This is a genomic window from Bordetella sp., assembly GCF_057362025.1.
This window is the reverse complement of the sequence record NZ_JBMQQZ010000033.1, coordinates 1-56,745: the sequence shown is the minus strand read 5'-3', so window position 1 is coordinate 56,745 and position 56,745 is coordinate 1. Positions and strand designations below refer to the sequence as shown.

The following is a 56,745-nucleotide window of genomic DNA, read 5'->3' as shown; positions in this document are numbered from 1 at the left end:
TGGAGGCCAGCCGGTCGGCATGATCGTCCAGTTCCGCATAGGTCATGGACCGGCGTTGTTCGAACCAGACCGCGGCGGTGGCGCCGCCCATCAGCGCGGCGCGCTGCCGCACGAATTCGCCGAGCGATTCGGGCAGGGCGAGCGATTCTTCGCGCTGGCGACGGGCGAGCTCATCCCGCACGGTCGAAGACTGTGTATGCATTGAATCTTCCTCTAGTATCCGGTCGCGGCGCGCAGCGTGCTCCGTCATCAACGTAGGCGCTATTCCAGCACCAGGCAGTCCCGGTGCGACCACGTCAGCCGCACCGGCGCATCGCGCGGCAGCGGGACGCGGTCGCGCCGGTTCGGTTCCTGTACCACCATGCGGATCGCGCCGGCCACGCGGACGTGGTGGCGCACGATGCCGCCCAGGATGATCGTGTCTTCCAGTACGCCATCCACGCCTTGCGATTCCGCGGCGGCCTGTTCGCCGTCCGGCCGCATGGCGATGCTCTCGGGGCGTATCAGCAGGCAGGCGGCTTTACCCGCGGCCGGTGCGGCGCCCGGGCAGGCCGCCCGTGTTTCGCCGAATGCGGTCGATACCGTTATGCCGTCGTCCGCGATCGACCGTACGTCGCAGGACACCAGGTTGGCCGTGCCGATGAAGTCCGCGGCAAAGCGGGTGGCGGGACGGAAGTACAGGTTCTCGGGACGATCCTGCTGCTCGATGCGGCCGCCGTTCATCAGGACGATGCGGTCGGACATGGTCAGCGCCTCGTCCTGGTCATGCGTGACGTTCAGCATGGTGATGCCCAGCTCGGCATGGATGCGCCGCAGTTCCAGCTGCATCTGCTCGCGCAGCTTTTTGTCCAGGGCACCCAGCGGTTCGTCCAGCAGGATCAGCGCCGGGTTGTAGACGATGCAGCGTGCCAGGGACACCCGTTGCTGCTGGCCGCCGGACAGTTCGCGGGGCTTGCGCGCGGCCAGGCCGGGCAGGCGGACGAGTTCCAGCACGTCGCCGACCTTGCGTTCGATCTCCGCCCTGGGCAGCTTGCGTACCCGCAGCGGGAAGGCGATGTTTTCGAACACCGTCATATGCGGCATCAGGGCGTAGTTCTGGAACACCATGCCCAGTTGCCGCTGGCTGGGCGGGCTGGTCGTGACGTCGCGGCCGTCGATGAGTATGCGTCCGGTCGAGGGCGGCACCATGCCGGCGATCAGGTTCAGCAGGGTGGTCTTGCCCGAGCCGCTGGGGCCGAGCAGGGTGACGAACTCGCCTTTGCCGACGGATAGATCCACCGGATGCAGCGCATGGATACCGTCATAGCGCTTGGAGACTTGCCACAGTTCGATCATATTCATCGCGATCGGATCCCTGGATATCAGTGGCGGCCGCGCAGGACCACGCGCGCCGCGTTGTGGCCCGGTACGCCCGTCACGCCGCCGCCCGGATGAACGGATGCGCCGCACTGGTACAGGCCGGTAATGGGCGTGCGATAGTCCGCCGCGCCCTGGACCGGCCGGCGGAAGAAGATCTGGTCCGCGCTGAGCTCCCCATGATGGACATGGCCGCCCGGCAGCGCGAACCGTTCTTCGAGGTCCTGCGGCGCCAGCACCTGGACGTGGTCCACGCAGCCGCGAAAGCCCGGCGCGTACGCTTCCAGCGTGTCGAACACGGTATCGCGCAGGCGGTCGCGCGCCGCATCGCGGTCCAGGTCGCGCAGCCGGTAGGGCGCGTGCTGGCCGAAGATGCTGATCAGGTGCTTGCCGGGCGGCGCAACGGTGGGATCGAGCTGGCTGGGCGTCAGGATCACCAGGGGCAGCCGCGGCGCCAGGGTGCCATGGCGCGCGGCGTCGTAGGCCTGTTCCAGGTAATCCACAGACGGCGCGATGCGGACCTGGGTGGGATAGTCGAAACCGGCCGCCGCGGCATCGAAGTCCGTGAAGACCGGCAGCCGGTTCATCGCCAGGTTCACCTTGAAGGCGTGCGAGGTGTCCCGGATGCGATCGACACGCGCCAGGAACTCCGCCGGTACATGCGCCGGGTCGAGCAGGCGGCGGAACAGCACCTTGGTGGCGGCGTTGGACACGACGCACTTCGCATGCAGCGTTGCGCCGTTTTCCAGCGTAACGCCCGTCGCGCGGCCATGCTCGACATTGACGCGGGCCACCGGCGCGCCCAGGCGGACTTCCATGCCATGGGCCTGCCCGGCGGCGGCGATGGCCTCGGAAATCGATCCCATGCCGCCGCGCACGAAGCCGGCCGGGCCGGCGGGGGTGGTGTGATCGCGGACGTAGCCGCGCAGCAGGACGTAGGCCGATCCGGGCGCGGACAGCGTGGTGGTGGCGCCGCCGCACGACACGTAGAAACCCAGCGCGGCGATGATCTCGTCCGATTGGAACCAGCGTCCGAGGAAATCGCGCGCGCTCAGCGTGAGGACATCGTAAAGGTCGTGGAACTGGTCGCCGATATTGCGGTAGCGCCAGGCAAAGCGCAGCAGGCGCAGCCGGGAAGGCAGGTCGCGCGCGGCCGGGTCGGGAGGGATCTCCCACAGCATGCGCGATACCGTGGCACCCAGCCTGGCCATGTGGTCGCGATAACGGGGGTAGGCAGCCGCATCGGCGCGGCTATAGCGCGCCATGTCGGCGCGGAGCTCGGCGTCGTCGCCGAACACCAGGCTGCGGCCCTGGCCATACAGGTGCAGCATGGGCGTGGGGCGGATGACGGCGTAGCCGTGGCGCGCCAGTTCCAGTTCCTGGATGATGCGCGGCTGCAGCAAAGCCATGGTGTAGGAGGCCACGGATACCCGGTAGCCCGGCCAGACCGCCTCGCTGACGGCCGCGCCGCCGATGACCTCGCGCCGCTCGAGCACGCAGACCTTGCGGCCCGCGCGTGCCAGGTAGGCGCCGCAGACCAGGCCGTTGTGTCCACCGCCGATGATGATCGCGTCGTAGCTTGTCGCCATGGTTTCCCTGGTCGTCAATCGGGTTGCCGGCGCCGGGGCGGCTGCAAGGCCATGATGGCCAGGCAGACCACCAGCGACAGGATGGTAAGCAGGGTCGATACGGCGGCCAGCACCGGGGACACTTCCCAGCGGATCGCGCTGTACATCTTCACGGGCAGGGTGGTGGTTTCCGGGCCCGTGATGAAGTACGCGATGATGACCTCGTCGAAGGAAATCAAAAAGGCGAAGAGCGCGCCCACCAGGATGGACGGCCGGATCTGCGGCACCACGACTTCCGTGAAGATGCGCAGCCGGCCCGCGCCCATGATCATGGCGGCGGTTTCCAGCGCGGGATCGGCGTGCCGCAGGCCGGCGCCCAGGGCGACCAGCATGAAGGGTATGGTGGCCACGGTATGCGCCAGGACCACGCCCAGGGTCGTGTTCACCATGCGCAGGGCGGACAGGTGCATGTACATGCCCAGCCCCAGCACGACCACGGGCACCAGCATGGGCGCCAGGGAAACCAGTTCCAGCACGCGCTGTCCGCGGAAATGTCCGCGCGCCAGGGCATATGACGCCGGCAGGGCGATCAGCAGCGACAGGACCGTGACGCAGCATGCGACCAGCAGGCTTTGCAGGGCCGATCCCCACCATGCCGGATCGCCCAGGAACTGGCGGAACAGCGCCAGCGAGAACGCCTTGGGCGGGAAGCTCAGCTCCTGCGCGCCGCTGAAGGAGATCGGGATGACGACCAGGCTGGGCAGCAGCAGGAAGAGATAGCCCGCCCACGCGGCGGCGGCGCCCGCCAGGCGCCAGCCGTGGCGCGCGGTGAACAGCGGGGAAGGAGGCGTATCGGGGCGGTTCATGCGAACGTCGTCTCCCGGTCGCGCTGGACCCGGATCAGCATCGCGATGAGCAAGGCCGAGATGGCCAGCAGCACGAAGGCGATCGAGGACGCCAGGTTCCAGTCCAGTGTCTGGCGCGTATAGAAATCGATCAGGTTGGCCAGCATCATGTCCTGCCGCCCGCCCAGCAGCGCCGGCGTGATGTACATCCCCATGGACAGCGTCAGGCACATCAGCACGCCGGCGCATATCCCCGGCAGGCTGAGCGGCAGCGTGATGCGCGTAAAGATGCGCCATTGCCCCGCGCCCATGATTTCGGCGGCCAGGTGCAGGTTGCGGTTCTGGTTGACCAGGCTGGCCATGACGGGCAGCACCATGAAGGGCAGAAGGTAGTTGGTCATGCCCAGCACCACGCCGACGCGATTGAACAGCAGCTCGACATGCCAGGCGCCCCCCGACATCCATCCCAGCAGCTGGTTCACCAGTCCGCTGCTTCCCAGCACGATGGTAAAGGCGTAGCTCTTGACCAGGATGCTGGTCCAGAAGGGCAGCATCACCATGATCAGGTAGGGCGCGCGGCGGCGCGGCGACATGGCCGCCAGGTGCATGGCGATCAGGTAGCCCAGCACCAGGCTGGTCAGCGTGGCCAGCACGCTGATGTGCAGCGTGGTGCCCAGCACGCGATGGATCAGCGTGCCATTGATCACCTCGGCATAGCCGCGCAGCGTGTAGCCGTGGTCGTAGATGCTGGACCAGCCCACCCGGCCCAGCGGCAGCAGGAAAAACAGCAGCAGCAGCGCGCAGAGGGGGGCCAGCAGGACGACCACGGTCCTGGTGCTGAGAGTGTGGGGCATGGGGTGGCAGGCCCCTAGATCAGCAGCCACTCGGTGAAGCGGCGCTGCAGCTTGTCGTAGTTCTCGCCCCACCAGGCGTCGTTGATGATGACGGCGTCCGGGCTTTTCATATCGGGCATGCGCGCGCGCGCCGCGGCGCTGACCTGCTCGGCGGCCCCCGCGACGTTGGGCGAGAACTCCACCAGCTCGCAGAACGCCGCCTGGCGGTCCGGCCGCAGGCAGAAGGCGACATACCGCATGGCATCCTGGATGTTCTTGCCGCCCTTGGGCACGGCCAGGTATTCCAGGCTGTTCAGCGTCTGGCGCATGGACATGGCCACCGACGAACCGGCGCGCTGCGCGGGCAGCACGCGGCTCAGGTAGCTGTAGGAGAAGTCGATCTCGTTGCTGGTCAGCAGGGACACGGTCTCGGGCGTGGTTTCGATCCACTTGCGTACCGCCGGCTTGATGCGGTCCATCGCCTTGAAGGCCCGTTCGACGTCCAGGGGATACAGCTGGGCGGGTGGCACGCCGTCGGCCAGCAGGGCCATCTCCAGGTTTTCGCTGACCCGCGAGCGCAGTCCGCGGCGTCCCGGAAATCGCTTCAGGTCCCAGAATTCGGCGAAGGTCGTCGGATGCTTGCCGTCGGGGAATTTCTTGGGGTCGTAGGCGATGCCGCCGGCATAGGAATAGGTGCCCACATGGTCCTTGCCGGCCGGCTGCAACAGCTTGCCGGTGTCGACGATGCCGGTGTCGATGGGGGCCCACAGGCCCTGGCGGGCACCGGCCATGATCTGCGGCCCGATACTGTCGAACACATCCCAGGATACGTTGCCGCTGTCGACCTGCACCTTCATCCGGGTCAGGTCCGCGTTGTTGACCAGCGTGACCGGCACGCCGGTCTCTTTGGCGTAGGGTTCGGCGTAGGCTTTCCGCACCGCCGCTTCATACGCGCCGCCCCAGCAGGTTACGCTGATGCCCCGGCTCTGGGCGCGCAGCGGTAGCGCCGTGCCCAGTGTGGCCATGCCGGCCATGGCGGCGCCGGCCTTCAACAGGGCGCGGCGCGATAGGCCGCGGCCCTGGCTTTGCGGATCATGCTTTTTCATGTCGACCCCCTTGTTCCGTTCACTGCGGTTGCGGATGGCGCTGCATCGCCGGATCACGAGGCGATCCAGACCGCCTTCCAATCCATGTATTTGTCGAAGGCATGCAAAGACTTGTCTCGTCCGAAGCCGGACTGCTTGAAGCCGCCGAACGGCGAAGACATATTGCCACGGTCGAAGCAGTTGACCCAGACAACGCCCGCGCGCAGATTCTGCGCGGCCCGATGGGCGCGTCCCACATCGCTGGTCCATACCGCGGCCGCCAGCCCGTAGACGGTATCGTTGGCGACGCGGATGGCGTCGTCGAAACCGGCCACGGTAATGGCGGACAGCACGGGCCCGAAAATCTCTTCCCGGGCGATCCGCATGTCGTTGCCGACGTCGCCGAAGACGGTGGGTTCGATGAACCATCCGCCGCTGTCGACACGTGCGGGTTTGCCACCCAGGACCAGCCGCGCACCGTCCGCGCGGCCGGCGTCGATATAGGACATGACGCGTTCGTGCTGGGCCTGGCTGACGATGGCGCCCATGCGGGTCGCCGGGTCCAGCGGATCGCCGGGCACCAGTTCACGGGCCACGGCGGCGATTTTCTCCAGCAAGGCGTCGCGGATGGGCGCTTCCACGATCAGGCGCGAGCCGGCATTGCATACCTGGCCGCTGTTGCTGAAGATGCCCAGCGCCACGGCGCGCGCCGCGGCGTCCAGGTCCGGGCAATCGGCCAGGACGATATGCGGGCTTTTGCCGCCGCATTCCAGGCCGATGCGCTTGATGTTGGATTGGCCGGAGTACTGCATGAACAGCTTGCCGACCTCGGTGGAGCCGGTAAAGCCGACGGCGTCAACGTCCATGTGCAGGCCCAGCGCGCGGCCGGCGGTCTCGCCATAGCCCGGAACGACGTTCAGCACGCCCGCGGGCAAGCCGGCTTCCATGGCCAGTCCCGCGATGCGGATGGCGGTCAGCGGCGATTGTTCGGCGGGTTTCAGGATGACCGAATTGCCGGCCGCCAGCGCCGGCCCCAGTTTCCACGACGCCATGGACAAGGGATAGTTCCAGGGCACGACCGCGGCAACCACGCCCAGCGGTTCGCGCATGATCATGGTCGTCATATTGGCGGCGGTGGGCGCCATTTCGCCGTACAGCTTGTCGATGGCTTCGGCATACCACTGGATGCAGGTGGCGGCGCTGACGATGTCGCCGTTGTAGGCGTTGGCGATGGGCTTGCCGACATCCAGCGATTCCAGCAGCGCCAGTTCCTCGCGGTGCGTCATCATCAGCTCGGCGAGCTTGAGCAGGATCTGCTTGCGCTCGGCGGGCGCCCGGCGCGACCACACCCCGGATTCGAAGGCGCGGCGCGCGCTTGCCACGGCGAGATCGACGTCCTCTGCATCGCAGGCGGCAATCTGGGCGATGACCTTGCCCGTCGCCGGATTGACGGTGGGGAAGGTCTTGCCCGACAGCGCGGGGCGGTACTGCCCGTCCACGAAGGCTCGCCATTCAGGCTGGCAGCGCGCAGCGCGCGTTGTCCACGCCTCTTTTCCGGGGATATTCAAGGGCTGTTCCTCCCATTGTGGCGTCGCGTCTGGCGCGATCGGAATGCATTGCAGTGTAGGAAGGTCAGCTCATAATATCCAATACAGCTTTGGCAGCTTCTTCCTTCCAAAAAGTTATGGATATTGGATATGCTCAATGTGCGTCACCTCGAAATTTTCCGTACCGTGGTCCAGACCGGTTCGGTATCCGCCGCGGGGCGCATGCTGTATATCTCGCAGCCCGCGGTCACCAAGACGCTGCGGCTGCTGGAGGGCGAGCTGGGCCTGACGCTGTTCCAGCGCGTGAAGGGGCGGCTGGTGTGCACGCCAGAGGCCGACGCCCTGATGCCGGAAGTGGAACGCCTGTTCGGCAGCGTGGAATCGGTACGCCAGGCGGCGCTGGAGATCCGGCAAGGGGTGCGGGGCCGGATCAGCGTGGCGTCGGTGTCCACGCTATCGATGTCCGTGGTCGCCCAGGCGGTCCATGTCTTTCACGAGCGGCATCCGCAGGTCCAGTTCGACGTGCGCGCGCTGCCCACCCGCCACGTGATCGAGTACGTGGGGACCAGCCAGGTCGACATGGGCATCGTGGACGTGCCCACGCCCGCCGCTTCATTGGAAGCGGAAGAGATCTGCAAGAGCGAAGTCGTTTGCGTGCTGCACCGCGATCATCCGCTGGCGCGGCATGCCCGGCTGACGCCCGAGCTGCTTGCGGGGTGGCCGATCATTACCTTCGCCGACGACACGTTTACCGGCTTCCGGCTGCGGGAAGCGTACCGCGAGCGCGGCGTGGCCTACGAGACCGCGCTGGTGTCCAATAGCACCGCCACGCTGTGCGCGATGGTGGAAGCCTTGAACGCGGTCGCGCTGGTCGACCATTTCATCCTGATGACCGGAGCCTTTTCGCAGTTGGTCATGCGGCGTTTTTCTCCTCGTATCGACATGCGGCCGCGCTTTCTTTTTTCCCCGATGCGGCCGCGTTCGGCCATCGTGGCCCAGTTCGCCGATGAAATCCGCGACGCGGCGCGCGCGGCGGTCCGGCGGCTGTCGCGCAGCGGTTAGCGGGGCGTTCAAGCAAGGAGAAGGGAGGGGCACCGCCGCCGGTCGCCGGGCCCGGCTGAATCGCGCGGCGCGACTTGGAATACAATTTTGATTGCTCCTCAAGTAGCTTTACAAGTCCGTGCCGGCGCGCGCGGGCGCAAGAGAGCGGATAGTGTGCATGCCCCGCCCTTGGAGTGGGCCAAAGGCGGGACGACATCCAAACAGACGGGTGCGCCAGGCGGCGGGCGGCGATAATCCGCGCGTCATGCCGGGGGAGGCGCCCAGGCGGGACTGGAGGAATCAGGTTGGATATCAAGAAAACGGCGGCGAAACTTCGTGGCGGGATCAAGCCGGCGACGGCGGGCAAGACGGCCGGAACCAGGGCAAAGGGCAAGGAGCTCACCAAGCCTTCCGTGAAGGCGCGGGCGCGCGCGGAAGCGGCCGATGCGGCGCGGGATCCGCTGCGGATAGGCTCGAAGTTGAAGCACGCCCGGCTGCTGCAAGGCTATACGCTGAAAGAGCTGGCCGATATCGTCGAATGCTCCGAAAGCATGCTCTCCAAGCTGGAGAACGACAAACTGGCTTCGTCCATCGGCTTTTTGCACCGGCTGGCGAATGCGCTGGGCACCAGCATCGCGGAACTGTATTCCGCGGAGGACAGCTTGTCCGGGCCGGTGCACGTCTTCCACGCCGGCCGGCGGGCGCGCAGCGTTGCGGATCCGGACGCGCTGGACCAGGGGGTGCGGTTCGAGCGCATCGTGCCGATCGACCGCAATGGACTGCTGCAGGCGCTGGTCCACAGCATCCCGCCCGGCGCGCGCAGCGGCGACACGGTCAGCCATGCCGGGGAGGAGCTGGGCTACATCATCGAAGGCGAAGTCGAAGTGACGGTCGACGGCAAGAGCTATGTCGTGCGTCAGGGCGATTTGATTTTCTTCCCCTCTTCGTTGCCGCATGGCTATTGCAACAAGGGCGACAAGATGGCGCGCATGCTGAAGGTGAACACGCCGCCGTCCTTGTAGATGCCGCGGCGAGCGCATCTGGCGTCGCGATGCCGGATGCGCCGTTCGGCCGGAACTCAGTATAAACTTGACGGCCTATAAAGTCTCTTGAGTATCCCGTGCCCCGCGACTGTGGAAACGCCAGGTACGCAAGGGCATGCGCCCTTCTGTTCGGCCAGAGCATCAGGGTCCCGGAATTGACAGGAGCCTTGATTGTCGACGAAGCCTGATGCCGCCGTTGCGGGCAATGCAGATGAAGCCCCCGCGGGGACCGTCCCCTGGCGAGAAAACTATGTCCCTTACGCGATCTCCCGCGTGTTGTCGGCGGTGGGATTCCAGGGCATCGGGATCGCGCTGGGCTGGCTGGTGTACGACAGGACGCACAGCGCGTTCTACCTGGGCCTGATCGGGCTTTGCCAGTTCCTGCCGATGGTGGTCCTGACGCTGGTCGTGGGCCACGTGGCGGACCGCTTCGACCGCAGGCGCATCGCCTTGGCCGCGCAGAGCGTCAAGGCCATCGTGGCAATCGCCCTGAGCTGGGCAATCTGGTCGGGCGGCCTGAGCGTGCCCGTGATCTTCGTTTCCGTCGTCATCCTGGGGGCGGCGCAGGCGTTCGAGCAGCCGACCATGCAGTCGCTGGTGCCCAGCATCGTGCCGCCGTCGGCCTTGCAGCAGGCGCTGTCGGTCACGACGGCGCTGTCCCAGACCGCCACCATCATCGGGCCCGCCCTGGGCGGCCTGGCCTACGGGATCAATCCGCTGGCGCCCTTCCTGTTGTCCTCGGTGATGTTCGTCGTGGCCAGCATGTGCGTGATGTCCATCAAGACGGTGCGCGGCGGTTACAACCGCGGGCCCGTCACTTTGAGTTCCGCGTTCGCGGGCGTGTCGTTCATCTTTAACCGGCCGGTCATGCTGGGCGTGATCTCGCTGGATCTGTTCGCGGTGCTGCTGGGGGGAACGACCGCGCTGCTGCCGATATTCGCGCGCGACATTCTGCAGGCCGGCCCGTGGGCGCTGGGCCTGCTGCGCTCGTCCTCCGCGGTGGGGGCGGTGTTGATGTCGCTGTTCATCGCCCGCGTCCCGCTGAAGACGGGCATAGGCATGAAAATGCTGGCCTCGGTGGCCGTGTTCGGCGTGGCGACGATCGTGTTCGCGCTCTCCAGCAATATCGCGCTGTCCGTCGTGGCGCTGGCGGTGCTGGGCGCCGCCGACACCATCAGCATGGTGGTGCGCATCACCCTGGTGCAGCTCTTGACCCCGGATGAGATGCGCGGACGCGTGAACGCCGTCAATTCGCTCTTCGTCGGCACCTCCAACCAGCTCGGCGAGTTCTACTCCGGCACGCTGGCGGGCTTCGTCGGCCCGGTGGCGGCGGGCGTGATCGGCGGCGTCAGCACCATCGTCGTGGTGGCCCTGTGGCTGCGTCTCTTTCCCGACCTGCGCAAGGTCAAGACACTGGCGGGGTAGGCGCCGCAGCTCCAGCCCGTGGGTTTGCGATGCGCCCGGGGACTATGCCCCGGGGCGCGGCCGGTCTACGACGCCACCGTGATCTGCGTGAAGTCCTGGTACCAGCTTTCCGCTTGCACGAAGCCTTTGACCTTCTGGCTCATGGCGCGCGGGTTCAGGTCGTGCACCGCGAAGATATTGGGCGCGTCATCCACCACCTGCGCGTGGGCGGCGGCCAGCCTGGCGTCCTGGTCGGCCTGGGTGAAGGCGGACAGGGCCTCGGTCAGGAGCTGGTCGACCTTCGCGTTGCTGTAGCGTCCCCAGTTGCCCGTGCCCCCGCCGTCGCGGTTGAAGCAGTTGGTGTAGAACTGCGTGGGGTCGCCGAACGGCTGGCCATGGCAGATGACGTCGTAGTGGGGGGCCCCGTTCACGCCGGGGACCTGGCGCATGGCGGTCAGCACCGAACCCCAGTCGGCGACGACGAGGTCGACCTTGACGTTCAATTCTTCCAGGCTTTGCTGCATGAACTGGCCCATGGGCAGCGGCACCATGTTGCCCGAGCCGGCGGTCGGGATCAGGGTCCGTAGCGTGATGGGTTTCTTGCCCGGGCCGTAGCCGGCATCGGCCAGCAGGGCCCTGGCTTTGTCGGGATCGTAGCTGTAGATCTGCGTCGGCTTGCCGAACAGCTTGTAGTCCTGGTCGTACAGGCCGATGGCCGGCGTGGCCGTGCCGCTGAGCAGGCCGACCATGCTTTCGCGGTCCAGGCCGTAGTTCAATGCCCGCCGCACGCGCACATCGCGCAGCGGGCCGGGATCGGCGCAGTTCAACACGAAAGACCACAGGTGCAGATAGGGCTTGGTGACGACGTTGAAGCCCGCGCTCTTCAGCGCCGGAATGGAATCCGGATCGGGGAATTCGATCCAGTCGACCTGCCCCGAGCGCAGGGCGGCGACGCGCGTGTTGGAGTCCGCGATAGGCATCAGTACGAAGCGATCGAGCCTGGAAATGTGCTTGGGATCCCAATAGCCCTGGTTGGGCACCAGTTCGATGGCCACGTGGGGCGTGACTTTCACAACCTTGAACGGGCCGGTGCCCGAGGGGTTGGAGCGGAAGGCCAGCCAGTCCTTGCCCAGTTTTTCGTACTGGCGCGGGCTGACGATGAACAGCCGCGATAGGTGATAGGGAAGCAGGCTGAAAACGGTTTTGGTGCGGATGGCGAACTGCGTGTCCGAGACCTTTTCATAGCCGGCGATGATGGCCGCGTAGGCACCGGCATAGGTGGGCGCCAGCTTGTCGTAGTGCGGCGCATCGCGGTTCAGCTGGCGGTCGAAGTTCCAGACGATATCGTCCACGCTCAACGGCGACCCGTCGTGAAAGGACACGCCCTTGCGGATCGTGAATAGCCAGCGCTTGTTATCGGCGGGGTCGACGTGCCATTCCGTTGCCAGCCCCGGAATGAGATCCGGCGGGGTTTTGGTGTTCGCGAAATCCCATAGGACCAGCGCGTCGAAGATCGGATATCCGGCAAAGCGGCCGCCTTCGCTGCCGTTGTCGGGCATGCCGTTGGTCAGCGGCACGTCGGTGGTGGTCATTGCGACCCGCAGCGTGCCGCCGCCGGCCCCCTGCGCGAAGACGCTGCCGGGCCTTCCCGCCGCGAGCAGCGCGGCGCCGGCGAGCTGGAGCGCGTTCCGGCGTGTGATCGTTCCCATGTGATTCTCCCTTGGCCGGGACGCGCGTGCGTCCGGCTTAGTGCTTTTGTGAAGCCCCGGGGCCTGGCCCGGCGCGTGAAGACCGCCGCTTGCGGGCAAACGATCCGATGGATGCGCCGGGCCGTCAAGTTCCTTGATTAATAATTAAGTATGGTGCGATGCGCAAGAGGTATTCGCCCTAGTCGGTTTTTCTCCACATATGCGCACAAGCCCGGTGCGGTCCATGTGCGTGCATGGTGCGGCTGGCGCACCAATCTGTTCCAGAAGCGCAAGGCCGGCAAAAACGTCAGGAAAGTCACTTGACACATCGTCAAGTCATGCGACAGGATAGTTCCACCCGTCGGTCATCGCGCAACGCCGGGCGATCCCGGATCCCCAGGACGGGATATTGATTGGCTGACCAGCGGCCCGCGCGCCGCGGCGAGGAAACAGACGATGAACGATATGCATGTCAACGTGAATCCCGCGGCTGCCGCGGCGGAACAAACCGCAGGGACGCAGCCCTTCCAGCTGGAAGAGACGACGATAGAGACGCTGCAGGCCGCGATCCAGCGTGGCGGGATTACGGTGGTCCAGATCGTGCAGCGGTATATCGACCGTTGCCGCGCGTTCAATGGCGTGTCCAGCATGCTGGTGACGGAAGACGGCAAGCCCGTGCCGGCCGCGCCCGGCGCGGTGCGCGCCGGCGCGCCGCTCGCTTTCCCGAGGCATACCGTCCCGGTACGCGACTATGTGCCGGACTACGACCAGTACAAGGGCGTGCCGCTGGAGTTCGGCCGCATGGAGCCGACCGCGTCGGACCCCAGCGTCATGCAGCAGTACGGCATGATCGTCGACATCCCGAATGCGGGACAGGTGAATGCCTTGTCCACACTGAACATCCGAGGCGAACGATCGACGGTCTGCAAGGGCGAGTTCGACAAGCACCCGTCCCTGGGCCCGCTGCCGCCGGGCGCGCCGCCGATGTGCGAATTCTTCCGCCACTATCCCGATGCGCTGGAGCGCGCCGCCGAGCTGGACGCCGAGTACGGCACCCATCCCGACCTGGAGAAAATGCCGATGTACGGCGTGGTCTTCTCGTTCAAGGACCCGTTCGATACCAAGGATATGCATTCCATGGGCGGCGCCGACGCCGCCTACGATATCGATGTGCCCGCGCGCGACCATATCCTGGTGGAGCAGCTGCGCAAGAAGGGCGCCATCATCTTCGCCAAGTCCGTCAGCACGGAATACAACGGCCGCGCCGGCGACCCGGGTGGCCGCCACAAGCCGGAGAAAGTGCTGGTTTCCACGCTGGGATACCAGCGCACGACCTGGGGCGGAAATCCTTCCAATCCCTACGACACGACGCGCTCGGCCTCGTTGGGATCCAGTTCGGGTTCGGCGCTGTCGGTCAGCGCCAACCTGTGCATGATCGGCCTGGGCGAGGAAACGCGCGCGTCCACCCGCGGCCCCGCGAACCACAATTCCGTGGCGCTCATCCTGCCGCACAAAGCGCTGATCGGCTTCGACGGCGGCGCCATCGGGGCCGACATCCACAACGATCGCACCGGCATTCACGCACGCAAGATCGGCGATGCGGCCAAGGTGCTGGACGCCTTGAAGGACCCGGTCGAAGGGTACTACGACCCGCGCGACCCGTTCACGACCGTGCCGCGTTCATCGGCGCTGAGCACGCCCTATGCCAGCCACGTCTACAAGTCGAAGTCGCTGAAGGGCAAGCGCATCGGCATCGTGCGCGAGTCCATGTTCTGCCTGCCCGACGACGTCGCGGCGCGGCCCATCACCGCCGCCGCCGCGCGCGAAGTCAAGGAAGTACTGGGCAGGCAGCTGGGCGCCACGCTGGTCGAGTCCGCGCATGCGCATTGGACGCCGGATTCTGAAGTCGAGCAGATGACGGTGGACTTCAGCAAGGCGCTGGCACGCCTGGTGCCGGTCTTCATGCCCGACATCCTGTTCCGCGTAACGGAGCGCGGCGAACCGGTGTTCCCGGATTTTGCGGCGGCGATCCGGCGCACGGAGTTCCAGCCCGGCAAGTTCTTCGGCACGGGCACCATGAGCCCCATCGACTACATGGTCGAGATGGCCGAAGGCCGCATCGCCCCGCCCAGGAACCTAGACATCATCACCGTGCAGCACCAGGCCGACTCGATGGCGTTCCGCTTTCACATCCCGCAGTACCTGACGCGCCGCGCCGAGGATTGGAAAAAACTGGGCTTCACGGAAACCGTGGTGGACTTCCCGACGCTCAATGCGCGGTCGAAGTTCTGGGGCGATGACCAGCGCGCCGCGTTCAAGAACTGGGAGGAAGTCGTCGACATGCGCAATCCGCTGGACGAGCGCCAGGGCGTGAACGAGCGGCTGATGTTGCGCGAGCTGCTGCGGCGCGTGGACATGATGGTGATCCTGGAGAACCGCCTGGACGGACTGGTGCGGCTGCATACGCCGTATCCGCCCGGCAAGATCGGCGGCGCCCCGTATCCGGGCGTCTCCGGCACGCCGCGCAACGAATCCGCCTATGGCCCGAACGCCGGCTTGAGCGAGATCCTGATCCCGGCCGGCTATGTCGACGAGGTCTACGACTACACGTTCAAGCTCAGCGACGATGGCACCCGCTACGTGCCGCAGCCGTCCGCCACGCCGACGCCGGTGCCGGCGCCGGGCATGCCGTTCTCGCTGGTGTTCCGCGCCGAGCCGGGCAAGGAGGATCTCATCCTGGATATTGCCTCGGCATACGAAGCGGCGTCCAGGCGGCGCGTGATGCCGCCTTCCTTCGGCCCGTTGCCGTAAGGCGGTGGGTAGTGGATCGCTTGCACAGGGAGGTAAGGCATGGCCAGGCAGGATCGGGAACCTGAACGCGGCGGGCCGGCGCAGCCGCTCCTGCTCGTCAAGGGGCTGGTAAAGCATTTCCCGGTTGGCTCGGTCCTTGCCGGCGGCCGCAAGCTGGTGCGCGCCGTTGACGGCATGGACCTGAGCGTGCAGAAGCAGGAGACCCTGGGTATCGTCGGCGAATCCGGTTGCGGCAAGTCGACGTTCTCGCGTCTTCTCATGTCGCTGCTGGCGCCGACGGCGGGCGAGATCATCTTCGACGGCGACCCGGTGGGCGGCTATCGGGGGATCAGTCTGAAGGAGTACCGCCGCCAGGTACAGATGGTGTTCCAGGACAGTTATTCGTCCTTGAACCCGCGCCTGACCATCGAGGAGTCGATCGCCTACGGCCCCGTCGTCCACGGCGTGGGTCGCCGCGAGGCGCGGGACCGGGCGCGCGACCTGCTGTCCGCCGTGGGATTGGCGCCCCGGCAGTACGCGCGGCGCTTTCCCCATGAACTGTCGGGCGGCCAGCGCCAACGCGTGAACATCGCGCGGGCGCTGGCGTTGCGGCCGCGCCTGATCATCCTGGACGAACCGGTGTCCGCGCTGGACAAGTCCGTGGAGGCCCAGGTGCTGAATCTGCTCATGGACCTGAAAGAGCAGTTCAGCCTGACCTATCTGTTCATCAGCCACGACCTGAATGTGGTGCAGCACGTGGCCGATCGCGTACTGGTGATGTACCTGGGCAAGGTCGTGGAGCTGGGCCCGGCCGATTCCGTTTTTGCCGCGCCGGCCCATCCTTACACCCAGGCGCTGATGGATAGCCGCCCGTCCATGGATCCCGCGCGGCGGCGTACCGAGCCGCCGCTCAAGGGCGACCCGCCAAATCCGATCGAGCCGCCCTCCGGGTGCCGCTTTCATACGCGTTGCGCCATCGCTCGCGAGCTGTGCGCCGCCTCGGCGCCTGCCCTGACCGGCATCGGCCACTCGCGCGAGGCCGCCTGCCATGCCGCGATACCGGGCAGCGACTTTCCGCGGAGTGAACGCTGGGGGGCGGCAACGATCACGCCCGCCCACCATGCCGGAGGCCCGCCATGACCCGGCAAGCCCTGATCCGGGCCCGCGACCTGCACGTCAGCTTCGTGTCCCGCGACGCGACTGTCGCGGCGGTCAACGGCATCGACCTGGACCTGAACGAGGGCCAGGTGCTCTGTGTGCTGGGCGAAAGCGGGTCAGGCAAGTCGGTGACGATGCGTGCGTTGATGCGCCTGAACCCGAGGTCGAAGACCGTGATGCGCGGCGAGTTGACCGTGGCGGGCCACGACATGATGGCGCTGCCGGAGTCCAGTCTGCCGGATTTGCGCGGCAAGGTCGTATCGATGATTTTCCAGGAACCGATGACGGCCCTCGACCCGGTCTTTCCCATCGGTCGCCAGATCGTCGAAACCATCGTCCGGCACGAAGGCGTATCGAAGGCCGAGGCGCGGCGGCGCGCGCTCGATCTGCTGGATCTGGTGCAGATACCCTCGGCCAGGATGCGCCTGAACGCCTACCCGCACGAACTGTCGGGCGGGCTGCGCCAGCGCGCCATGATTGCCATGGCGATTTCCTGCCGGCCCAGGCTGCTGCTGGCCGACGAACCGACCACCGCGTTGGACGCGACCGTGCAAATCCAGGTGCTGCTGTTGTTGCGCAGCCTGCAGGAGGAGCTGGGCATGGGGGTGGTGTTCGTTACGCACGACCTGGGCGTGGCGGGCGAGATCGCCGACCGCGTGGCGGTGATGTATGCCGGCCGCATTGTCGAACAGGGCAGCGTGTCGTCCTTGCTGACCCAGCCGCTGCACCCGTATACGCAGGGGCTGCTGGGTGCCACCGTGCAGCCCGGCAAGCGCGGCGAGCGGCTGACCACCATCCCGGGTGCGCCGCCCGACTTGCGCAAGCCCATGCCGGGTTGTGCCTTCGCCCCGCGCTGTCCGCGCGCCGACGAGGCCTGCCGCGCCGCGGTGCCCGAATTCCATTATCCGGCGCCGGGGCGGGCGGTGCGCTGCATCAAGGTCATGGAAGCGGCGAGGGCGCCGTAGGGCGCCGCTCCGTCCCGCCAACCCGTCCGAGGAATACGAACGATGCTGTCCTATATCGCACGCCGCATTCTGTACATGGTGCCGATCGCGCTGGCGGTCAGCCTGGTGTGTTTCCTGCTCATACACCTGGCGCCTGGCGATCCCATCGCGGCCATGGTGCCGCCCGATACGCCGCCCGACGTGGTGGCGCAGGTGCGCAGCGACTATGGACTGGACCGGTCCCTGCCGGTGCAGTTCGGCCTGTGGCTCCAACACGTGGTCCATGGCGACCTGGGCATGTCGATCACGCGCGGCAGGCCCATCCTGCCGGATCTGATCGTGGCCAGCGGCAATACCCTGATCCTGGCGGTGACGGGCGGCATCCTCGGTTTCGTGCTGGGCTGTGTCCTGGGCGGCATCGCGGGGGTCTACCGCGGGACCTGGATAGACCGCGTCCTGCTGGGGGCGGCCGTCGCGGGCGTGTCGATCCCGCATTATTGGCTGGGCATGGTCCTGGTCATCATTTTTTCGGTGGCCCTGCACATGCTGCCGGCCATGGGCGCGGGACCGGGCACGTCCAGCGCATGGGCGTGGGACTGGGCCCACATCCAGTTCCTGATTCTGCCCGCGGTGACGCTTTGCGTCATTCCCGCGGGCCTGGTCACCCGCACGGTGCGCGGGCTGGTCAGCGACATCATGAGCCAGGATTACATCACCACCTTGCGCGGCAAGGGCCTGCGCGGGCACGGCATCGTCACACATGTATTCCTGAATGCCGCGCCCACCGTGATCGCGGTCATGGGCCTGCAGCTGGCGAACCTGATGGGCGGCTCCATCCTGGTCGAGACGGTGTTCGCCTGGCCCGGTACCGGATCGATGCTCAACGATGCGATTTTCCAGCGCGATTTCCCGACGCTGCAGGCCGCCACGCTGGTGCTGGCGCTGTTTTTCGTCGTGCTCAATCTTGCCGTGGATCTTATCCAGACCGCGATAGACCCGAGGATCAGCCGCACATGATCGTCATCCCGAAAGACGCCGGCCTGCCGGTGGCCGCGGACACGCAGGAATGGGAAGCGGAGAACAGCTACTGGCGCGGTGTCGCCCGGCGCCTGCTGCGCGATCGCACGACGCTGGTCTGCGGCGCCATCCTGATCGCCATCTTCATGATTCTCGTGCTGGCGCCATGGATCGCGCCTTATGAGCCTAACGTAGGGCGGGCCATCCTGCGCTTGAAGCCCATCGGTTTTGCCGGCCACCTGCTGGGCACGGACGAACTGGGGCGCGACATGCTGACCCGGTTGATGTATGGCGGCCGTTATTCGTGGCTGATCGGCATTTCACCGGTGCTGATGGCGTTCACGATCGGCGGCATCCTGGGCGTCGTCGCGGGCTTCGCGGGCGGCAAGGTCAACATGGCGATCATGCGCGTCACCGATGTGTTCTATGCCTTTCCCTCCGTGCTGCTGGCCGTATCGGTCAGCGGCATGATAGGCGCGGGCGTGCTGAACGTGATTCTGTCGCTGACCTTCGTTTTCATTCCGCCCATCATCCGCGTGGCCGAAAGTGTCACGACCGGCGTGCGCGACCTGGAATACGTCCAGGCGGCGCGCAGCACGGGGGCGGGCTCGCTATCGATCATCTTTACGCACGTGCTGCCCAACGTGCTGGGGCCGGTTTTCGTCTATGCGACAGGGCTGGTCGGCCTATCGATGATCGTCGCTTCCGGCTTGTCCTTCCTGGGATTGGGCGTGAAGCCGCCGGACCCGGAATGGGGGCTGATGCTCAGCAGCCTGCGCACCGCGATCTACAACCAGCCCCTGATCGCGACCTTGCCGGGTGCCTGCATTTTCGTCACCAGCATGTGTTTCAACTTCGTCAGCGACGGGTTGCGCACCGCCATGGACGTGCGCGCCTAGGATGCCCGCCGGATGGCCTCTGGCCCGCGCCGCGCCCGTCGAGGTTTGAGCTGCCGGATGGCGGCGCCTATCGCCAGCCCAGTCGCCGCATCAATTCGGTGGCGGCTGCGCGCAGCAATGCCAGGTGGCGTTCCTGTTGCGCCTCGTCAAAGCGGAAGTGCGGCACGGTCAGCATCAGGTTGCCCCTGACCTGCCCTTCGCGGTCGAAGAACGGCACGGCAATTCCGTGCATATCGGGCGCGCGTTCCGCGTAGCTGGTGGCATAGCCCTGCCTGCGTATCTGTTCCAGCGTATCGCGCAGTTCGGGAACGTCGAGCTCGCGTCCGTTCAGTGGGGAGGTGGCCGCCTGCCCGATGGTTTCGTCGATTTCGTCCTGCCGCAGGAAGGCGAGGATGGAGCGGCCCGCCGCGCCCCAGGTAAGCGGTTGCAGTTGGTTGAGCGCCACGGTGTATCGCAGCGGGTGCGACGGCCAGGCGATATCGGACATGAAGATGCGCAGTTCCTGCCGGGAGAGCAGCACCAGCATCGCCGTTTCGTCCGTCGCGTCGCGCAACCCGTGCAGCAATGGCGCGGCGAGACGGTTGATGGGCATTTCGGCGCTGAGCTTGCCGGCGACCCGGTAAAGTTCGATGCCCGGCGTGTACAAGCCTTCGGCATCCTGGTCGACGAAGCCCAGCGGCCTGCACAGCTTCAACAGGCGATGCACGCTGCCGCGCGGCAGATCCAGCTCCCGGGCCAGTTCGTTCAACGGCCAGCGATCCCTGGCCGCGAAGGCGGACAGGATGCGTAGCACACGATTGACCGTTCCCGTGTCGGCCGGAGAAGCTACCTTGGTGACCATGGCATGGATTGTCGCTGTAATCGGCGCGTGAAGGATAACATTGCGGCCGGGCCCCGGCCTCTTGCCAGGCCCATACGCCAGGCCCGCACGCCAGGCTGTGCCGGCGGCCACGCGCCGCAAGAAGCGGAGTTCCGCCGGCCCGGGCATTCCCTAGACTTCAGTCCATGGGCCCGGCCACGGCCCGCCCGGATGGAGAACTGAAATGGCTTCTTATGTGTTCAAGACCGTCGCGACGCCGGTGGGCAGGTTGAAGCTCGTTGCCAAGGGAAAGGCCCTGTCCGCCATCCTGTGGGAGAACGACAGGCCCGGCCGGGTGCGCCTGGGCGAGATGCGGGAAGACGCAGACGATCCGACGCTGCTGGAGGTCGAGCGCCAGCTGGGCGAATACTTTGCCGGCCGGCGCGATCGCTTCGACGTCCCGCTGGAATTCGCCGGCACCGAGTTCCAGAAAAAAGTCTGGGGCGCGCTATTGGAAATCCCCTATGGGCAGACATGCAGCTATCGCAGCATCGCCGAGCGCATCGGCCACGCGAAAGCCGTCCGCGCCGTGGGCGCGGCCAATGGCAGGAACCCGATCTCCATCATCGCGCCTTGCCATCGCGTCATCGGGGCAGCCGGCAGCCTGACCGGGTTCGCCGGCGGGCTGGATGTGAAGGCGCGGCTGCTCGCCCTGGAGCGCCGGACGGACACGCCGCCGGCGTGAGGCCGCGGCGACGGCCGCCGTCCGGCTCAAGAATTTCCGCATTGTTGTTCCTTTTCGATTAACCCCCCCGGGGCGGAAGCGCAGATTCTAGAAACTTGTAGGGACCTAGCTGCAAGGAACAACACAATATTCATTTACAGTTTTGAGAATTTCCGCCTGTCGGGGCGAGCGCAAACGGCGTAACTTTTCGGGACTCGATTTCCATGCCGTTCATGGCGTAAATACACTGGCATCACTTCTCTTTCGACAGGTGAACAACATGAGAATCCTCCTCGTCGGCGCCACGGGATTCCTTGGCACTGCCATCGCGCGCGAACTGCGCGACGATCATGATCTCGTCCTCGCGAGCCGTTCGGATGCGGCGCATCCCGTGGACATCCAGGACGACGCCAGCGTGCGGGCGCTGTTCGAGAAAGCCGGCCAGGTGGATGCCATCGTTTCCGCCACGGGGCATGTGCACTTCGGGCCGCTTGCCCGCATGACGGCCGAACAGTTCGATATCGGCCTGCAGGGCAAACTGCTGGGGCAGGTGCGGCTGGCGCTGATCGGCCAGCACTATCTGCGCCCCGGCGGTTCGATCACGCTGACCACGGGTATCCTGACCGAAGCCGTCATTCGCGACGGCGTCAACGCGACTGCCGTGAACGCCGGCATAGAGGGCTTCGTGCGCGCCGCCGCCTTCGAATTGCGCGATGCGCGCATCAACGCGGTCAGCCCCACCCTGCTGCGGGAATCCCAGGATGCCTACGGCGCCAGCTTCCCGGGCTTCGAACCCGTGCCCGCCAGCCGTGCGGCGCTGGCCTTCCGCCGCAGCATCGAGGGGATCGAAACCGGGCAGGTCTATCGGGTCTGGTGATGCCGGCTGCGCCCGGCTGCGCGATGGCTCAGCCGTCCTGCGCCGCCGTTGTGCCGGCGGGCGCGCCTTTGCCGGTCAGGTGGTTCACGAACAGCTTGGCGGCCGTGGGTAGCGCCTGGAAAGAGCGTACGCATATCCGCAGCTCGCGCCGTGCCCACGGTTCATCGATGCGCAGGATGCCGATATCGAAGATGCGGGCATAGAGCGTGGCGATGTCCACCGGCAGCACGCCCAGGCCCAAGCCGGCGTTCACCATGAAGCACAGCGTATCGAAGCCCGTAACCTGGACCTTGACGCGCAGGGGCCGCTCCAGCCGGTCCGCCGCATTGGCGACGATCTGATTGATGGCGCTGCCCGTATGCAGGCCGACGAAATCATGGGCCAGCGCATCGGCGAAGCGGAAATCCGGCGCGGCCAGCAGGGGATGGCCGGCGGGCGCGATCAGGGCCAGGGTGTCCTGGCGGTAGGGCAGGGCTTCCACATCGCGGCCCGGCGGCATGCCGGAAAAAATCCCCACGTCGGCGGCGTTCTCCTGCACCGCTTTCAGGATGACGGGCGAGATCTTCTCTTCCAGCTGGAGCTGGATGTTCGGGTAGGCCGCGGCGAAGGATTGGATGTCGCCGGGAAGGAACTGCGTCAGCGCGGAAATATTCGCGAAAACGCGGATGAAGCCGCGCGCGCCGCTGGCATATTCGCGCATCGAGACGGTAATGTCGTCGAGCTCGCGCAGCGCGCGCCGTGCCATGGCCGCCAGGGCCATGCCGGCGTTGGTGGGCTGGATACCCTTGTTGGTACGGACCAGCAACTGCGTCTTGAGCTGTTCTTCCAGTTCGCTCATGCGCTTGCTCACCGCCGCCGCGGCGATATGCTCGCGCTCGGCGGCGGCGGCGATCGTCTTTTCCTCGATCACGCTGATGAACAGCCGCAGGGAAGTGGGATCCAGGTGCATGCGCAGCAGTATACGTCCGCGAACGCCGCCATCGCCTTGCGCGAGGGCTGTGCCCGTAGCGCCATCGCGCCTTGCGATGGCGCCATCATGAACCGTCGATTCCGCCCGGCCCGGCCCGTTGCTAGACTGCCGCTTCCGGCGGAGGAACACGATCATGACATCTGCACATACCGGCAATTCCACACTGGGCCGCATCCCGGCCGACGACGCTTCCGGCGGCGCGCAGAAGGCCGCCGTCCCGGCAGCGCGCCCGCGCCTCTACATCCAGGAAGTCGCCCCGCGCGACGGTTTCCAGAACGAAAGCCAGTTCGTGGAAACGCAGGACAAGATCCGCTTCATCGACGCGCTGTCGGCCTGCGGCTACGCCAAGATCGAGGCGACTTCGTTTACGTCGCCCAAGGCCATCCCGGCGTTGCGCGATGCCGAGATCGTCATGCATGAAATCGTGCGGCATCCGGGCGTGGTGTACACGGCGCTGGTGCCGAACGTGCGCGGCGCGGAGCGCGCGCTGTCCTGCCGGGTCGACGAGGTCAACCTGGTGATGTCCGTCAGTGAAACGCACAACCGCTCGAATCTGCGCATGTCGCGCGACCAGTCCTTCGCGCAGCTGTCCGATGTGATCGACGCGGTGCGCGGCAGCCGCGTGGCCATCAATGTGTCGCTGTCGACGGTGTTCGGCTGTCCGATGGAGGGCGATATCGATCCGTACGAGGTATTCGAGCTGATGGACCGCTTCGCCCAGCGCGGGGTGAACGGCATCACGTTGTGCGATACCACGGGAATGGCTTATCCCAGCCAGGTAGAAGCCATATCGCGCCGGGCGAAGTCGCTGTTCCCGCAACTGGAACTGACCCTGCATTTCCACAATACGCGCGGGATGGCGCTGGCCAATACGATGGCGGCCCTGCGCGCCGGCGTGGACCGTTTCGACGCCTCGCTGGGCGGTATTGGCGGCTGCCCTTACGCGCCCGGGGCCAGCGGCAATGCCTGTACGGAAGAACTGGTGCACATGCTGCAGCTGGACGGCTATGACACCGGCGTGGACCTGGCCGGCATCCTGGCCGCCGCGGGGACCCTGCCGGCGCTGATCGGCCACGACGTGCCCAGCCAGATACTGAAAGCCGGCACGCGCGACAGGCGGCATCCGGCGCCCTGCCAATAAATCGGATTAAGATGCAACGGCCCTTGCGACGGCGCATGGTTCGGACAGGGCAATCCGCGATCCGTTCAGGATCCCCGCGCGGTACGGCGCGGGCATGCCGCCGGCCTTACCTGTGAGCAGTCGTCCACCATGAAATTCCACTATTCGCCTGGTTCCTGCGCGCTGGCCGTCCATATCGCGCTGGAAGAAGCGGGCGCGCAGTACGAGGCGCACCGTGTGCATTTCGACCGGCAGGAGCAGCTTTCGCCGGAGCACCTGAAGATCAATCCGCTGGGCCGGGTGCCGGTGCTGGAAACGCCGCGCGGCGTACTGACGGAGGTGATTGCCATCCTGGGCTATATCGCCGCTGCGTATCCGCAGGCCGCGCTGGCGCCGGCCGACACCTTCGACATGGCGCGGATGATGTCCTTCAATGCCTTCCTCTCTTCCAGCGTCCACGTGGCCTACGCGCATTCCACGCGGGGTGCGCGCTGGTCGGACGATGCCGGCTGCCAGGCCAGCATGGCCGCGAAGGCGCCGGGAAATTACGCGGACCTGTTCGAAATGATCGAGACCCGCAAGTTGGCCGCGCCGTGGGCGATGGGCGAGCAATACACCGTGGCGGACCCGTATCTGTACGTGATGACCCGTTGGCTGGCGCGGATGGACATCGACGTCGGCCGCTTCCCCGGTATCGCCGCCCATCATCGCCGCATGAACGAACGGCCGGCGGTGCAGCGCGCCTTGCAGGCGCAGGGCTTGTCGGCATAGGGGTACAAAGGCCGGCGCCGCGCGGCAATCGCGCGGCTCCTTCTAGCGTTAACAGGCCCTAGTGCAGGTTGAACACCCAGCATCGCAGGCTTTTGCGCGCGATGCGGCTGTTGACCACGCGCACGCCCAGGAAGTACGGGTGACGGCTTTTCTTTAGCTCGCTACGCAGTTCCTGCGTCAGTTCGATGGGCGTCGGCGTGCTTGCCAGTTCGTTCGCCAGGTGGCGGAAGTTCAGGGCCAGGAAGCGATCGGCGCGTCGCGCGTGATTCAGCTCCGCGCCGTTCATCATGCGGCCGAAGATGGCGTCCCAGAAGCGTTCGAGAACCGGCGATGCGCTGGTGCGCGGCATGATCGGAAACTGGCACAGCTGGTTGAGCTGCGCGCGCAGGATTTCCTGCTCGATGGGCGTGGCGCTGGTCTTCAGCGCATCCGATAGCGACGACATCTGGGATTGCAAGCGGCGGAACTGGCGCTTGACCACCGCAGCGTCCACGGTCTGCGTGGCGGTCTGCGCGCGCGTGCTCCAGTAGTCGAGCAGGGTGGGAAACCCTTCCAGCTGCAGGATCGCCAGGCGATGCCGCAGATGCGTGTCGGCATGCGTATCGGCCAGGCGATCCAGCCACAGCGCCAATGCGCCGATCGGCAGGGTGGGCGTCTCCGCCGCGCGCCGGCCGTCCGGCACGGTCTTCACCAGTTCGCGCAAATCGGGATCGGCGGCAAGCCTTCGCATTTCCGCCCATGCGTCCAGCTGCATGGATTCGCATAGCGGCGCGATGGCGGCCAGAACGGTCCTGCCGTCATGCGAGCAGGGGATGCGAAGATCGGCGAAGGGGGTATCGACGAATTCGGACATGGAGCGCTCCCGTTTTTCGACAGCCGCATCCCTGGGATGCCGGCGGTTGGGCCTGCGCGTCGAGTCTCGCCTTTACCCTGGCGATACTCCGCGGTCAGGCATGCGCTTATCCTAGGGATCGGGGAGCGTCCGGAGCTTTAGGTTTCGGTTGAAGCGTTTTGATTAGCGGTTCGAGATGCCGGACAATCACGCAATGAAAGCAATCCCAAAATTGTCATTTCGGCCTGCCACGGCCGCGGATATACCCGCCCTGATGGCCCTGCGGAAACAGACCATGCTTCCCCATCTGCAGCGTGCCGGCGCGCCCAGCGACGACGATGCCAATCTTGCCAGGGTGAACTACCGGCTGGAGGACGCGCTGCTGGTGTACGACGACGCGGAATTGGTCGGCCTTTTCAAGGTGGCGCGCGATGCGGGGGAGTGGAAGCTGATACAGGTTCAGGTCGCTCCGGCCCGGCAGGGCCAGGGCCTGGGAGGCCATCTGGTGCGGGGATTGCAGGCGCAGGCCGCGCAGGCGGGCCGCGCCATCACGCTGGACGTCTTGAAAGGCAACCCGGCGCGGCGGCTGTATGAGCGTTGCGGATTCGCGGTGGTCGACGAAAACGCGCTGGAGCTCCGCATGCGCTGGGCGCCCTCTTGACGCAGGCCCCCCCGTATCAGTGTTCCGGGACTGTCCAGAAGTACACCGTGCGGCCGTCGATATTGAGCGTCTGTTCGGGCGCCCAATCGCCCATGTCGAAGGCGTGCGACACGATGCGTGTGCCGGGTTTCAGCTTAAGCAGGGTGGGCCGCAGCTTGAGGTTGAGCGACGGCAACAGATACAGGCTGATCACCGTGGCCTTCGTCAGGTCTTGTTCGAACAGGTCGCCCTGGATGAACTGTACCTTGTCGGCGACGCCCTCCTTTTTGGCGTTCGCGCGCGCTTCCTGGATGCGCTGCGGATCGATATCCACGCCGACGCCGCGCGTGCCCAGGCGCTTGGCCGCGGTGATGGGGATGCGGCCGTCGCCCGAACCGAGGTCGTACAGCACATCGTTGGGGCCCACGCCGGCGACACGCAGCATGGCGTCGACCACCTGCGGGGGCGTCGGCACGAAGATCACGTCGGGCGCGCGGGTCTTGGCGCCGGGAGAGGCCGATTGCGACCGCGCGCCGGGGGCTGCCGTCAGCAGAAGGGCGGCCGTCAAGGCCAATATCCATGAGTGCCGAAGTATGCGCATGATTCATGCTCCTGAAGGTACGTGGGTAAACAACGGACCGGACGACGATGCCCTTGCGCGGCCGTGCTATTCCGCCTGCATGGCCGTGGCTCGCCCGCGATAGAGCAGCACCAGCACGCCCACCGCCAGCACGGCCAGGCCCGCAAAGGCGCCGACGCCGGTGTGTACGACGCTGGCGTAAAGCAGATAGGCGCTGGTGCCGCAGAAAAGCAGCGGGGTGACGGGATAGAAGGGCACGCGGAAGGGGCGGGGCCGTGCCGGCTCGCGGCGTCGCAGGACGAACAGGGCAATGCCGGTCAGTACGAAGAAAAGCCAGAACACCGGCGCGGTGTACTCGACCATTGTGGCGAAACCGCTGCGCGTGGCCGCGCCCAGCGCGACCAGGGCCAGGGCGATCAGGCCCTGCGCGATCAGCGCGTTGGCAGGCGTGTGGTGGCGGGTGTCCCAGCGGCCCAGCATGCGGAACATGGGTTCGTCGCGGCCGAAGGCGTAGGTGGTGCGGGCGCCGGTCAATATCGTCGCGTTGGCCGAGGTCAGCGCCGACACGGCGATCAGGGCGCTGATGATGCGTGCGCCGTTTTCTCCCAGCACGGCGCGCAGCGCGTCGGCGGCTACGGCATCGGAGGCCGCCACGCCGGCCAACCCGAGTACCTTGACGTACGCCAGGTTGACCAGCAGGTAGACCGCGGTCACCAGCGCCAGGCTCCAGAAGAGGGCGCGCGGCAGGTTGCGGCCCGGCCCCACGACCTCGGCGGAAACGTAAGCCGCTTCGTTCCACCCGCCGTAGGTCAGCATCACGAAGATCAGCACCAGGCCCCAGTTGGTGGCGGTGGGCACGCCGGGCGGCGCCACCGCGCCGCCTGTCGGTTCCCCACCCAGCGTCAAGCCGGCGGCGATGATGAACAGCACGCCGCCGACTTCCAATATCGTCAGGCAGTTCTGCGTCCATTTGCCGGCGCGCAGGCCGGCAAGGTTAAGCAACGTCAGCACGGCCACGGTCAGCGCCGCGTAGATCGCCGCCGAGTACGTGCCCAGGTTCAGGATCTGGCTGGCGTAGTCGCCGAACACATAGCCCAGCAACGCGATCGAGCCGGTCGGAATGATGGTCAGCCGCGCCCAGGCGAACAGGAAGCCCGTTTTTTCGCCGAAGGCGCGGCGCAGGTATTGATAGTCGCCGCCGGCGTCCGGATAAGAAGTGGCCAGTTCGGCGTAGCACATGGCGCCCGCCAGTGAAATGGCGCCGCCCACCAGCCACGCGATCAGGATGTGGTTCAGGCTGGCGGCATTGGCGGCGATCAGGGCCGGCGCGCTGAAGATGCCGGCGCCGATGACGATGCCCACGACCAAGGCCATGACGTCCAGCATCGACAACAAAGGCGAGGGGCGGGCCGCCGGAGAGGACACGGACGGCGAAGCGGGGGGCTGCGTGGAAGAGGCGTCGCGCACGGGAGCTTCCATTGACCGGGGGAAAACGGGCAAGGGCTGGATAAGACGACGCCTTACCACATCGTCAGCGATGGTAGCACCGGGATGCTTTTCTTTAAGCTTCCAGTCAGAAACAAATCGTTAGCCAGGTCGTCGCGAGACGTAAGCGGGCCGTCGGGCGGGGTCCCAATGAGGGGGCTCATGGGGGGACCAGGGGCCGCGGTCTCGGGCCATCTGCCGCGAACAGCGCTGTCCGCGCACGCATGAAAAAACGCCATGGCGGGCGCCATGGCGTTTCAGAGACGACCTTCGTCCGGACGCTTTGCTTGTCCGGCGCCGTCCGGTGCGTCAGCCCAGATCGACCAATTGGGTATGCTCGACGGCCGGCGGCGCGGCGAAATAAGGGCTGACGAGTTCGCGCCATTTGGCGAAGTCCTCCGAACCGCGGAAGTCCACCGTGTGGTTTTCCAGGGTGGCCCACTCGACGAACAGGCGGTAGCGGTTGGGGAATTCCACCGAACGCTGCAGCGATACGCCGTGGCACCCCTTGGCGCGCAGGAACAGTGGCTTGGCCTTGGCAACGCCGGCTTCGAACGCCGCGTGCGTGCCGTCCTTGATTTCGATCTGCGCAATTTCGAGAAACATCGTCGCTCCTTGCTGATACGGCGGGCGTTCAGCGTTTGATGTGTTCCAGCGCCACCGGATTGGTCACGCCGGTTTCCGTCAGCGTGCGCGTCGCGTTGACGGACGCGTAGATCCATAGGATCTTCATCGGCTGCGTATCCGACATGTTACGAAAACGGTGCGACACATTGGGGGGAATCCATGTCGTGTCCATGGGTTGCAGCCGGTGTTCCTGGCCGTCGATATCCAGGATGGCGTCGCCCTCCAGCAGCACGACGCTTTCCTCGCAGTTGTGGCTGTGAAAGGGGATCTTGGTGCCGGGCGCGAACTCGGTGATGCCGTTGATGAAGGCCGTGGCGCCGTCGCCGGCAGTGACCAGGGGGATCGTGCGGGCGCCGCCGCCGCGCTCGTAGGCCGTCAGTTCGGAGGGTCGGAAGATGCCCGGCTTGGGGCCGCCGCGCCGTGCTGTTTTGAATGTGCTCATGATGAAACTCCCGTGGCAAGCAGGTCCGCGGCGGCACTCAGTGCGCGGGACCGGTCCAGACCGATTTTATGTTGGTGAATTCCTTGAGGCCGTAGCTGCTCAGTTCGCGTCCGTAGCCGGATTGCTTGATGCCGCCGAAAGGCAGGCGCGGATCCGAAGCCACCGTGCCGTTGATGAAGACGGCGCCGGCCTCGAGTTCGCGCGCCAGCAGATCGGCGCGGTCCAGGTCGCCGGTCCACAGCGCGGCGCCCAGGCCGAACACCGTGTCGTTGGCGATGCGGATGGCGTCGGCGGCGTCCTTGCAGCGGATGATCGCCGCGGCCGGGCCGAATGTTTCGTCGCGGCCGGCGGCCATGTCGGGGGTGACGTGATCCAGCACGGTCGGCTCGAAGAAATAGCCCTTGCCGTCGCGCGGCGCGCCGCCCAGCAGCAGGCGGGCACCGGCGTCAACCGAGGCCCGCACCTGATCGTGCAAATCGGCGCGCAGGTTATTGCGCGCCATCGGCCCGACGTCCACGCCGGTGTCGCGCGGATCGCCGACTTCAAGGGCGCGCGCATGCGCCACGAAGGCGTCGACGAAGGCGTCCGCGACCTGGGCTTCGACGATGAAGCGCTTGGCCGAAATGCAGCTCTGCCCGGCATTGTGGAAGCGGGCCTTGACCGCGGTGCTGGCGGCAAGGTCGATATCGGCGTCGGCCAGGACCACGAAGGGATCCGAGCCGCCCAGCTCCAGTACCTGCTTTTTCAGGGCGGCGCCGGCCTGGGCGGCAATCGTGCGGCCCACCGGCGTCGAACCCGTGAACGTGACGGCGGCGATGCGGTCGTCGGCGATCAGGCGTTGTACGCGGGAGGAGTCGATCAGCAAGGTGGAGAACAATCCCGCCGGCGCGTCGGCGCGCTCGAATACGCCGGCCAGCGCCAGCGCGCACTGCGGCACGTTGTTGGCATGCTTGAGCACCGCCGTATTGCCCGCCAGCAGGGCCGGCGCGGCGAAGCGCATGACCTGCCAGAACGGGTAGTTCCACGGCATGACGGCCAGCACCGTGCCCAGCGGATCGAACACCACCTTGCTGTGGGTGGCGTTGCTGGCGACGATTTCCGGCGCCAGCAGGCGTTCCGCTTCGTTGGCATAGAAGTCGCAGTTGATGGCGCACTTCTCGACTTCGGCGAGGGACTCCGTCATGGGCTTGCCCATCTCGGCGGTGATCAGCGCGGCGTATTCGGCCTTGCCGGCGCGCAGCGCGGCCGCCAGCCGGCGCAGGACATCCTGGCGTTGCGCAAGGGTGGTGCGGCGCCAGTCGCGCTGGGTGGACCGGGCGCGCGCCAGCGTGGCGTCGATGACCGCGTCGTCATGCTCGTCGTAGGTGGCGAGCGTGGATTCGTCGAACGGATTGATGGAATGAATCATGACTACCTTCTTGACACAGGCGTGCCGTTACTCCGCCTGGATGTTGTTGTCCCGGATCAGTTTTCCGTAAACGGCATAGCCTTCGGCGGTGCGCTTGCCCAGCTCCTCGGGCGACGAGCCAATGGGGTTGGCGCCCTGTGCCGCCAGCTTGGCCTTGACTTCCGGCTTGGCCAGGACCTGCTTGATCGTGGCGTTGAGTTTTTCGATCACCGCGGGCGGCGTCTTGGCCGGCGCCACGATGACGAACCACGAAGAGAACACGAAGCCCGGCGAGCCGGATTCCGAAATCGTCGGCACATTCGGCAGTTCGGCCATGCGCTTTTCCGACGAAATGCCCAGCAGGTCCACGCGCTTGCTATCGATCAGGCTCTTGGACGTCGCCAGCGCCTGGAAGGCCACCTTGGCTTCGCCGCTGGCAACGCCCATGGCGGCGGGGGTCGCGCCGCGGTAGGGCACGTGCACCATGTCCAGCTTGTTCCTGGAAGCGAACAGCGCCATCGCGATGTGCTGCGGGCTGCCGATGCCGCCCGACGAATATTCGATGCGTCCGGGCGCCGCTTTCGCCGCGGCGATCAGGTCGCCGGCGTTCTTGTACAGGCCCGGCGTGGCGATCAGGCTCCATTCGAAGGTGGTGACCAGCGAGACGGGCGCGAAGTCCTTCAGCGGATTCCACGGCGTCTTGGACAGGTTGGGCACCATGGTCAGGATGCTGTCGTTGAAGGCGCCGATGGTGTAGCCGTCGGGGTTGGCCGTGGCCACGCGGTTGGCGCCGATGGCACCGGCGGCGCCCGGCAGGTTTTCGACGATGACCGATTGGTTCAGCAACTTGCCCATCTCCTGGGCGACCAGTCGTGCGACATTGTCGACAGCGCTGGCGGCCGCCAGCGGAATGATCATGGTGATGGGGCGTTCCGGGTACTCGGCGCGGGCCTGCGGTGCCAGGCCGGCCATTAGACAGAGCGCCGCGGCGGTTTTCATCGCCGTCCGATATTTGTTCCATGCCTTCACAGCTTTCTCCTCGGTCTTGTACGCGTTATTAAGCTCGCCGGCGCCACTCTAGGGATGGGACCGCACCCTGTCCAATGGCGAATTTCTATTTCTTGCATCGAAAGCGGCCATAATTCGTTACGCTTACGCCTGTCCGCGGGGCAGGACGCCATGGGGCCGTTCCAGTCATGACCAATAAATCCGGAATCAAGCTGCGCCAGCTGGAGTACTTCCTGGCCATCGCCGACACGCTGCACTTCTCGAAAGCGGCGGAAAAGCTTTTCGTGACGCAGTCCACCCTGTCGCACCAGCTGGCCGAGCTGGAAACCCATCTGGGCAAGGCACTGTTCGACCGCTCCGGCAAGAACATCCGGCTGACCCAGGTCGGGCAGGTTTTCCATGCCTATGCCAAGCGCACCGTCGACGAACTGGCGGCCGGATGCGCGGCGCTGGAAGAATTGGACGCCTTGCGGCGCGGCCATCTGGTCATCGGCGCCAGCCAATCCTTCACCCGCAAGCTGCTGCCGCCGGTCATCGCCGAATTCATGCGGACCTACCCGGATGTCCGGCTGACGGTCAAGGAAATGATGGCACCCATGATCGAAGAAGAATTGGCCGCCGGCGATCTGCACCTGGGCATCGCCTTCATACCCGCGCGCCTGGAGGAAACGGCGGTGGAGTCCCTGTTCACCGAGCGCCTGATGCTGGTGGTGGGAACGGAGCACCGGTTGGCCGGCCGCAAGCGCGTGCGCCTGGCGGACCTGGCGCGCGAGCCCCTGGTGCTGATGACCCGCGATTACTACACGCGGGGGCTGGTCGACCGGTATTTCGACCAGCTCGGCCTGCAACCCAATATCGTCTGCGAGACCAACGCGCTGGGCCTGATGATGGATCTGGCGGCGGCGTCCCGGGTGGTCACGCTGTTGCCCGAAAGCACGATCGATCCTTCCGCCCGCGTGGCGGTGATCCCGGTGTTCGAACCGGTGCCCATACGGGTGACCGCGCTGCTGTGGTCCAAGCGGCACCACCGGACGATCGCCGCCACCACCTTCGCCGGGTTGCTGCGCGAAGGCCTGCAAGACGCCGAGCCCGCCTGGCGGCGCGGTCCGGCGGCGGTTACGCAATGAAGCACCCTGGGTGCGTCCCCATGGCGCCGCTGCCTACAATAGAGGCTTTGCCTTGTCCGGCCTGACCTCAGGAGATCTTCCGATGCCGCTTCTTTCCCTGTCCCGTTGCGCAGTGCTGGCGGTCGCCGCGGCAGTTCTCGCGGGATGTTCCACGACGACCGGGCGGGCGCAGGCGCAAGGCCCGGGCGCCGCGCAGGCGGCCACCACGTCGGATTCCCTGGCGCAGACGGGCTGGCGGCTGGTCCGCTGGCAGTCGCCGGACGGCTCGGACTATCCGTTGCAGCTCAATACCATCTATCCGCCGCTCAGTATCGCCTTCACCGCCAGGAACCGCGACTATCGCGTGACGGGATTCTCCGGCTGCAACGAATTCGCGGGCACCTACCAATTGCAAGGCGGAAAGCTGGTGATTACCCTGCCGTCGAGCCGCTCGATGCAGTGCGCCGTGGCGGATATGCGGGAAGCCGAGCGGGCCTATCTTTCGGCCCTTGCCCACATCGCCACGTTCACGCTGGATAGCGGCGGGTCGCCGCATCAAATGACTTTCAACGTGCGCAATGGCGATGTCCTGACCTTCCTGCGCGGGCAGGATGTTTCGTCGCGCTGATCCTGGAGTTTTTCATGGTTTTTTCCCGCATCCGCCGCATCTCCGGCGCGGCCGCCGTCGGGGCGGCATTGGCGGCCTGCGCCCATCCCATGCAACCCGACCTGGCGCAGGCCCGCTACCAGCCGGCCTACGCGTCTGACTTCCTGGCCCAGACCAACTGGGTGCTGGCGCGCTGGACCCGGGCGGGCGGCACGCTGCGTTCCATTCCCCATAACGATGGCCGCGAGCGGCCCATCACGATGGGGTTCATGCATGAAGGGACGCAGCTGCGCGTGGCCGGATATGCCGGTTGCAACAACTACAGCAGTACCTACACGGTCGCGAACGGCAACCTGATCGTGACGGCCGCGCCCGTGGCGACGCGCATGGCCTGCCCGCGTCCCGAGCTGAACCAGGTGGAACAGGACTTCCTGGCGTCGCTGACGCGCATCCGTGCCACCTCCGTGGACAATGCCGGCAATCCGCGACGGTTGTCGCTGTCGCTGGACAACGGCGAGGTGCTGGATTTCGCCCGTGCCGATGCAGGGCGTTGAGCGTTTCCATGACTACCATCGTCAATATCGCCGCGTACAAGTTCGTGGCCCTGGATAACCCGGCCGCCTTGCGTCCCGGCATGGTGGAGCGCGCCGCGGCGGGAGCGCTGAAAGGCACGGTGCTGCTGGCGCCGGAAGGCATCAATCTGTTCTTGTCCGGCGATAGCCAGGCGATCGGGGCTTTCCTGGAATGGCTGCGCGCCGATGTCCGCTTCGCCGATCTCGAGGCGAAGTACAGCTATTCCGACGCGATACCGTTTCGCAAACTCCTGGTGAAGGTCAAGCGCGAGATCATCCGCATGGACCATCCCGCGATCCGCCCGCAGGCCGGCCGCGCGCCCAGCGTGGACGCGCGCACGCTCGCCCGCTGGCTGGAACGCGGCACCGACGATAGCGGCCGGCCCGTCGTGATGCTCGATACCCGCAACGCTTTCGAGGTCGACGCCGGTACATTCGAAGGCGCGCTGGACTGGCGTATCGATCGCTTCACGCAATTCCCCGCCGCGCTGCGGGCCCACCGCGCCGAGCTGGAAGGCAAGACGGTAGTCAGCTTCTGCACCGGCGGCATACGGTGCGAAAAGGCGGCGTTGTACATGGCGCAGGAGGGCGTGCGCGATGTGTACCAGCTGGAAGGCGGTATCTTGAAGTATTTCGAGGAAACCGGCGGCACGGCCTTCAAGGGAAGCTGCTTCGTCTTCGACGAGCGCGAAAAGCTGGGGCCGGACCTCGCGCCGGCCGCGGAACCCGCGCTGCCGGCCGTGGGCGCGGCATCGTGCGCCGATACGGGCGGCCTGGCGGCGGCCCAATCCGCATCCCCCGTTCTGGCGGACTAAGGACCTGATCATGTCGCGCGCTCCCTTGGGCATCGTGGCCGCCCTGCATGACGAAATCGCCGGCCTGCTCCAGCACATGGGACCGGGCGCGGCATGCCGGCGCGTCGGCATGCGCGACTATTACGTCGGCGACCTGTACGGACAGCCGTGCGTGATCGTGCTGGCGCGCATCGGCAAGGTCGCCGCGGCCGCCACCGCCGTTACGCTGATACGCGAATTCGATGTTCGGGCGCTGCTGTTCACCGGCCTGGCCGGCGGCATAGCCCCCGGTGTCCGCGTGGGCGACGTCGTGATCGCGGAAGCCCTGGTGCATCACGACCTGGATGCCCGGCCGCTGTTCCCGCAATACGAAGTGCCCCTGCTGGGCGTCAGCCGCCTGCCTACCGACCCGCGCATGAACGGCGTACTGGCGCAATGCGCGGCGGATTACCTGGCCCTGGCGCTGGCGCGCGATGTCGACGCCGCTACGCGCGACCTTTTCGCCATCGGCGCGCCCATGCTGCATCGCGGGCTGGTCGCCAGCGGCGATCGTTTCGTGGGCGATGCCGGCATCGCCGGCGCGGTGTCCGCCGCCTTGCCCGAAACGCTATGCGTCGAGATGGAAGGTGCGGCTGTGGCCCAGGTGTGCCACGAATACGAGATACCGTGCGCCGTGCTGCGCACCGTTTCCGACCGCGCCGACGCCGCCGCCCCGGTGGATTTCGCGGCGTTCCTCACGCACATCGCCAGCCACTATTCCAGCGGTATCGTCAGCCGCTTCGTCGAGGCTTATACCGACTGAGCCGGCAGCCCGTTCCCGGCCTGCCCGTCAGCCGGAGCGAATCCCGGGTGGCGCAAGCGGCCGGCGCGGTTCAGCGCACCCGCATCCCGGGCTGCGCGCCCGGCCCGGGTTCCAGGACAAAGATGCCGGGATGGGCGGATTCGTCGGCGTGGCTGGCGGCCAGTACCATGCCCTCGGAAATCCCGAACTTCATCTTGCGCGGCGCCAGGTTGGCGACCATGACCGTCAGCTTGCCGATCAGGTCCTGCGGCTTGTAGGCCGACTTGATGCCCGAGAACACGTTGCGATGGCGGCCCTCGCCGACATCCAGCGTCAGCCGCAGCAGCTTGCTGGAGCCTTCGACTTCCTCGCAATTGACGATGCGGGCCACTCGCAGGTCGATCTTGGCGAAGTCGTCGATGGTGATGGTATCGGCGATGGCTTCGCCGCCGGGCGCCGGCGTGGCCGCGGCATCCGCCGTGGCCTGCGCCTCGGCCGCGGATGCGGGCGCTTCGACCAGCGCATCCAGCATGGCGGGGTCCACGCGTTGCATCAGATGCTTGAACGGGGCGATGCCCAGCGGCAGCATGGCCGCGTCCTGCCAGACGAAGGCGGACGGCTGGCCGAACAATTCGCGCGCGACGCGCTCGGCCAGGGCGGGGAGCACCGGCGCCAGCATGACCGACAAGGCCTTGAAGCCGGCGAGGGTGCGCGAGCAGATATCCTGCAGCGCGCTCTTCTGTTCCTCGCTCGCGTTGGCGATGCCCTTGGCCATGACCCAGGGCTGGGCGGCATCGAAAGCCTGGTTGATGCGATCGGCGTAGGCCATGATGTCGCGGATGGCACGGCCGTATTCGCGCGCTTCCAGGGCGGCGCGCACGGCTTCGGTCTGTTGCGCGAGTTCGGTGGTAAGCGCCTGGGTATCGCCGTGATACGCCAGCGCGCCATTGAAGTGGCGCGTAATGAAATTGGCCGCGCGGCTGGCGATGTTGACGTACTTGCCGATCAGGTCGCTGTTGACGCGCGCGATGAAGTCTTCCGCCGTGAAGTCGACATCTTCGACCTTGGCGTTGAGCTTCGCGGCGATGTAATAGCGCAGCCATTCCGGGTCCATGCCGACGTCCAGGTAGCGCAGCGGCGAGATGCCCGTGCCGCGGCTCTTGGACATTTTTTCGCCGCTGACCGTGATGAAGCCATGGACGTTCAGCGCGTCCGGGGTCTTGCGGCCGGCGAACTTCAGCATCGCGGGCCAGAACAGCGCGTGGAAGTAGATGATGTCCTTGCCGATGAAGTGCACCTGCTCGGTCGGGCCGGCGGGGTCCAGCAGGGTGTCGAAATCGATACCCTGCTTGTCGCAATAGGCTTTCAGCGAGGCGAGGTAGCCGACGGGCGCATCCAGCCAGACGTAAAAGTACTTGCCGGGGGCGTCCGGGATTTCGATGCCGAAGTAGGGCGCTTCGCGCGAAATATCCCAATCGCCCAGCTTGGCCTGCGCGTCGTCGCCGCCCAGCCATTCGCGGGTCTTCGCCAGGACTTCGGACTGCAGGCGGCGCGCGCCGGACGCGTTGGTGCCGGCCGTCCAGTCGCGCAGGAAGGCCACGCAGCGCGGGTCCGACAGCTTGAAGAAAAAGTGCTCGGAGCTTTTCAGGACCGGCGTGGCCTTGGTCAGCGTGGAATACGGGTTGATCAGGTCCGTCGGCGCGTAGACCGCGCCGCAGACCTCGCAGGAATCGCCATACTGGTCCTTGGAGTGGCAGACCGGGCATTCGCCCTTGATATAGCGGTCGGCCAGGAACATACCCTTGACCGGATCGTAGAACTGCTCGATGGTGCGCGTATCGATCAGGCCCTGGGCCTTCAGCGCGCGATAGATTTCCTGCGACAGCGCAACGTTTTCCGGCGTGTCGGTGGAGTGCCAGTGGTCGAAGCGCACGTGAAAGCCGTCCAGGTAGCGCGGCCGTTCGGCGGCGTAGCGCGCCACCAGTTCACGCGGCGTAATCCCTTCGCTTTCCGCCTTAAGCATGATGGGCGCGCCGTGCGCGTCGTCCGCGCCGACGAAATGCACCGTGTGCCCGGACATGCGCATGCTTCTTACCCAGATGTCGGCCTGGATGTATTCCATGATGTGGCCGATATGGAAAGAACCGTTGGCGTAAGGCAGGGCAGTGGTGACGAACAGGGTGCGTGACATGACCGAAGGGCAGAGTGGGAAACCGGACCCGGCATTTTAGAGCCAGTTCGGCCAGGCGCCGTCCGGGCACGGCTGCGCCGCTGCGGCGGGTGCATTGCCGTGCGGCCGCAAAGGCAGGTGCGTGGGAAGGAACAACCGCCGGGAACCGGCAGCCGGAGATGCCAGCGCGGGGACGCGCTTAGCGGACTTCGCGCGCCTCGACGTCGATGACGTCCGGGCGTACGCCTGGGAATGGGCCGCTGGCCGCGCCACGCGCGGCGCTGCGCTGGTGCCAGTAGGCCTTGACGCCGAAGGGGCGGCCCCGAACCCGGGCGACCACGTACAGGATGCCGACCGCGATAGCGGTGGAGGCCATGAAAATCAGGGCCATCACACCACCGATCAGGGCAAGCACCGTGAAAGCGAGGGCGCGAACGAAACGTGTAAAAGCGTTGTCCATGCTAGAGAAGACGCGAAAGGCGGCGAAAAGTTCCTGCGGATTCCGCTATCCTTGCAACTTGATGTCGGGAGCGATAAAGGCCGCACGGTGCTGAAAAGCCAGGCAGTTAACCGGGGTAGCCGCGCCAAGACCCGGGTGCCTGTAGGAATATAGTGACATGAGTTTGACGATCCAACAAATAAAGACGGTCCTGGAAGGTGTAACGGACCCGCAAACCGGCGCCAGTCTCGGGAAATTTGTAAAAGACCGGGACATCCGCGTCGATACGAACCCGATTTCGGTAGCGGTAGAGCTGGGCTATCCCGCGCGTAGCCGGCAGCAGGCCTTGCGGCAGGCGGCCGTGGACGCGCTGGCCGCCGCGGGCGCGCCGGGCGCGCAGGTCTCCGTCACCTGGAAAATCGCCGCGCATGCCGTGCAGCGGGGGCTCAAGCCGCTGCCCAACGTCGCCAATATCATCGCGGTGGCGTCGGGCAAGGGCGGCGTGGGCAAAAGCACCACGGCGGTCAACCTGGCCCTGGCCCTGGCGGCCGAAGGGGCCCAGGTCGGCGTGCTGGACGCGGATATCTATGGCCCCAGCGTGCCCACCATGCTGGGCATCTCGGGACGTCCGGTCAGCCATGACAACAAATCCATGGAACCCCTGCAGGGCCATGGCCTGCAGGCGAATTCCATCGGCTTCCTCATCGATGCCGATTCGCCGGCGATCTGGCGCGGCCCCATGGTGACCCAGGCGCTGGAACAACTGCTGCGGCAGACGAACTGGCGCGCACTGGACTACCTGATCATCGACATGCCGCCGGGCACCGGCGATATTGCCCTGACCCTTGCCCAGAAGGTTCCGGTGGTCGGTGCGGTCATCGTCACGACCCCGCAGGACATCGCCTTGCTGGATGCGCGCAAGGGCCTGCGCATGTTCGAAAAAGTCGATGTGCCCATCCTGGGCGTGGTCGAGAACATGTCGATGCACATCTGTAGCCATTGCGGCCACGTGGAACCCATTTTCGGCGAGGGTGGCGGCAAGCGCATGGCGGAACAATACGGCGTGGCCTGGCTGGGCGGACTGCCGCTGACCATGAGCATCCGCGAGCAGACCGATGCGGGCAATCCCACCGTGGTCGCGGACCCGTCCAGCGAAGCCGCGGGCCTGTATCGCGACATCGCGCGGCGTGTCGCGGCGGCGGTGGCGGTGCTGCCACGCGATATGGCGGGCAAATTCCCGAACGTCGTTGTCCAGCAACCCTGACGCATGCAATGGCTGGCGGGCCTTTTGCTCTGCGTCCTGCTGGCGCTCGTTCGGACCGCTTACGCCGCGCCTGAAATCGTCATCGATCCCGGCACGGTCAACCCGGCGACGGTAAAGGCCGTCAACGATGCCGTCCAGGTAATCGCGCGGTTGGCTTCGGACCAGGACGGCGGCGAAGCGGACCGGCTGCGCCGGCGCGCGCGCGACGCCGCGCTGGCGGCCCTGGCGACCCAGGGGTATTTCGCCGCGCGGGTGGACCTGCGCACCGGCAGCGACGTGGGCGGCGGCACCTGGGACATCTCCATCGAGGCCGGCGTGCGGACCAGGATCGTGGCCGTCGATATTTCGTTTACCGGTAGGATCGCGCAGCCGCAGTACGCAAGCCGTGTGGCGGCGCTGCGCAAGAACTGGTCGCTGCCCGTGGGCCGTCCCTTCGTCAACGAAGACTGGAACAAGGCCAAGTCTTCCCTGTTGAACGACGTCAGCGACAAGGATTTCCTGCTGGCACGCATCCAGGCGTCCTCCGCCGACGTGCAGGCCGACCAGGGGCAGGCGCGGCTGAAAGTCGTTATCGACAGCGGTCCCGCGGTGCGCATGGGCATGCTGGAAATCAACGGGCTCGACCGCGTGCCGGCATCGCTGGTGCGGCGCTACGTGCGCTACAAGCAGGGCGAAGCCTACGACCAGGACAAGCTCAACGACTGGCAGCAGGCGCTGCAGGCGACCTCGTTCTTCCGCGGCGCCTTCGTTTCGATGGTGCGGCCGGATGGCTCGCGCGAAACGCCGCCGGCGCAAACGCCCGCGACCTCCACCCCGCAGGGCGATCCCGGCGTGGCGGCCGGCAGCCAGCCGCCAGGCGGCATGGACAGTAACGGCGAGATCACGCTGCCCGTGCAGGTGCGCGTGGTCGAGGGGCCGCCCAAGCGTTTTTCCGCGTCGCTGGGCGTGGACAGCGACGTGGGCGTGGGGGTGGAAGCCTTGTATCGCCAGCAGGTGGTCTTCGGGCAGCCCCTCACCATGGAATCCGGCGTTGGCGTGAATCGCTTGCGCCAGCGCGTCTACACCGATTTCTACCTGCCACCGGATGGGCGGGGCAACAAGGACAGCATAGGCGTGCTGGCCGAACATTCCGATATCCAGGGGCAGGAGGTGACGCGTTTTGCACTGGGCGCCACGCGCCTGCAGGAACGCCATGGCGAAGGCCGGGTGGACTATGAAACCCGTTGGGGGCTGTTGGCGGCGCACGACCACGTCAGGATCGAAGGCGCCAGCGACTACGACCTGCCCAGCCTGACGGGCACCGTGGAATGGGTGCGGCGCGACGTCGACGACAAGTACGACCCGCGCGAAGGCAATCTGGTGGCACTGGGCGGCGGCCTGGGGGTGACGCTGGACACCGGCCGGCCGTACAGCCGCGCCCGCGCCCGCGCGCAGCGCTGGTGGCCGGTGGGCCAGCGCGATGTCTTCACGATGCGCGGCGAAATCGGCAAAGTATGGTCCGACAGCACGCGGGTTCCGCCGGATTTCGGCTTCCGTACCGGCGGCGCGCGCAGCATACGCGGATATTCCTACCTGAGCATCGGGGCGGACCGCGGCGACGCCGTGGTGGACGCGCCGACCCTGCTGGTCGGCAGCGTGGAATACGACCATTATTTCAATGAGCGCTGGGGGGTCGGCTTTTTCGTCGACGCGGGCGATGCCGCCCAATCGTTCGGCGATATGCGCCTGGCTGTCGGCTATGGCGTGGGCGCGCGGGTTCGCACGCCCGCCGGCCCCTTATTCCTGGATGTCGCCTACGGCCAGCGCGACCATTCCTTGAAGTTGGCGTTTTCGCTGGGGATCGCGTTTTGAGTTTCCTGGCCCGCCTGCTGCGCAATGTCCTGGTGTGGTGGGTTCCCACCCTGCTGCTGTTCCTGGCCGCGCTGGCGGCGGCGGTGGCATGGGTGGCCGGATCGCAGCCGGGCGCGCAATGGCTGGCGCGCGCGGTCCTGCCGCAGCTGGGCGTGCAGGCCACGGACGTGAGCGGCTCGGTCTGGAGCGGTTTGCGCCTTGGCCGGCTGGCCGTGGAAAGCGGCGGCGTGTCGGTGGAAGGCCGCGGCCTGGCGCTGCGGGTGGCATGGGCGGACTTGCTGCAGCGGCGGCTGCGGATTAGGGAGCTGTCCGCATCCAGCCTGGACGTGAACCTGGTCGATATGCCGGAAGCCGCGGCGCCCGCCGCCGGGGCCGATGGCCCGCCGTCCATTCCGCTGGACATCGTGGTGGAGCGGCTCGCCGTGGGCGAACTGGCGCTGCGGCGCAATGGCGAGCCGCTGCCCGTGACGTTGAGCAGCTTGACGGCGGCATTGCGGGCCGGGCCGGATGGCGCGCAGGCGCGGATCGATACCCTGCACGTCGGCCATGCGAGCGTCGACGCCGATGTGCAGGGCCAGGCCGACCTGCAAGCGCTGGCGGCACCGTGGCCGCTCGATGCGCGCCTGCACCTGGCGGCGCGCGGGCAGGGTGCCGGTTCCCCGCTGTGCGTGGGGCGTTTCGTCAAGGACGTATCGGCGGGCGGCGATGCCCGCCCGGATCCCTGCCTGTTGCAGGTGGACCTGCACGCAAGCGGTTCGCTCGATGCGCTGTCCGCCACTGTCGAGGCCCAGGGCGCGGGCGCCTCGTTGTCCGCGCGGGCCGAGCTGGCCCCGCGGGATCCCCTGCCGCTGCGGTCCGCCGATGCCACGCTGAAATTGCCGGATGGGACCTCGGCTGCCGTGTCCCTGACGGCGACGCGCGACCCGGACGCAGGCGCCATACGCCTGCAAGGCACGCTTGCCGCGGATCGCCTGGATCTGGCCGGTCTGTCGGGTAACGCCGTTCCGCAGGCGATCCTGACCGCCCACGGCAGCTTCGATACCTCGCTGACGGCGGGCTATGTCCTGCGCGACGGCCGGGTCGACCTGGCCATCGATGCCGGCAGCCGCTGGAACAAACAGGCCGTGCAGGGCAGCGCCCAAGGCCAGGTGCTGACCGCCGCCAGCGGCGATCCGTCCGCCGACTGGACAGCCGCCCTGGCGGACGTGCGGATCCACGGGCTTGCGGTGGACCTGCGGCTGGGCGCCAACCGCTTGCGCGCCCAGGGCAATGTCGATCCCGGCGCGGGCGCCATCACGGTGGATGCGGCCGCGCCACGGTTGGCGGACTTCTGGCCGGGGCTGGAGGGCGCGGCCACCCTTCAGGCCAAGCTGACCGGCACACCCGCCCGTCATCGGCTGGAACTGCGCGGCGGCTATACCCCCGCGCGGTCGCGTCCCGGCATATTGGGCAGCGCGCCCATGCAGGCTTCCGTCGATATCTCCGGCGGCTACGGCGCCGGCACGGGCAACGACGCCGCGGCGAGCCTGGTGGGATGGCGCGGCACGGTGTCCCGGCTGGCCTTTTCCCATGCGGGATTCGAGCTGGCCTCGCCGCGGCCCGTCTCCGTGGCCTATCTGCCGCGTGCCGTGGCGCCGGCGTGGCAGTGGCAGGTCGGCCCGGCGCGTATCGACCTGGGATTGCCGGGGGGCGACCGCATGGTCCTGGATCATGCCGGCTCGCGCGGCGGCGCGGGCCGCTGGGAAACCGCGGGCCGCATGGACGATGTGGTGCTGACGCCGGCCTTGATACGGCGCATCCGGCGCGCGCTGGATCCGGACGCCGCCGCGAATGCCGCGCCGGACCGCCAGCCGCGCGTCAATGCGCGCGTGCCCGCCAACCAGCGGCGCATTGCCCTGGACCTCTCCTGGGACCTGCGCTACGCCGGCGCGCTTGCGGGCAAGGCGCGGGTGGCGCGCCGTTCCGGCGACCTCCTGGTGCCCGGGGATCCGCCCATGCCGCTGGGACTGCGCGGCCTGGTGCTGGACCTGAATGCGATCCCCGCGGGCGGGCGCAATAGCCGCGTGGAGGCTTCCCTTAGCGTGAATACCGCCACCATGGGGTCGCTGCGCGGCACCGGGACGGCCATGCTCGCGGCCACCCCGGATGGCCGCATCGGCCTGGCGCCGCGCCAGCCGCTGCGGGTCTCGCTGAACGCCGACGTCGCGGACCTGAAATGGGTGGAGCTGTTCACCGGCGACAGCACCGAGGTCGGCGGTACGCTGAAGGCCAGCGTGCAGGCCCAGGGTACGCCGGGCGGGAGCTGGACGGCGACCGGCACCGTGCAGGGCCAGCACCTGCGCTATGTGCGCATCGACGACGGCGTGCGGCTGGTGGACGGGACGCTGTCGGCGCGCCTGCAGGAAGACCGGCTGATCGTCGAATCGCTGCGCTTCCCGGCGGTGTTGCGCGTATTGCCGACCGAATCGCGCACGCGCGCCTGGGTGACGACCAACCCCGACGCCCGCAACGGCTATATCGACGCCAGCGGCACGTGGCGGCTGGCGGATGCGGCGGGACAGGTCCACATCGTCCTGCACCGCTTCCCCGTCGTCCAGCGCGCCGACCGCTTCGCCATGATGTCGGGCCGTATCGATATCGACGCCACCCTGCCGCGGCTGTCGATACGCGGGGACGTCAAGGCCGACGCGGGCTGGGCCAGCCTGGAAGTCCTGAGCGAGGTGCCTTCGCTGGACGGCGACGTGGTGGTCCACCGCCCCGGCATGGATACCGATGCGCCGTCCACGCCGCTGCAGACCGATATGGACCTGAACGTGGACCTGGGTTCGCGTTTCTACCTGACCGGCATGGGGCTGGATGCCGCCCTGGGAGGATCGCTCCGCATCCGCTACGTCGACAACCGGCTGATGGGCACCGGCGTCCTGCGCACGCGCGCCGGCCGCATCGATGCCTACGGCCAGCGCCTGCAACTGCGGCGCGGCACGGTCACCTTCCAGGGCAGCCTGGACAACCCGCTTCTGGATATCGAAGCCCTGCGTACCGGCGAACAGGTGGAAGCGGGCGTGCGCGTCAGCGGCACGGCGCAGCGTCCGCGCATCGACCTGATTTCCTATCCCGACGTCAGCGACGAGGAAAAACTGTCCTGGCTGGTGCTGGGCCGCGCGCCCAACGCGAGCGGCAACGACACGGCGCTGCTGGTGTCGCTGGGCACTGCGCTGCTGGGCAATGGCGAGCCTTTCTACAAGCAGTTCGGGGTGGACGACATCACGGTCCGCAACGGCACGCTGGGCGGTTCGAACAGCCTGTTGCCCGACCAGACGGTGGCTGGCAACGTCAACCAGGATGCGAGCCAGACCCTGGCGACGCAGTTCGTGGTGGCCAGCAAGAACTTCGCAAACGGCGTGACGCTAAGCGTGGAACAGGCGTTGGCGGGCTCCGAGACGGTCGGGCGGCTCAGCTATCGCCTGTCGCGCCGGTGGTCCGTGGACGTCAAGGGAGGCTCGGTCAACGGGCTGGAGCTGGTGTATCGGACCTTCTTCGGGGACTGACCGGCCGGGCGCGAGGGCGCGGGCGGTAAAATACCGCGCACTTCAACCTGAGGTTTCCTTCCCATGAGTATCAAGAGCGACCTTTGGATCCGGCGTGCCGCGGCCAACGGCATGATCGAGCCTTTCGAGCCCGGACAGGTGCGCGAGTCCAACGGCGGCCGGATCGTCAGTTATGGCACCAGCAGCTATGGCTACGACGTGCGCTGCGCGAACGAGTTCAAGATATTCACGAACATCAATTCGACCATCGTCGATCCCAAGAACTTCGACGAGAAATCCTTCGTCGATTTCACGGGCGATGTCTGCATCATTCCGCCGAACTCATTCGCACTGGCCCGCACGGTGGAGTACTTCCGCATTCCGCGCAGCATCCTGACCATCTGCCTGGGCAAGAGCACCTACGCGCGCTGCGGCATCATCGTCAACGTCACGCCGCTGGAACCGGAATGGGAAGGGCACGTCACGCTGGAATTCTCCAATACCACCCCGCTGCCGGCGAAGATCTATGCCGGCGAGGGATGCGCCCAGATGCTGTTCCTGGAAAGCGACGAAGTCTGCGAAACCTCGTACCGCGACCGTGGCGGCAAATACCAGGGCCAACAGGGCGTCACCCTGCCCAAGACCTGATCGACGGGCCGCCGGCCAGCCCACGGAAACGGCCGGGCAGCGGCGCCCACGGGACCCGCGGCCGCCGCCCGGCGGAATTCATTTCTTCTTGTACCGGTCCAGGATGGCCTTGCCGTCCGCGCCGGTCTTGGCCTGCCAATCGGCCAGGGCCGTGGATGCCGCCTGGTGCAGTGCCTGCTGGACGGCCGGCGCGACCTTGGCCTCGATGGTGACGCCGTTCTTGCGCATGTTGGCGCGGTTTTCCTCCAGCCTTCCTTCCATGCGTTTCCACTGTTCCGCTTCGGTCGCCGCCGCGGCCTGGTCCACGGCCTTGCGGCCGGCGGCATCCAGCGCCTTGTAGGCTTCGAGGTTCATCGTGGCGATCGACAGCGGCATCGCGTAATTGACCTCGGTGAAATAGGGCAGGTACTGCCACAGCTTGCGTCCGGCCCCGCCGTCGCCGGAGGACAGCACGGCGTTGACCTCGCCCGAGGCCAGCCGCGGCATGGCGTCGGCGAAGGAAATGTTCTGCGCCTTGGCCCCGGCCCGCGTCATCGTGGCCTGCGAAACATCGTCGTAGGTGCGAATGGACAGCGCTTTCAGGTCCGCCACGGTCTTGATCGGCGCCTTGGACCAGATGCCGGAGGGCGGCCACGGCGTGGTGTACAGCAGCTTCTGGCCGTGCGCGGCCAGGAATCGTTCATAGGTCGGCCGCGCCGCATCGCGCAGGGCCCGCGCCTTGCCCAGCGAATCGGCCAGGAAGGGTAGCGAGGACACGCCGAAGATCGGGTATTTGTTGGCCAGGCCGCCGGCAAAGGCGTCCGCGGCGTCGACCTTGCGCGCCTGGACCGCGTCCACCATATCCGCCGACTTGAGGCCCTTGGACGCATCGAAGCTGGTTTCGATGACGATGTTCCCGTGGGATTTTTCCTTGACCTGCTCGGCAAAGGTCGACACGCCCAACCCCGGCATGGAGGTGGCCGGATATTCCGTGGTCATTTGCAGCGTGGTCGCGGCGTGCGCCGACAGGGCGGTCAGCATGGCCGTGGCCAGCAGGCCGGGGAGACGGGCGAAGCGGACGGCGGAGCGCCGTGAAAGGGCGGGCATGGAGCGGTTCCTGGAAGGTTCGATGTCGGGATGCGCGCGCCCCGCGAGGGGGCGGCGCGCGCAGCCGTAGCCTGCCATGGCGCGGCCGGAAACGGACCTCGGCCTTACCCTGGGATGGCGCGCGAACCCGGGGCCTATGCCCGGGGCGCCGCGCGCGGGTACGCGTCATGGGCGGGAGGTCCCGGGCGCGCGCTCGTAGTAGATGTCCCAGTCGTCTTCCGCGATCCGTTCGAAGCCATGCCGTTGATAGAACCGGTTGGAGGGGCTGTCGCGCAGGGCTCCCACCCGCACGGCCATGCCGCGCTCGTCGGCCTGGCCGAACACCCGGTGCAGGACGGCGGCGCCCACCCGGTTGCCCTGGAACCCGGGCAGGATATAGAGGTGGTCCAGCTTCAGCGCGCCGCCGTCCTCGCGCAGGGTGTAGAACCCGATCCGCGCGCCGTCCAGGAGGATGGCCCGGGTGTCGCGCGGCGCGAACGTGGCCCGCAGGCGCTGGCGCGCGCGGTCCGGATCGAAGCGTCCCAGGCGCTCCAGGCTGTCGCGCATCGCGGCGATCCGGATTGCCGCCAGGGCGTCGAAATCCGATTCTTCCACGGGCGCGAAGGCCAGGCCCGCGGTGGCCAGCGCCCGGGTCATCAGGTATTCGTCGTGGTACGCGCCGTCCACATACAGCGCGTCGATTTCGGGGCCGTAGATCTCGAATCCGAGGCGCCGGTATAGGGCCAGGGCCGGGAGGCGGGGGATTCCTGCAAGGCGGCCAGCCGCAGGGAATGGAAGGCGGCCGCGTCCGCGGCGGTCAGGCGGCGGACGACAATGGAGGCGGGATCTATCGACATGGCGTGGAACTTTACCGCGGCCGGGGCCGGGTACGTAACATGCGTACCGGCCCCGTTTCACCCTATGCGGCGCCGCAACGCCCGCGTCGCGCGTCCGCAGTACACTCGCGTCGGCTTTTGGCCCTACCCCGCAGGAGTCCCCGCATGAAATTCCGCTTTCCCATTGTCATCATTGACGAAGATTACCGTTCCGAGAATGCCTCGGGGTTGGGCATACGCGCGCTCGCGGCGGCGATCGAGGCCGAGGGAGTGGAGGTGCTGGGCGTGACCAGCTACGGCGATCTCAGCTCCTTCGCGCAGCAGCAAAGCCGGGCCAGCGCCTTCATCCTGTCGATCGATGACGAGGAATTCGACGTCGCATCGCCCGAGGACGTCGCCAGCGCCATCAAGAACCTGCGGACCTTCATCGGCGAGCTGCGTTTCCGCAACGCGGACATCCCCATTTATCTGTATGGCGAGACGCGCACGTCGCAGCACATCCCCAACGATATCCTGCGCGAACTGCACGGCTTCATCCACATGTTCGAGGACACGCCGGAGTTCGTCGCGCGCCATATCATCCGCGAGGCCCGCGCCTATGTGGACAGCCTGCCGCCGCCGTTCTTCCGCGAACTGGTCAAGTATGCCCAGGACGGTTCGTATTCCTGGCACTGCCCGGGGCACTCCGGCGGCGTGGCGTTTCTGAAGAGCCCGGTGGGCCAGATGTTCCACCAGTTCTTCGGCGAGAACATGCTGCGCGCCGACGTCTGCAACGCCGTGGATGAACTGGGCCAGCTGCTGGATCACACCGGCCCGGTGGCGGAATCGGAACTGAACGCGGCGCGCATTTTCCACGCCGATCACTGCTATTTCGTCACCAACGGGACGTCGACGTCCAACAAGGTCGTATGGCATGCCAACGTCGCGGCCGACGACGTGGTCGTGGTCGACCGCAATTGCCACAAGTCCATCCTGCACGCGATCACGATGACGGGCGCGATCCCCGTCTTCCTGCGGCCCACGCGCAACCACCTGGGCATCATCGGGCCCATTCCCATCGAGGAGTTCGAGCCCGAGAACATCATGAAGAAGATCGAGGCCAACCCCTTCGCGCGCGAAGCCAAGGACAAGAAGCCGCGCATCCTGACGCTGACGCAGAGCACCTACGATGGCGTGATCTACAACGTCGAGATGATCAAGGAAAAGCTGGGCGACTACGTCGATACCCTGCATTTCGACGAAGCCTGGCTGCCGCACGCGGCCTTCCACGAGTTCTACCAGGACATGCACGCCATCGGCCCCGGACGTCCGCGCAGCGATTCCGCGATGGTCTTCGCCACCCACTCCACGCACAAGCTGCTGGCCGGCATTTCGCAGGCGTCGCAGATCATCGTGCAGGAGTCCAAGACCCGCAAGCTGGACCGCAATATCTTCAACGAGGCCTATCTGATGCATACGTCGACCTCGCCGCAGTACGCGATCATCGCGTCCTGCGACGTGGCCGCCGCCATGATGGAGCCTCCCGGCGGCACGGCCCTGGTCGAGGAAAGCATCCGCGAAGCCATGGACTTCCGCCGCGCCATGCGCAAGGTGGAATCCGAATTCGGCCGCAACGACTGGTGGTTCAAGGTCTGGGGCCCGAACCGCCTGGTTGCCGACGGCATCGGCAACCGCGACGAGTGGCTGCTGGAATCGGGCGACCACTGGCATGGCTTCGGCGATATCGCCGACGGTTTCAATATGCTGGACCCGATCAAGGCCACCATCATCACCCCGGGCCTGGATATCTCCGGCAGTTTCGGCGAAACCGGCATTCCCGCGGCGCTGGTGTCCAAGTACCTGACCGAGCACGGCGTGGTGGTCGAGAAGACCGGCCTGTACTCGTTCTTCATCCTGTTCACCATCGGCATTACCAAGGGCCGCTGGAACACGCTGCTGACCGCCTTGCAGCAGTTCAAGGACGACTACGACCGCAACCAGCCGATGTGGCGCATTCTGCCGGAGTTCTGCCGCGATCATCGCGGCTACGAGCGCATCGGCCTGCGCGACCTGTGCCAGCAGATCCATGAAGCCTATCGCGAGAGCGACGTGGCGCGGCTGACCACCGAGATGTACCTCAGCGACATGGTGCCGGCGCTCAAGCCTTCCGACGCCTTCGCCCGCATGGCGCATCGCCAGGTGGAACGCGTGGCCATCGAAGACCTGGAAGGGCGCGTCACCGGCGTGCTGCTGACGCCCTATCCCCCCGGCATCCCGCTGTTGATCCCGGGCGAGCGCTTCAACCGTACCATCGTGCAGTACCTGCAGTTCGCGCGCGCCTTCAACGAACGGTTCCCGGGGTTCGAGACCGACATCCACGGCCTGGCCGAGGATGTTGACGACAACGGCCAGGTCCGCTACTACGTCGATTGCCTGAAGGAAGGGCAGGACGACCGGTAAGTCCCGGATTCCGGATGTTCGACGTCGCCATCCTCGGCGCCGGCGCCGCGGGCATGATGTGCGCCGCGGTGGCCGGCCAGCGCGGCCTGCGGGTCGTGCTGATCGACCACGCCGACCGGCTGGCGGAAAAAATCCGCATATCCGGCGGCGGCCGCTGCAACTTCACCAATACCGGCACCGGCCCGGCCAACTTCCTGTCGGAGAACCCGCACTTCTGCCGCTCCGCGCTGGCCGGCTACGGTCCGGCGGATTTCCTGGACCTGCTGCGACGCCACCGGGTTGCCTGGCACGAGAAGCATCGCGGCCAGTTGTTCTGCGACGAATCCAGCGAATCCATCATCGAAGTGCTGCGCGCCGAATGCGATGCGGGCAATGTGCAGTGGCGCATGCCGTGCACCGTGGCCGAGATCGCACGTTCGGCCGACCAGGGTTTCGAGCTGCGCACGGAAGGGCAGGGCGTGCTGCGCGCGGCCAAGCTGGTCCTGGCCACCGGCGGCATGGCGATCCCGCAGCTCGGCGCGACGGACTACGCGCTGAAAGTGGCGCGGCAGTTCGGGTTGAAGGTCGTCGAACCCCGGCCGGCGCTGGTGCCGCTGACCTTCGATGGCGCGCATTGGGCGCCGTTCGCGGCCCTGTCCGGCGTCGCGCTGGAGGCCGACGTCCGCAGCGGCGCCGGGGAATTCCGCGAGGACGTCCTGTTCACCCACCGCGGATTATCGGGGCCGGGCATCCTGCAGATATCCAGCTATTGGAATCCCGGCCAGCCCGTGACGCTGGACCTGGCGGCGGGCCGCGATCTGGCCACCGAGCTGATCGACGCCAAGTCCGGCGGCCGCCAGCAGCTCGGGACGGCGCTGGCCGCGCTATGGCCGCGGCGGCTGGCCGATCAATGGCTGCGCGACGCCGTCGATGCCCGCGGGCAGCCCCTTGCGGCGTCCCGCCTGGCCGATATCCCGGACAGGACGCTGCGCGCCCTGGCTCAGCAGATCCATGCCTGGACGCTTGTGCCGACCGGCACGGCGGGCTACAAAAAGGCCGAGGTCATGCGCGGCGGCGTCGACACCCGCGGCCTGGACCAGAAAAGCATGCAGGCGCGCGCCGTTCCGGGCCTGCACTTCATCGGCGAGGCCGTGGACGTGACGGGATGGCTGGGCGGCTACAACTTCCAGTGGGCCTGGGCTTCCGGGGTCGCCTGCGGCAAGGCCTTGTAAGCGGCGCGTTTTTTGCTGTGCGCGTTGCCCCATCAGGAAGGACGCGACATGAACACGCACATCCGTTCGCTGGCCGAAGCGGGCGCCGGCAAGGCCCTGTTGATCGTGCTTCCCGTGCTGGGCGGCCTGGGCGCCTGGGCGCTGTGGCTGGTGCTGCATGAAGACCATCCGCAGGTTGCCAACGCCTGGCTGGGCGGGCTGATCGCGGCCGCCGCGACCGCCGCGGGCACCTTGCCGGTCGTGTTTTCCCAGCGCTTGTCCGATCGCGTCCAGGATTCCATGTTCGGTTTCGGCGCCGGCGTGATGCTCGCGGCGAGCGCGTTCTCGCTGGTCACCCCGGGTATCCAGGCCGCCCGGGACCTGGGCGCGGGCCCGTGGGGGGCCGGAATGACCGTGGGCGCCGCCATCCTGCTGGGCGCGGCGGCGCTGCTGTGGCTGGAGCATTCCGTGCCGCACGAGCATTTCATCAAGGGCCGCGAAGGCCACGATGGGCGCCTGTTGAAGCGCACCTGGCTGTTTGTCTTCGCGGTCATGCTGCACAACCTGCCGGAGGGCCTGGCGATCGGTGTCGGCTTTGGCGGCACCGACCCCATGCGGGCCAGCGCCCTGGCCACCGGAATCGCGATCCAGGATGTGCCGGAAGGGCTGGTCATCGCCGTCGCCTTGCTGGCGGCGGGATACAGCCGTACTTTCTCCGTCGTCCTGGGAATGACGTCGGGGCTGATCGAACCGGTCGGGGCGCTGGCGGGCGCGGCGGTGATGACCTGGTCCACGGTATTGCTGCCCTGGGGCCTGGGCTTCGCGGCGGGAGCCATGCTCTTCGTTATCAGCCACGAAATCATCCCGGAATCGCACCGCAAGGGTCATGAAGACTATGCCACGGGCGGCCTGATGCTGGGCTTCGTGCTGATGATGCTGCTGGACACCGCCCTGGCCTGAGTTGTATTCTTCGCCACGCTGTCACGCATCGTGCGGGAGAGAGCGGCCGCCCCCAGGCGCGCCGCCGCCGAAGGCGCAATTCGCCCGGAATCGCTCAGGCAACCCATACCGCAGCATGCCTTGCCCAGGCCGCGCCCTTCGGCGCCCTGGCGAACACAGCGCTCTGGAGAGATCCGGCCATCCGCGCGATGCGCCCGGACGCCGAAGGTGCAAACCCGCCACGCGGGGCAACTCTCAGGCAAAAGGACAGAGGGGCGGAAATACAGCCGGTCATAGGGCGTTCCGCATCCAGGCCGGTATTCCGCAATCCCTTTACCGCCGCTGTCCGGAGTCCTCCATGTCGCATTCCCTGAAAAACACCCCCTTGGCGCAGGCGCATATCGACGCGGGCGCGCGCATGGTCGATTTCGGCGGCTGGAACATGCCCCTGGCCTATGGCTCGCAGCTGGAAGAGCATCACGCGGTGCGCCGCGACGCCGGCATGTTCGACGTGTCGCATATGCTCAATGTCGATGTCACGGGCGCCGATGCCATGCCATTCCTGCGCCGGCTGATCGCCAACGACGTATCCAGGCTGACGGCCACGCCCGGCAAGGCGCTGTACAGCTGCATGCTGAACCCGGAAGGGGGCGTCATCGACGACCTGATCGTCTATTTCTTCGCCGCCGACCGCTGGCGCGTGGTGGTGAACGCGGCGACCGCCGACAAGGACATCGCCTGGATGCAGCGCATCGCCGCCGCCGCCCGGCTGGCCGTCGCCATCGCCCCGCGCCGCGATCTGTCCATGATCGCCGTGCAGGGGCCGAACGCGCGCGCCAGGGTCTGGGCCGCGCGGCCGGCCTGGAAGGCCGACACGGAAGCCCTGACGCCGTTCACGGCCGCCCGCTTCGAACCCGAAACCCTGGTGGCGCGTACCGGCTACACCGGCGAGGACGGCTTCGAAATCGTGCTGCCCGCCACCGAAGTGCTTGCCCTGTGGAACGACCTGGCCGCGCAGGGTGTGCGTCCCTGCGGCCTGGGCGCGCGCGATACGCTGCGCCTGGAGGCCGGCATGAACCTGTACGGGCAGGACATGGACGAAGTGACCCAGCCGGCCCAGGCCGGGCTGACCTGGACCGTATCGCTGAAGGATCCCGCGCGCGCCTTCATCGGCCGCGCCGCCATCGAGCAATTCGCCACGCCGGCCGCCTTCCTGGGGCTGAAGCTGAACGAGCGCGGCGTGATGCGCGCCCACATGGCGGTACGCACGGACCATGGGGATGGCGAAATCACCAGCGGCACCATGTCGCCGACGCTGGGCGTATCCATCGCCTTCGCCCGCATGCCGGTGGGCGTCAATCCCGGCGACACGGTGCAGGTCGATATCCGCGGCAAGTGGGTGCCGGCGACGGTATGCAAATTGCCGTTCGTCCGTCACGGCAAAGCGGTCGAACAACCGTAAACTGGCAATGCTCATCGCGGCGCCTGCCGCGCATGGGCGGGGCGCGCATTTCTTCTCTACCCATCCTCCCATACGGTTTTTGAATTCTTAGGAGCTGCTTCCATGAGCCTGCCTACCGATCGCAAGTACACCGAATCGCATGAATGGGTGAAGGCCGAAGGCGACGTGTTCGTCGTCGGCATCACCGACCAGGCCCAGGAACAACTGGGCGATCTCGTTTTCGTCGGCGACGTCAAGGTCGGCGCCAAGCTGGCCGCGGGCGATACCGCCGGGGTGGTGGAATCCGTCAAGGCGGCCTCCGACATCTATGCGCCGGTCGCCGGCGAAATCGTCGCCCTCAACGATGCGCTGGAAGCCGATCCCGCGCAGATCAACAGCGGGGCCTATACCGCCTGGATCTTCAAGATCAAGCCGGACAACGCCGCCGACCTGGACAAGCTGCTGGACGCCGCCGGCTACGAAGCCCTGTAAGGCCCACTTTTCAAGAGATACCATGTCGCGCCCCCTCGACACGCATACCGATTTCATCCCCCGCCATATAGGTCCTTCGGACGTCGACCAGGCCGCCATGCTGCGCGTGCTGGAGGTCCCCAGCCTGGACGAGCTGATCGCCCAGGTGGTGCCGCCGGCCATACGCACCGAAGCGCCGCTGGCACTGCCGCCGGCGCGCAGCGAGCCGGACGTACTGGCCGAACTGCGCGACATCGCGCGCGGCAATCAGGTCTACCGCAGCTATATCGGCCAGGGCTATTACGGCACGCATACGCCCAACGTCATCCTGCGCAACATCCTGGAAAATCCCGCCTGGTACACGGCCTACACGCCCTACCAGCCCGAGATCTCGCAGGGCCGGCTGGAAGCGCTGCTGAACTACCAGACCATGGTGGCGGACCTGACGGGTCTGGACATCGCCAATGCGTCGCTGCTGGACGAGGGCACGGCCGCGGCCGAAGCCATGACGCTGGCGCGCCGGGGCGCGACTTCGCGCAGCAATGTCTTCTTCGTTTCCCGCCACTGCCATCCGCAGACCATCGAGGTGGTGCGCACGCGCGCCGAGGGCCTGGATATCGAGATTGTCGTCGGCGACGAGTCGGCCGGACTGCCGGATTGCTTCGGCGTGCTGCTGCAGTATCCGCACAGCCTGGGCGCGGTGGCCGACTATCGCGCGCTGGCCGCGGACGCGCATGCGCGCGGTGCGGTGGTGGCGTGCGCGACCGACCTGCTGGCGCTGGCCCTGCTGGCGCCGCCGGGCGCCTGGGGAGCCGACATCGCCGTGGGTTCGGCGCAGCGTTTCGGCGTTCCCTTCGGCTTCGGCGGCCCGCATGCCGGCTTCATGGCCTGCAAGGACGCGTACAAGCGCAACATGCCCGGCCGCCTGGTGGGCGTGTCCAAGGACGCGCAGGGCGGCAATGCGCTGCGCCTGGCGCTGCAGACGCGGGAACAGCACATCCGCCGCGAGAAGGCGACTTCCAATATCTGCACGGCGCAGGTACTGCTGGCCGTGATGGCCGGCATGTACGCCGTCTGGCACGGTCCGGCCGGTATCCGGCGCATCGCGCAGCGCGTGCAGCGCGCCACGGCCATCCTGAGCGTGGCGCTGAAAGACCTGGGCGCCACGGTAGTGAACGACAGCTTCTTCGATACGCTGCTGGTCCGCACCGGCGCCGCCACGGCGGCGGTGCAGGCGGCGGCGGACGCCGTACGCATCAACCTGCGCCCGGTGGACGGCGAGCACCTGGCCGTATCGCTGGACGAGACCGTGACGGACGCCGATCTGGCGCAACTGGCCGAGGTCTTCGCGCGAGGGCTGGGCAAGGGTCCGGGCGCGCTGGATATCGACGCGCTGGACAAACGCGCCGCGGGCGGCATCCCGGCTTCCGTGGCGCGCCAGGGCGATATCCTGACGCATCCGGTGTTCTCCAGCGTGCAGTCGGAGACCGACATGCTGCGCTATCTGCGCAAGCTGGCCGACAAGGACCTGGCACTGGATCGCAGCATGATCCCGCTGGGTTCGTGCACCATGAAACTGAACGCGACGGCCGAGATGATCCCGATCACCTGGCCGGAATTCGCCCATATCCATCCTTTCGCGCCGGCGCCGCAGACGGCCGGCTATCGGACCTTGATCGACAAGCTGTCGGCCGCGCTGTGCGAGATCACCGGCTATGACGCGGTCAGCCTGCAGCCGAATTCCGGCGCGCAGGGCGAGTACGCCGGCCTGCTGGCGATTCGTGCCTATCACGAGGCCAATGGCCAGCACCAGCGCAATGTCTGCCTGATCCCGTCGTCCGCGCATGGCACGAACCCGGCGTCGGCGCAGTTGGCCGGGATGCAGGTGGTGGTGGTCGCTTCGGATACCAACGGCAACGTGGATGTGGCGGATCTGCGCGCCAAGGTGGCGCAGGTCGGCGACCGCCTGTCGGCGCTGATGATCACCTATCCGTCCACGCATGGGGTGTTCGAGGAAGCGGTGACGCAGATCTGCGACATCGTGCACGAGGCCGGCGGGCAGGTGTACATGGATGGCGCGAACATGAACGCGATGGTCGGGCTGGCGAAGCCCGGCAAGTTCGGCTCCGATGTGTCCCACTTGAATCTGCACAAGACGTTCTGCATTCCGCACGGCGGCGGCGGCCCGGGCGTGGGTCCGGTTGCGGTGCGCGCGCATCTGGCGCCGTATCTGCCGGGCGTGGTCGATGCCGGCGGCAGGCTGCCCGAAGGCGCGAAGGTGGGGCCGGTGTCGGCGGCGCCGTTCGGGTCGGCGGGGATTCTGCCGATTCCCTATATCTATATCGCGCTGATGGGGGCCGAAGGGCTGCTGCGCGCGACGGAAGTGGCGATCCTGAACGCCAACTACATCGCGCATCGCCTGCGCGACCATTATCCGGTGCTGTACTGCGGGCGTAATGGCAGGGTGGCGCACGAGTGCATTCTGGACGTGCGTCCCTTGAAGGACAGCAGCGGTGTGTCGGCGGAGGATATCGCCAAGCGCCTGATCGATTACGGCTTCCATGCGCCGACCATGAGTTTCCCGGTTGCGGGGACGCTGATGGTGGAACCGACGGAGTCCGAAGGGCTGGCGGAACTCGATCGCTTCGTGGACGCGATGATCGCGATACGCGGGGAGATCGCGCTGATCGAGAAGGGCGAACGGGATCGTGACGATAACGTGCTGAGGAACGCGCCGCATACCGCGGCGGCGCTGATGGCCGACGAGTGGCATCACGACTATACGCGCCGGGAGGCTGCGTATCCGCTGGAGTCCCTGAAGGACGGCAAGTATTGGCCGCCTGTCGCGCGTGTCGATAATGCTTATGGCGATCGGAACCTGGTGTGTTCCTGCTTGCCTGTCGAGGCTTATGCCTGATAGCGGTTGGGGTTTGGAGCGGCGTTCGGCGGGTGTTTGCTAGTGCCGTCCGTCGGGGGTGGCGCCTGTCGGGGCCAGCCCGGAGGAGCCGGTCCGGCGCCTTCGCGCCGGACTCCCGCGTCGTCATCTTCGTACGGCGGCCGAAGTGGCGGTGGGGTTCTTGCGGGTTTTTTGCCCGGCCGTCCTCCCTTCAGATTCCTTCGCGCGG

49 protein-coding genes and 2 riboswitches (1 of these 51 only partly in view) are annotated in these 56,745 nt (G+C 66.8%); of the genes, 28 read left to right on the top strand and 21 right to left on the bottom strand.

The window, feature by feature from the left end:
* The 7 genes in view from ACO1P8_RS08000 to ACO1P8_RS07970 are tightly spaced (at most 59 nt apart) and all read right to left on the bottom strand, a layout consistent with a single transcriptional unit that may run on beyond the window.
* Positions 1–202, bottom strand: the 5' end (the start) of a protein-coding gene (locus ACO1P8_RS08000) for a class I adenylate-forming enzyme family protein (protein WP_486295366.1). The gene continues 1,511 nt to the left of window position 1, outside the view; only the first 202 of its 1,713 coding nucleotides appear in the window; it begins with the start codon at positions 200–202; the stop codon falls past the left edge of the window.
* 59 nt (positions 203–261) lie between these two features.
* On the bottom strand, positions 262–1,341 hold the full coding sequence (locus tag ACO1P8_RS07995; protein ID WP_486295365.1) for an ABC transporter ATP-binding protein: 1,080 nt from the start codon (positions 1,339–1,341) through the stop codon (positions 262–264).
* Positions 1,342–1,361: 20 nt separating this feature from the next.
* Positions 1,362–2,963, bottom strand: a complete 1,602-nt coding sequence (locus ACO1P8_RS07990) for a phytoene desaturase family protein (protein WP_486295364.1) — start codon at positions 2,961–2,963, stop codon at positions 1,362–1,364.
* The gene (locus ACO1P8_RS07985; RefSeq protein WP_486295363.1) at positions 2,960–3,790 is read right to left on the bottom strand and encodes an ABC transporter permease; all 831 of its coding nucleotides are present in this window, start codon (positions 3,788–3,790) and stop codon (positions 2,960–2,962) included. Before ACO1P8_RS07985 ends, ACO1P8_RS07990 begins: the two co-directional genes overlap by 4 nt.
* Positions 3,787–4,623, bottom strand: a complete 837-nt coding sequence (locus tag ACO1P8_RS07980; protein ID WP_486295362.1) for an ABC transporter permease — start codon at positions 4,621–4,623, stop codon at positions 3,787–3,789. Before ACO1P8_RS07980 ends, ACO1P8_RS07985 begins: the two co-directional genes overlap by 4 nt.
* A 14-nt stretch (positions 4,624–4,637) precedes the next feature.
* The gene (locus tag ACO1P8_RS07975) at positions 4,638–5,708 is read right to left on the bottom strand and encodes an ABC transporter substrate-binding protein (protein WP_486295361.1); all 1,071 of its coding nucleotides are present in this window, start codon (positions 5,706–5,708) and stop codon (positions 4,638–4,640) included.
* A 53-nt stretch (positions 5,709–5,761) separates the two neighbouring features.
* Positions 5,762–7,255: an aldehyde dehydrogenase gene (locus ACO1P8_RS07970; RefSeq protein ID WP_486295360.1), complete on the bottom strand. Its 1,494-nt coding sequence runs from the start codon at positions 7,253–7,255 to the stop codon at positions 5,762–5,764.
* Positions 7,256–7,384: 129 nt separating this feature from the next.
* On the opposite strand from ACO1P8_RS07970, the gene ACO1P8_RS07965 reads away from it, so the two are divergent.
* From ACO1P8_RS07965 to ACO1P8_RS07955, 3 genes are all read left to right on the top strand, one after another.
* A complete protein-coding gene (locus tag ACO1P8_RS07965; protein WP_486295359.1) occupies positions 7,385–8,296 on the top strand; it encodes a LysR substrate-binding domain-containing protein in 912 nt (303 codons plus the stop codon).
* A 284-nt stretch (positions 8,297–8,580) separates the two neighbouring features.
* Positions 8,581–9,297 (top strand): cupin domain-containing protein, encoded by a 717-nt coding sequence (locus ACO1P8_RS07960; protein ID WP_486295358.1) that lies wholly within the window; start codon positions 8,581–8,583, stop codon positions 9,295–9,297.
* 192 nt (positions 9,298–9,489) lie between these two features.
* The gene (locus tag ACO1P8_RS07955; RefSeq protein ID WP_486295357.1) at positions 9,490–10,743 is read left to right on the top strand and encodes an MFS transporter; all 1,254 of its coding nucleotides are present in this window, start codon (positions 9,490–9,492) and stop codon (positions 10,741–10,743) included.
* Positions 10,744–10,808: 65 nt separating this feature from the next.
* Here ACO1P8_RS07955 and ACO1P8_RS07950 read toward each other — a convergent pair whose 3' ends face one another.
* Entirely contained in the window at positions 10,809–12,431 is a 1,623-nt protein-coding gene (locus ACO1P8_RS07950) for an ABC transporter substrate-binding protein (RefSeq protein WP_486295356.1), read from the bottom strand.
* 435 nt (positions 12,432–12,866) lie between these two features.
* On the opposite strand from ACO1P8_RS07950, the gene ACO1P8_RS07945 reads away from it, so the two are divergent.
* From ACO1P8_RS07945 to ACO1P8_RS07925, 5 genes are read left to right on the top strand one after another with little or no spacing between them, the layout of a single operon-like run.
* Positions 12,867–15,221 (top strand): amidase family protein, encoded by a 2,355-nt coding sequence (locus ACO1P8_RS07945; protein WP_486295355.1) that lies wholly within the window; start codon positions 12,867–12,869, stop codon positions 15,219–15,221.
* Positions 15,222–15,260: 39 nt separating this feature from the next.
* Positions 15,261–16,340: an ABC transporter ATP-binding protein gene (locus ACO1P8_RS07940; protein WP_486295354.1), complete on the top strand. Its 1,080-nt coding sequence runs from the start codon at positions 15,261–15,263 to the stop codon at positions 16,338–16,340.
* Entirely contained in the window at positions 16,337–17,323 is a 987-nt protein-coding gene (locus tag ACO1P8_RS07935) for an ABC transporter ATP-binding protein (protein WP_486295353.1), read from the top strand. Before ACO1P8_RS07940 ends, ACO1P8_RS07935 begins: the two co-directional genes overlap by 4 nt.
* A 42-nt stretch (positions 17,324–17,365) precedes the next feature.
* A complete protein-coding gene (locus tag ACO1P8_RS07930; RefSeq protein WP_486295352.1) occupies positions 17,366–18,319 on the top strand; it encodes an ABC transporter permease in 954 nt (317 codons plus the stop codon).
* Positions 18,316–19,218 (top strand): ABC transporter permease, encoded by a 903-nt coding sequence (locus ACO1P8_RS07925; protein WP_486295351.1) that lies wholly within the window; start codon positions 18,316–18,318, stop codon positions 19,216–19,218. The genes ACO1P8_RS07930 and ACO1P8_RS07925 overlap by 4 nt, the downstream gene beginning before the upstream one ends.
* A gap of 67 nt (positions 19,219–19,285) precedes the next feature.
* On the opposite strand, the gene ACO1P8_RS07920 is transcribed toward ACO1P8_RS07925, so the two are convergent.
* Positions 19,286–20,059, bottom strand: a complete 774-nt coding sequence (locus ACO1P8_RS07920; RefSeq protein WP_486295350.1) for an IclR family transcriptional regulator — start codon at positions 20,057–20,059, stop codon at positions 19,286–19,288.
* 202 nt (positions 20,060–20,261) lie between these two features.
* Here ACO1P8_RS07920 and ACO1P8_RS07915 point away from each other — a divergent pair, with 202 nt between their 5' ends.
* Both ACO1P8_RS07915 and ACO1P8_RS07910 read left to right on the top strand, forming a co-directional pair.
* A complete protein-coding gene (locus tag ACO1P8_RS07915; protein WP_486295349.1) occupies positions 20,262–20,762 on the top strand; it encodes a methylated-DNA--[protein]-cysteine S-methyltransferase in 501 nt (166 codons plus the stop codon).
* Between the two features lie 259 nt (positions 20,763–21,021).
* Positions 21,022–21,618, top strand: a complete 597-nt coding sequence (locus tag ACO1P8_RS07910) for a short chain dehydrogenase (RefSeq protein WP_486295348.1) — start codon at positions 21,022–21,024, stop codon at positions 21,616–21,618.
* A 28-nt stretch (positions 21,619–21,646) separates the two neighbouring features.
* On the opposite strand, the gene ACO1P8_RS07905 is transcribed toward ACO1P8_RS07910, so the two are convergent.
* Positions 21,647–22,567: a LysR family transcriptional regulator gene (locus ACO1P8_RS07905; protein WP_486295347.1), complete on the bottom strand. Its 921-nt coding sequence runs from the start codon at positions 22,565–22,567 to the stop codon at positions 21,647–21,649.
* A gap of 154 nt (positions 22,568–22,721) precedes the next feature.
* Here ACO1P8_RS07905 and ACO1P8_RS07900 point away from each other — a divergent pair, with 154 nt between their 5' ends.
* Both ACO1P8_RS07900 and ACO1P8_RS07895 read left to right on the top strand, forming a co-directional pair.
* Positions 22,722–23,729, top strand: a complete 1,008-nt coding sequence (locus ACO1P8_RS07900) for a hydroxymethylglutaryl-CoA lyase (RefSeq protein ID WP_486295346.1) — start codon at positions 22,722–22,724, stop codon at positions 23,727–23,729.
* Positions 23,730–23,858: 129 nt separating this feature from the next.
* The gene (locus ACO1P8_RS07895; protein WP_486295345.1) at positions 23,859–24,479 is read left to right on the top strand and encodes a glutathione S-transferase family protein; all 621 of its coding nucleotides are present in this window, start codon (positions 23,859–23,861) and stop codon (positions 24,477–24,479) included.
* 58 nt (positions 24,480–24,537) lie between these two features.
* Here ACO1P8_RS07895 and ACO1P8_RS07890 read toward each other — a convergent pair whose 3' ends face one another.
* Positions 24,538–25,332: a hypothetical protein gene (locus tag ACO1P8_RS07890; protein ID WP_486295344.1), complete on the bottom strand. Its 795-nt coding sequence runs from the start codon at positions 25,330–25,332 to the stop codon at positions 24,538–24,540.
* Positions 25,333–25,606: 274 nt separating this feature from the next.
* Here ACO1P8_RS07890 and ACO1P8_RS07885 point away from each other — a divergent pair, with 274 nt between their 5' ends.
* Complete coding sequence (locus tag ACO1P8_RS07885; RefSeq protein WP_486295343.1) at positions 25,607–25,972, top strand: GNAT family N-acetyltransferase; 366 nt, start codon at positions 25,607–25,609, stop codon at positions 25,970–25,972.
* 16 nt (positions 25,973–25,988) lie between these two features.
* On the opposite strand, the gene ACO1P8_RS07880 is transcribed toward ACO1P8_RS07885, so the two are convergent.
* From ACO1P8_RS07880 to ACO1P8_RS07855, 6 genes are all read right to left on the bottom strand, one after another.
* Positions 25,989–26,519, bottom strand: a complete 531-nt coding sequence (locus ACO1P8_RS07880) for an SAM-dependent methyltransferase (protein WP_486295342.1) — start codon at positions 26,517–26,519, stop codon at positions 25,989–25,991.
* Between the two features lie 99 nt (positions 26,520–26,618).
* On the bottom strand, positions 26,619–27,998 hold the full coding sequence (locus tag ACO1P8_RS07875; protein ID WP_486295341.1) for an APC family permease: 1,380 nt from the start codon (positions 27,996–27,998) through the stop codon (positions 26,619–26,621).
* Positions 27,999–28,325: 327 nt separating this feature from the next.
* Positions 28,326–28,622: an antibiotic biosynthesis monooxygenase family protein gene (locus ACO1P8_RS07870; protein WP_486295340.1), complete on the bottom strand. Its 297-nt coding sequence runs from the start codon at positions 28,620–28,622 to the stop codon at positions 28,326–28,328.
* 28 nt (positions 28,623–28,650) lie between these two features.
* Positions 28,651–29,085 carry a cupin domain-containing protein gene (locus tag ACO1P8_RS07865; protein ID WP_486295339.1) on the bottom strand — a complete coding sequence of 145 codons (435 nt, stop codon included), beginning with the start codon at positions 29,083–29,085 and terminating at the stop codon, positions 28,651–28,653.
* 37 nt (positions 29,086–29,122) lie between these two features.
* Positions 29,123–30,493 (bottom strand): NAD-dependent succinate-semialdehyde dehydrogenase, encoded by a 1,371-nt coding sequence (locus ACO1P8_RS07860; protein ID WP_486295338.1) that lies wholly within the window; start codon positions 30,491–30,493, stop codon positions 29,123–29,125.
* A 27-nt stretch (positions 30,494–30,520) separates the two neighbouring features.
* Positions 30,521–31,501 (bottom strand): Bug family tripartite tricarboxylate transporter substrate binding protein, encoded by a 981-nt coding sequence (locus ACO1P8_RS07855; RefSeq protein ID WP_486295337.1) that lies wholly within the window; start codon positions 31,499–31,501, stop codon positions 30,521–30,523.
* A 167-nt stretch (positions 31,502–31,668) separates the two neighbouring features.
* Here ACO1P8_RS07855 and ACO1P8_RS07850 point away from each other — a divergent pair, with 167 nt between their 5' ends.
* The 5 genes from ACO1P8_RS07850 (at position 31,669) to ACO1P8_RS07830 (ending at position 35,361) form a co-directional block, all read left to right on the top strand.
* Positions 31,669–32,607 carry a LysR substrate-binding domain-containing protein gene (locus tag ACO1P8_RS07850; protein ID WP_486295336.1) on the top strand — a complete coding sequence of 313 codons (939 nt, stop codon included), beginning with the start codon at positions 31,669–31,671 and terminating at the stop codon, positions 32,605–32,607.
* 82 nt (positions 32,608–32,689) lie between these two features.
* Complete coding sequence (locus tag ACO1P8_RS07845; RefSeq protein ID WP_486295335.1) at positions 32,690–33,214, top strand: META domain-containing protein; 525 nt, start codon at positions 32,690–32,692, stop codon at positions 33,212–33,214.
* 14 nt (positions 33,215–33,228) lie between these two features.
* Entirely contained in the window at positions 33,229–33,747 is a 519-nt protein-coding gene (locus ACO1P8_RS07840) for an META domain-containing protein (RefSeq protein ID WP_486295334.1), read from the top strand.
* 8 nt (positions 33,748–33,755) lie between these two features.
* The gene (locus ACO1P8_RS07835) at positions 33,756–34,580 is read left to right on the top strand and encodes a sulfurtransferase (protein WP_486295333.1); all 825 of its coding nucleotides are present in this window, start codon (positions 33,756–33,758) and stop codon (positions 34,578–34,580) included.
* A gap of 10 nt (positions 34,581–34,590) precedes the next feature.
* On the top strand, positions 34,591–35,361 hold the full coding sequence (locus ACO1P8_RS07830) for a 5'-methylthioadenosine/adenosylhomocysteine nucleosidase (RefSeq protein ID WP_486295332.1): 771 nt from the start codon (positions 34,591–34,593) through the stop codon (positions 35,359–35,361).
* Positions 35,362–35,431: 70 nt separating this feature from the next.
* Here ACO1P8_RS07830 and metG read toward each other — a convergent pair whose 3' ends face one another.
* Positions 35,432–37,531, bottom strand: a complete 2,100-nt coding sequence (gene metG, locus ACO1P8_RS07825) for a methionine--tRNA ligase (protein WP_486295331.1) — start codon at positions 37,529–37,531, stop codon at positions 35,432–35,434.
* A 178-nt stretch (positions 37,532–37,709) separates the two neighbouring features.
* Positions 37,710–37,970 (bottom strand): hypothetical protein, encoded by a 261-nt coding sequence (locus tag ACO1P8_RS07820; protein WP_486295330.1) that lies wholly within the window; start codon positions 37,968–37,970, stop codon positions 37,710–37,712.
* Positions 37,971–38,127: 157 nt separating this feature from the next.
* Here ACO1P8_RS07820 and apbC point away from each other — a divergent pair, with 157 nt between their 5' ends.
* From apbC to dcd, 4 genes are all read left to right on the top strand, one after another.
* On the top strand, positions 38,128–39,213 hold the full coding sequence (gene apbC / locus ACO1P8_RS07815) for an iron-sulfur cluster carrier protein ApbC (RefSeq protein WP_486295329.1): 1,086 nt from the start codon (positions 38,128–38,130) through the stop codon (positions 39,211–39,213).
* A 3-nt stretch (positions 39,214–39,216) separates the two neighbouring features.
* A complete protein-coding gene (locus ACO1P8_RS07810; RefSeq protein WP_486295328.1) occupies positions 39,217–41,064 on the top strand; it encodes an autotransporter assembly complex protein TamA in 1,848 nt (615 codons plus the stop codon).
* A complete protein-coding gene (locus ACO1P8_RS07805) occupies positions 41,061–44,612 on the top strand; it encodes a translocation/assembly module TamB domain-containing protein (protein WP_486295327.1) in 3,552 nt (1,183 codons plus the stop codon). Before ACO1P8_RS07810 ends, ACO1P8_RS07805 begins: the two co-directional genes overlap by 4 nt.
* A gap of 63 nt (positions 44,613–44,675) precedes the next feature.
* The gene (gene dcd, locus ACO1P8_RS07800; protein WP_486295326.1) at positions 44,676–45,239 is read left to right on the top strand and encodes a dCTP deaminase; all 564 of its coding nucleotides are present in this window, start codon (positions 44,676–44,678) and stop codon (positions 45,237–45,239) included.
* A 78-nt stretch (positions 45,240–45,317) separates the two neighbouring features.
* Here dcd and ACO1P8_RS07795 read toward each other — a convergent pair whose 3' ends face one another.
* Both ACO1P8_RS07795 and ACO1P8_RS07790 read right to left on the bottom strand, forming a co-directional pair.
* Positions 45,318–46,325, bottom strand: coding sequence for a TRAP transporter substrate-binding protein (locus tag ACO1P8_RS07795; RefSeq protein WP_486295325.1), 1,008 nt, complete (start codon positions 46,323–46,325; stop codon positions 45,318–45,320).
* 165 nt (positions 46,326–46,490) lie between these two features.
* The gene (locus tag ACO1P8_RS07790) at positions 46,491–46,991 is read right to left on the bottom strand and encodes a GNAT family N-acetyltransferase (protein ID WP_486295324.1); all 501 of its coding nucleotides are present in this window, start codon (positions 46,989–46,991) and stop codon (positions 46,491–46,493) included.
* A 314-nt stretch (positions 46,992–47,305) separates the two neighbouring features.
* Here ACO1P8_RS07790 and ACO1P8_RS07785 point away from each other — a divergent pair, with 314 nt between their 5' ends.
* The 6 genes from ACO1P8_RS07785 (at position 47,306) to gcvP (ending at position 56,537) form a co-directional block, all read left to right on the top strand.
* On the top strand, positions 47,306–49,579 hold the full coding sequence (locus ACO1P8_RS07785) for an Orn/Lys/Arg family decarboxylase (protein ID WP_486295323.1): 2,274 nt from the start codon (positions 47,306–47,308) through the stop codon (positions 49,577–49,579).
* Between the two features lie 14 nt (positions 49,580–49,593).
* Positions 49,594–50,790, top strand: coding sequence for a BaiN/RdsA family NAD(P)/FAD-dependent oxidoreductase (locus ACO1P8_RS07780; RefSeq protein WP_486295322.1), 1,197 nt, complete (start codon positions 49,594–49,596; stop codon positions 50,788–50,790).
* A gap of 48 nt (positions 50,791–50,838) precedes the next feature.
* Positions 50,839–51,729 carry a ZIP family metal transporter gene (locus ACO1P8_RS07775; RefSeq protein WP_486295321.1) on the top strand — a complete coding sequence of 297 codons (891 nt, stop codon included), beginning with the start codon at positions 50,839–50,841 and terminating at the stop codon, positions 51,727–51,729.
* 23 nt (positions 51,730–51,752) lie between these two features.
* Positions 51,753–51,850, top strand: a riboswitch (glycine riboswitch).
* A gap of 32 nt (positions 51,851–51,882) precedes the next feature.
* A riboswitch (glycine riboswitch) is annotated at positions 51,883–51,989 on the top strand.
* A gap of 77 nt (positions 51,990–52,066) precedes the next feature.
* On the top strand, positions 52,067–53,170 hold the full coding sequence (gene gcvT / locus ACO1P8_RS07770; RefSeq protein ID WP_486295320.1) for a glycine cleavage system aminomethyltransferase GcvT: 1,104 nt from the start codon (positions 52,067–52,069) through the stop codon (positions 53,168–53,170).
* Between the two features lie 102 nt (positions 53,171–53,272).
* The gene (gene gcvH / locus ACO1P8_RS07765) at positions 53,273–53,641 is read left to right on the top strand and encodes a glycine cleavage system protein GcvH (protein ID WP_486295319.1); all 369 of its coding nucleotides are present in this window, start codon (positions 53,273–53,275) and stop codon (positions 53,639–53,641) included.
* Positions 53,642–53,663: 22 nt separating this feature from the next.
* Positions 53,664–56,537, top strand: a complete 2,874-nt coding sequence (gcvP, locus tag ACO1P8_RS07760) for an aminomethyl-transferring glycine dehydrogenase (protein ID WP_486295318.1) — start codon at positions 53,664–53,666, stop codon at positions 56,535–56,537.
* The last annotated feature ends 208 nt before the right edge of the window (positions 56,538–56,745 follow it).

What these genes read in the sequence shown, in the direction of transcription:
- ACO1P8_RS07845 (WP_486295335.1), top strand. Translation starts at nt 32,690, where the DNA reads ATGCCGCTTCTTTCCCTGTCCCGTTGCGCAGTGCTGGCGGTCGCCGCG.
- ACO1P8_RS07995 (WP_486295365.1), bottom strand. Translation starts at nt 1,341, where the DNA reads ATGAATATGATCGAACTGTGGCAAGTCTCCAAGCGCTATGACGGTATC.
- ACO1P8_RS07780 (WP_486295322.1), top strand. Translation starts at nt 49,594, where the DNA reads ATGTTCGACGTCGCCATCCTCGGCGCCGGCGCCGCGGGCATGATGTGC.
- ACO1P8_RS07915 (WP_486295349.1), top strand. Translation starts at nt 20,262, where the DNA reads ATGGCTTCTTATGTGTTCAAGACCGTCGCGACGCCGGTGGGCAGGTTG.
- ACO1P8_RS07905 (WP_486295347.1), bottom strand. Translation starts at nt 22,567, where the DNA reads ATGCACCTGGATCCCACTTCCCTGCGGCTGTTCATCAGCGTGATCGAG.
- dcd (WP_486295326.1), top strand. Translation starts at nt 44,676, where the DNA reads ATGAGTATCAAGAGCGACCTTTGGATCCGGCGTGCCGCGGCCAACGGC.
- ACO1P8_RS07975 (WP_486295361.1), bottom strand. Translation starts at nt 5,708, where the DNA reads ATGAAAAAGCATGATCCGCAAAGCCAGGGCCGCGGCCTATCGCGCCGC.
- ACO1P8_RS07810 (WP_486295328.1), top strand. Translation starts at nt 39,217, where the DNA reads ATGCAATGGCTGGCGGGCCTTTTGCTCTGCGTCCTGCTGGCGCTCGTT.
- ACO1P8_RS07885 (WP_486295343.1), top strand. Translation starts at nt 25,607, where the DNA reads ATGCTTCCCCATCTGCAGCGTGCCGGCGCGCCCAGCGACGACGATGCC.
- ACO1P8_RS07950 (WP_486295356.1), bottom strand. Translation starts at nt 12,431, where the DNA reads ATGGGAACGATCACACGCCGGAACGCGCTCCAGCTCGCCGGCGCCGCG.
- ACO1P8_RS07925 (WP_486295351.1), top strand. Translation starts at nt 18,316, where the DNA reads ATGATCGTCATCCCGAAAGACGCCGGCCTGCCGGTGGCCGCGGACACG.
- gcvT (WP_486295320.1), top strand. Translation starts at nt 52,067, where the DNA reads ATGTCGCATTCCCTGAAAAACACCCCCTTGGCGCAGGCGCATATCGAC.
- ACO1P8_RS07835 (WP_486295333.1), top strand. Translation starts at nt 33,756, where the DNA reads ATGACTACCATCGTCAATATCGCCGCGTACAAGTTCGTGGCCCTGGAT.
- ACO1P8_RS07860 (WP_486295338.1), bottom strand. Translation starts at nt 30,493, where the DNA reads ATGATTCATTCCATCAATCCGTTCGACGAATCCACGCTCGCCACCTAC.
- ACO1P8_RS07930 (WP_486295352.1), top strand. Translation starts at nt 17,366, where the DNA reads ATGCTGTCCTATATCGCACGCCGCATTCTGTACATGGTGCCGATCGCG.
- ACO1P8_RS07945 (WP_486295355.1), top strand. Translation starts at nt 12,867, where the DNA reads ATGAACGATATGCATGTCAACGTGAATCCCGCGGCTGCCGCGGCGGAA.
- ACO1P8_RS07980 (WP_486295362.1), bottom strand. Translation starts at nt 4,623, where the DNA reads ATGCCCCACACTCTCAGCACCAGGACCGTGGTCGTCCTGCTGGCCCCC.
- ACO1P8_RS07795 (WP_486295325.1), bottom strand. Translation starts at nt 46,325, where the DNA reads ATGCCCGCCCTTTCACGGCGCTCCGCCGTCCGCTTCGCCCGTCTCCCC.
- ACO1P8_RS07840 (WP_486295334.1), top strand. Translation starts at nt 33,229, where the DNA reads ATGGTTTTTTCCCGCATCCGCCGCATCTCCGGCGCGGCCGCCGTCGGG.
- ACO1P8_RS07890 (WP_486295344.1), bottom strand. Translation starts at nt 25,332, where the DNA reads ATGTCCGAATTCGTCGATACCCCCTTCGCCGATCTTCGCATCCCCTGC.
- ACO1P8_RS07985 (WP_486295363.1), bottom strand. Translation starts at nt 3,790, where the DNA reads ATGAACCGCCCCGATACGCCTCCTTCCCCGCTGTTCACCGCGCGCCAC.
- apbC (WP_486295329.1), top strand. Translation starts at nt 38,128, where the DNA reads ATGAGTTTGACGATCCAACAAATAAAGACGGTCCTGGAAGGTGTAACG.
- ACO1P8_RS07940 (WP_486295354.1), top strand. Translation starts at nt 15,261, where the DNA reads ATGGCCAGGCAGGATCGGGAACCTGAACGCGGCGGGCCGGCGCAGCCG.
- gcvH (WP_486295319.1), top strand. Translation starts at nt 53,273, where the DNA reads ATGAGCCTGCCTACCGATCGCAAGTACACCGAATCGCATGAATGGGTG.
- ACO1P8_RS07935 (WP_486295353.1), top strand. Translation starts at nt 16,337, where the DNA reads ATGACCCGGCAAGCCCTGATCCGGGCCCGCGACCTGCACGTCAGCTTC.
- ACO1P8_RS07820 (WP_486295330.1), bottom strand. Translation starts at nt 37,970, where the DNA reads ATGGACAACGCTTTTACACGTTTCGTTCGCGCCCTCGCTTTCACGGTG.
- ACO1P8_RS07850 (WP_486295336.1), top strand. Translation starts at nt 31,669, where the DNA reads ATGACCAATAAATCCGGAATCAAGCTGCGCCAGCTGGAGTACTTCCTG.
- ACO1P8_RS07910 (WP_486295348.1), top strand. Translation starts at nt 21,022, where the DNA reads ATGAGAATCCTCCTCGTCGGCGCCACGGGATTCCTTGGCACTGCCATC.
- ACO1P8_RS07785 (WP_486295323.1), top strand. Translation starts at nt 47,306, where the DNA reads ATGAAATTCCGCTTTCCCATTGTCATCATTGACGAAGATTACCGTTCC.
- ACO1P8_RS07870 (WP_486295340.1), bottom strand. Translation starts at nt 28,622, where the DNA reads ATGTTTCTCGAAATTGCGCAGATCGAAATCAAGGACGGCACGCACGCG.
- ACO1P8_RS07865 (WP_486295339.1), bottom strand. Translation starts at nt 29,085, where the DNA reads ATGAGCACATTCAAAACAGCACGGCGCGGCGGCCCCAAGCCGGGCATC.
- ACO1P8_RS07830 (WP_486295332.1), top strand. Translation starts at nt 34,591, where the DNA reads ATGTCGCGCGCTCCCTTGGGCATCGTGGCCGCCCTGCATGACGAAATC.
- ACO1P8_RS07965 (WP_486295359.1), top strand. Translation starts at nt 7,385, where the DNA reads ATGCTCAATGTGCGTCACCTCGAAATTTTCCGTACCGTGGTCCAGACC.
- metG (WP_486295331.1), bottom strand. Translation starts at nt 37,531, where the DNA reads ATGTCACGCACCCTGTTCGTCACCACTGCCCTGCCTTACGCCAACGGT.
- gcvP (WP_486295318.1), top strand. Translation starts at nt 53,664, where the DNA reads ATGTCGCGCCCCCTCGACACGCATACCGATTTCATCCCCCGCCATATA.
- ACO1P8_RS07895 (WP_486295345.1), top strand. Translation starts at nt 23,859, where the DNA reads ATGAAATTCCACTATTCGCCTGGTTCCTGCGCGCTGGCCGTCCATATC.
- ACO1P8_RS07900 (WP_486295346.1), top strand. Translation starts at nt 22,722, where the DNA reads ATGACATCTGCACATACCGGCAATTCCACACTGGGCCGCATCCCGGCC.
- ACO1P8_RS07775 (WP_486295321.1), top strand. Translation starts at nt 50,839, where the DNA reads ATGAACACGCACATCCGTTCGCTGGCCGAAGCGGGCGCCGGCAAGGCC.
- ACO1P8_RS07920 (WP_486295350.1), bottom strand. Translation starts at nt 20,059, where the DNA reads ATGGTCACCAAGGTAGCTTCTCCGGCCGACACGGGAACGGTCAATCGT.